The 40601-nt window shown below is 70.7% G+C and carries 40 protein-coding genes, 3 tRNA genes and 2 pseudogenes (1 of these 45 running past the window's edge); 29 read left to right on the top strand and 16 right to left on the bottom strand.

Going from position 1 to position 40601, the window contains the following annotated elements; all coding sequences use genetic code 11:
• A pseudogene (locus HP507_RS14735) lies at positions 1-449 on the top strand (hypothetical protein); the annotation flags it as partial.
• 28 nt (positions 450-477) lie between these two features.
• On the opposite strand, the gene HP507_RS14730 reads toward HP507_RS14735, so the two are convergent.
• Positions 478-960 (bottom strand): MarR family winged helix-turn-helix transcriptional regulator, encoded by a 483-nt coding sequence (locus tag HP507_RS14730; protein ID WP_175352536.1) that lies wholly within the window; start codon positions 958-960, stop codon positions 478-480.
• Positions 961-1077: 117 nt separating this feature from the next.
• Here HP507_RS14730 and HP507_RS14725 point away from each other — a divergent pair, with 117 nt between their 5' ends.
• The gene (locus HP507_RS14725) at positions 1078-4650 is read left to right on the top strand and encodes a proline dehydrogenase family protein (protein ID WP_175352535.1); all 3573 of its coding nucleotides are present in this window, start codon (positions 1078-1080) and stop codon (positions 4648-4650) included.
• Positions 4643-5380: a tyrosine-protein phosphatase gene (locus HP507_RS14720; protein ID WP_175352534.1), complete on the top strand. Its 738-nt coding sequence runs from the start codon at positions 4643-4645 to the stop codon at positions 5378-5380. Before HP507_RS14725 ends, HP507_RS14720 begins: the two co-directional genes overlap by 8 nt.
• Positions 5381-5411: 31 nt before the next feature.
• Here HP507_RS14720 and HP507_RS14715 read toward each other — a convergent pair whose 3' ends face one another.
• Together HP507_RS14715 and HP507_RS14710 are read right to left on the bottom strand one after the other, a co-directional pair.
• The gene (locus tag HP507_RS14715) at positions 5412-5609 is read right to left on the bottom strand and encodes a hypothetical protein (protein WP_175352533.1); all 198 of its coding nucleotides are present in this window, start codon (positions 5607-5609) and stop codon (positions 5412-5414) included.
• Between the two features lie 31 nt (positions 5610-5640).
• Entirely contained in the window at positions 5641-6183 is a 543-nt protein-coding gene (locus tag HP507_RS14710) for a dihydrofolate reductase family protein (protein WP_175352532.1), read from the bottom strand.
• Between the two features lie 493 nt (positions 6184-6676).
• On the opposite strand from HP507_RS14710, the gene HP507_RS14705 reads away from it, so the two are divergent.
• The gene (locus HP507_RS14705) at positions 6677-6886 is read left to right on the top strand and encodes a hypothetical protein (RefSeq protein ID WP_175352531.1); all 210 of its coding nucleotides are present in this window, start codon (positions 6677-6679) and stop codon (positions 6884-6886) included.
• 33 nt (positions 6887-6919) lie between these two features.
• Here HP507_RS14705 and HP507_RS14700 read toward each other — a convergent pair whose 3' ends face one another.
• The 6 genes from HP507_RS14700 to HP507_RS14675 form a co-directional block, all read right to left on the bottom strand.
• Positions 6920-8194 (bottom strand): phosphatidylserine decarboxylase family protein, encoded by a 1275-nt coding sequence (locus tag HP507_RS14700; RefSeq protein WP_175352530.1) that lies wholly within the window; start codon positions 8192-8194, stop codon positions 6920-6922.
• 10 nt (positions 8195-8204) lie between these two features.
• Complete coding sequence (locus HP507_RS14695; RefSeq protein ID WP_175352529.1) at positions 8205-9044, bottom strand: nitroreductase family protein; 840 nt, start codon at positions 9042-9044, stop codon at positions 8205-8207.
• A gap of 27 nt (positions 9045-9071) precedes the next feature.
• Positions 9072-9392 carry a hypothetical protein gene (locus HP507_RS14690; RefSeq protein WP_175352528.1) on the bottom strand — a complete coding sequence of 107 codons (321 nt, stop codon included), beginning with the start codon at positions 9390-9392 and terminating at the stop codon, positions 9072-9074.
• 61 nt (positions 9393-9453) lie between these two features.
• Complete coding sequence (locus HP507_RS14685; protein WP_133519653.1) at positions 9454-9891, bottom strand: Lrp/AsnC family transcriptional regulator; 438 nt, start codon at positions 9889-9891, stop codon at positions 9454-9456.
• Positions 9892-9981: 90 nt separating this feature from the next.
• Positions 9982-10680: a type 1 glutamine amidotransferase domain-containing protein gene (locus HP507_RS14680; RefSeq protein ID WP_175352527.1), complete on the bottom strand. Its 699-nt coding sequence runs from the start codon at positions 10678-10680 to the stop codon at positions 9982-9984.
• Between the two features lie 41 nt (positions 10681-10721).
• Positions 10722-11333: a WHG domain-containing protein gene (locus HP507_RS14675; protein WP_175352526.1), complete on the bottom strand. Its 612-nt coding sequence runs from the start codon at positions 11331-11333 to the stop codon at positions 10722-10724.
• A 63-nt stretch (positions 11334-11396) separates the two neighbouring features.
• Here HP507_RS14675 and HP507_RS14670 point away from each other — a divergent pair, with 63 nt between their 5' ends.
• The 3 genes from HP507_RS14670 (at position 11397) to rocD (ending at position 14588) form a co-directional block, all read left to right on the top strand.
• Positions 11397-12326 carry an NAD-dependent epimerase/dehydratase family protein gene (locus HP507_RS14670; protein ID WP_175352525.1) on the top strand — a complete coding sequence of 310 codons (930 nt, stop codon included), beginning with the start codon at positions 11397-11399 and terminating at the stop codon, positions 12324-12326.
• A 133-nt stretch (positions 12327-12459) separates the two neighbouring features.
• Positions 12460-13362 (top strand): dimethylargininase, encoded by a 903-nt coding sequence (ddaH, locus tag HP507_RS14665; RefSeq protein ID WP_175352524.1) that lies wholly within the window; start codon positions 12460-12462, stop codon positions 13360-13362.
• A complete protein-coding gene (gene rocD / locus HP507_RS14660) occupies positions 13362-14588 on the top strand; it encodes an ornithine--oxo-acid transaminase (protein WP_175352523.1) in 1227 nt (408 codons plus the stop codon). Before ddaH ends, rocD begins: the two co-directional genes overlap by 1 nt.
• A gap of 135 nt (positions 14589-14723) precedes the next feature.
• Here the strand turns inward: rocD and HP507_RS14655 are convergent, their stop codons facing one another.
• Entirely contained in the window at positions 14724-15716 is a 993-nt protein-coding gene (locus HP507_RS14655) for an NAD-dependent epimerase/dehydratase family protein (protein ID WP_175352522.1), read from the bottom strand.
• Positions 15717-15838: 122 nt separating this feature from the next.
• Here HP507_RS14655 and HP507_RS14650 point away from each other — a divergent pair, with 122 nt between their 5' ends.
• Positions 15839-16849 (top strand): aldo/keto reductase family protein, encoded by a 1011-nt coding sequence (locus HP507_RS14650; protein ID WP_175352521.1) that lies wholly within the window; start codon positions 15839-15841, stop codon positions 16847-16849.
• Between the two features lie 164 nt (positions 16850-17013).
• Here HP507_RS14650 and HP507_RS14645 read toward each other — a convergent pair.
• The 3 genes from HP507_RS14645 to HP507_RS14635 form a co-directional block, all read right to left on the bottom strand.
• A tRNA-Phe gene (locus HP507_RS14645) sits at positions 17014-17086 on the bottom strand.
• 1 nt (position 17087) lies between these two features.
• A tRNA-Asp gene (locus HP507_RS14640) sits at positions 17088-17164 on the bottom strand.
• A gap of 49 nt (positions 17165-17213) precedes the next feature.
• Positions 17214-17286, bottom strand: a tRNA-Glu gene (locus HP507_RS14635).
• A 301-nt stretch (positions 17287-17587) separates the two neighbouring features.
• Here HP507_RS14635 and HP507_RS14630 point away from each other — a divergent pair.
• Positions 17588-18859 (top strand): M23 family metallopeptidase, encoded by a 1272-nt coding sequence (locus HP507_RS14630; RefSeq protein ID WP_175352520.1) that lies wholly within the window; start codon positions 17588-17590, stop codon positions 18857-18859.
• A 33-nt stretch (positions 18860-18892) separates the two neighbouring features.
• On the top strand, positions 18893-20311 hold the full coding sequence (locus HP507_RS14625; protein WP_175352519.1) for a C40 family peptidase: 1419 nt from the start codon (positions 18893-18895) through the stop codon (positions 20309-20311).
• Between the two features lie 67 nt (positions 20312-20378).
• Here HP507_RS14625 and HP507_RS14620 read toward each other — a convergent pair whose 3' ends face one another.
• Positions 20379-20870 carry an inorganic diphosphatase gene (locus HP507_RS14620; RefSeq protein ID WP_175352518.1) on the bottom strand — a complete coding sequence of 164 codons (492 nt, stop codon included), beginning with the start codon at positions 20868-20870 and terminating at the stop codon, positions 20379-20381.
• A gap of 68 nt (positions 20871-20938) precedes the next feature.
• Between HP507_RS14620 and tilS the strand changes: the two genes are divergently transcribed.
• From tilS to HP507_RS14540, 16 genes are all read left to right on the top strand, one after another.
• On the top strand, positions 20939-21958 hold the full coding sequence (gene tilS, locus HP507_RS14615) for a tRNA lysidine(34) synthetase TilS (protein ID WP_175352517.1): 1020 nt from the start codon (positions 20939-20941) through the stop codon (positions 21956-21958).
• A 9-nt stretch (positions 21959-21967) separates the two neighbouring features.
• The gene (gene hpt / locus HP507_RS14610; protein WP_175352516.1) at positions 21968-22519 is read left to right on the top strand and encodes a hypoxanthine phosphoribosyltransferase; all 552 of its coding nucleotides are present in this window, start codon (positions 21968-21970) and stop codon (positions 22517-22519) included.
• Positions 22520-22586: 67 nt separating this feature from the next.
• Positions 22587-23609, top strand: a complete 1023-nt coding sequence (locus tag HP507_RS14605; protein WP_175352515.1) for a hypothetical protein — start codon at positions 22587-22589, stop codon at positions 23607-23609.
• A 169-nt stretch (positions 23610-23778) separates the two neighbouring features.
• Positions 23779-25764 (top strand): ATP-dependent zinc metalloprotease FtsH, encoded by a 1986-nt coding sequence (gene ftsH, locus HP507_RS14600; protein ID WP_175352514.1) that lies wholly within the window; start codon positions 23779-23781, stop codon positions 25762-25764.
• Positions 25765-25770: 6 nt separating this feature from the next.
• Positions 25771-26745, top strand: coding sequence for a dihydropteroate synthase (gene folP, locus HP507_RS14595; RefSeq protein WP_175352513.1), 975 nt, complete (start codon positions 25771-25773; stop codon positions 26743-26745).
• Positions 26742-27140 carry a dihydroneopterin aldolase gene (gene folB, locus HP507_RS14590; RefSeq protein ID WP_175352512.1) on the top strand — a complete coding sequence of 133 codons (399 nt, stop codon included), beginning with the start codon at positions 26742-26744 and terminating at the stop codon, positions 27138-27140. Before folP ends, folB begins: the two co-directional genes overlap by 4 nt.
• Positions 27137-27661: a 2-amino-4-hydroxy-6-hydroxymethyldihydropteridine diphosphokinase gene (folK, locus tag HP507_RS14585; RefSeq protein WP_175352511.1), complete on the top strand. Its 525-nt coding sequence runs from the start codon at positions 27137-27139 to the stop codon at positions 27659-27661. Before folB ends, folK begins: the two co-directional genes overlap by 4 nt.
• Entirely contained in the window at positions 27658-28149 is a 492-nt protein-coding gene (locus HP507_RS14580; protein WP_175352510.1) for a DUF3180 domain-containing protein, read from the top strand. The genes folK and HP507_RS14580 overlap by 4 nt, the downstream gene beginning before the upstream one ends.
• 35 nt (positions 28150-28184) lie before the next feature.
• Entirely contained in the window at positions 28185-28706 is a 522-nt protein-coding gene (locus HP507_RS14575; protein WP_175352509.1) for a PH domain-containing protein, read from the top strand.
• A 9-nt stretch (positions 28707-28715) separates the two neighbouring features.
• The gene (locus HP507_RS14570) at positions 28716-30497 is read left to right on the top strand and encodes a PH domain-containing protein (RefSeq protein WP_175352508.1); all 1782 of its coding nucleotides are present in this window, start codon (positions 28716-28718) and stop codon (positions 30495-30497) included.
• Positions 30494-31186: a Rossmann-like and DUF2520 domain-containing protein gene (locus tag HP507_RS14565; protein ID WP_175352507.1), complete on the top strand. Its 693-nt coding sequence runs from the start codon at positions 30494-30496 to the stop codon at positions 31184-31186. The genes HP507_RS14570 and HP507_RS14565 overlap by 4 nt, the downstream gene beginning before the upstream one ends.
• 58 nt (positions 31187-31244) lie before the next feature.
• Complete coding sequence (lysS, locus tag HP507_RS14560) at positions 31245-32750, top strand: lysine--tRNA ligase (protein ID WP_175352506.1); 1506 nt, start codon at positions 31245-31247, stop codon at positions 32748-32750.
• Positions 32751-32779: 29 nt separating this feature from the next.
• Positions 32780-32983, top strand: a complete 204-nt coding sequence (locus HP507_RS14555) for a hypothetical protein (protein ID WP_175352505.1) — start codon at positions 32780-32782, stop codon at positions 32981-32983.
• Between the two features lie 58 nt (positions 32984-33041).
• Positions 33042-33248, top strand: a complete 207-nt coding sequence (locus tag HP507_RS14550) for a hypothetical protein (RefSeq protein WP_175352504.1) — start codon at positions 33042-33044, stop codon at positions 33246-33248.
• A 63-nt stretch (positions 33249-33311) separates the two neighbouring features.
• The gene (locus tag HP507_RS14545; protein WP_175352503.1) at positions 33312-33485 is read left to right on the top strand and encodes a hypothetical protein; all 174 of its coding nucleotides are present in this window, start codon (positions 33312-33314) and stop codon (positions 33483-33485) included.
• A gap of 343 nt (positions 33486-33828) precedes the next feature.
• Entirely contained in the window at positions 33829-34896 is a 1068-nt protein-coding gene (locus tag HP507_RS14540; RefSeq protein WP_175352502.1) for a sigma-70 family RNA polymerase sigma factor, read from the top strand.
• Positions 34897-35039: 143 nt separating this feature from the next.
• On the opposite strand, the gene HP507_RS14535 is transcribed toward HP507_RS14540, so the two are convergent.
• Positions 35040-35972 (bottom strand): NAD(+)/NADH kinase, encoded by a 933-nt coding sequence (locus tag HP507_RS14535; protein WP_175352501.1) that lies wholly within the window; start codon positions 35970-35972, stop codon positions 35040-35042.
• A gap of 143 nt (positions 35973-36115) precedes the next feature.
• On the opposite strand from HP507_RS14535, the gene HP507_RS14530 reads away from it, so the two are divergent.
• A complete protein-coding gene (locus HP507_RS14530; RefSeq protein WP_175352500.1) occupies positions 36116-38632 on the top strand; it encodes an ATP-dependent Clp protease ATP-binding subunit in 2517 nt (838 codons plus the stop codon).
• Positions 38633-38927: 295 nt separating this feature from the next.
• Here HP507_RS14530 and HP507_RS14525 read toward each other — a convergent pair.
• Positions 38928-39374 (bottom strand): annotated as a pseudogene (locus tag HP507_RS14525) (SRPBCC family protein); the annotation flags it as partial.
• A gap of 132 nt (positions 39375-39506) precedes the next feature.
• Between HP507_RS14525 and HP507_RS14520 the strand changes: the two are divergent.
• A complete protein-coding gene (locus HP507_RS14520) occupies positions 39507-40049 on the top strand; it encodes an amino-acid N-acetyltransferase (protein ID WP_175352499.1) in 543 nt (180 codons plus the stop codon).
• A gap of 64 nt (positions 40050-40113) precedes the next feature.
• Positions 40114-40601, top strand: partial view of a hypothetical protein gene (locus HP507_RS14515; protein WP_175352498.1) — the 5' portion only. The gene runs 202 nt beyond the window's last position; only the first 488 of its 690 coding nucleotides appear in the window; it begins with the start codon at positions 40114-40116; its stop codon lies off the right edge, out of view.

Below are 40601 nucleotides of genomic sequence, written 5' to 3'. Positions count from 1 at the left end.
GTCGCCGGGTCCTGGTCGCGGCCACCGCGGGGCTCGCGGTCGTCGCAGCCGTGCTCGGCGGGGTCGCGGTGGGGACCGGCGCGGACGCCCCGGTCTCGCCGTCCGTTCCGCCCGTCGCGTCGTCGGTGCCGCGGGCCGCGGAGCGCTACGCGATGTCGTCGGGCTCAGGCCTCACGGTCGACCTCGACGTCACCGGCACGGCGTGGGGGACCCGGTTCGACTGGGGCTGCGAGTACGGCGGCCGGGACTGGGGCACGGGCAGCGCCGTCCTGTACGACCTCGTGGTGGTGCGGAAGGACGGCACCGACGCGACCGTGGCGTCGTGGAGCGCCTCCGGCCGTCGGGCCGAGGGGCTCGCCGCAGCGACGGACGTGCCGCTCGCCTCGATCGCATCGGTCGAGGTCCGGCTGCACGGAGAGCGGCGGGCCCTGGCGTCGGTCGCGCTCTGACCGGCGGTGGCCGGACCGGGTGATCCGGTCAGTGGTCGTCGGCCTCGGCCGCGATCTCGGGGTCGGGGCCGATCGCCGCGTCGAGGCGAGCGCTGACGGACCGCAGCGCCTCGGCGTCGGTCCCCACGGGCCTCCAGAACAGGTGCTCGAGCGCGCCGGTGTGCGCACGGACACCGGCGAGCACCGCGCGACGGCCGTCCGGGGTCATCACCACCCAACTGCCGCGGCCGTCGGTCGGGCAGTCCGCGCGCTCGACCAGGCCGCGCGCGACCATGCGCGTCACCTGGTGGCTGACGCGCGACTTCTCCCACCCGATGCCCGACGCGATGTCGCGCACCCGCAGCCGGTGCTCCGGGTCACGGTGGAGTGCGATGAGGATCTCGAACTCCGGGATCGAGATCCCGGCCCCCTGCTGCACGGCCTGGTCGAGCGCCCGGTCGAGCCGCCGCCAGACGTCGTGGTACGCGTCCCACGTGGCCCAGTCATGGCCCGCGGCCCCCTCGTTCGACATGGCGCCAGCGTATCGACCTCCGGTCCGATCGCCGCCACGATCATCCGTCCGGATGACTCAGAGGACGCACTCGGCCCGCTCCGAGGTGCGGTCGGTGGTCCGGCATACGATCGGTGCATGCCGAGCGCCCGACTGCAGGACTGCACCGACGACGCCGTCGCACTCGTGCGGCGGTGGCTGGCGGCGTCCGCCGGGGCGAAGCCGGACGCTGGTGCCGCCCGGTTGGCCGACGTCCTCCGCGACGAGCACGGTCTCGACTTCACGCGCGGGTTCGTGGACAAGGTCATCCGCCCCGAGGACCCACGCGTCGCGGCGCAGAACCTCGAGAAGGTCAGCCACGACGTCCCCGAGTTCCTCGCCTGGTACCTCCGCGGCGCGGTGACGCTCGGCGGCGGTTTCGCCACCATGGCGCCGTGGGCGGTCGTCCCCACCGCGCGCCGGATCCTGCGCCGGATGACCGGTCACCTCGTCATCGACGCCACCCCGGCGAAGCTCGGGCCGGCGCTGGCGAAGGTCGGCGGTCCGGGCACCCGGCTGAACGTGAACCTGCTCGGCGAGGCGGTGCTCGGCAGCGCGGAGAGCGATCGGCGACTGCAGGGGACCATGGACCTGCTCGCGCGGGACGACGTGGACTACGTGTCGATCAAGGTGAGCTCGGTCGTCCCGCAGATGTCGATGTGGGCGTTCGACCAGACCGTCGAGCGGGTGGTGGACCGACTCGTGCCGCTGTACCGGCTCGCTGCGTCCGCGGGCACCGGTGGCCGGGCGAAGTTCATCAACCTCGACATGGAGGAGTACCGCGACCTCGACGTCTCCCTCGCCGTCTTCCGGGCCCTCCTCGACCGCGACGAGTTCCTCGGGCTCGAAGCCGGCATCGTCCTGCAGGCCTACCTGCCCGACGCCGCCGGCGCGTTGGACGATCTCACGGACTGGGCGACGCAGCGGCGGGCCCGTGGCGGCGCGCCGATCAAGGTCCGACTCGTCAAGGGTGCGAACCTCGCGATGGAGCGGGTCGACGCGATCCTGCACGAGTGGCCGCTCGCCACCTGGGACTCCAAGCGCGAGACCGACACCGCGTACCTCCGGATGCTCGACAGCGCTCTCACGCCGGAGCGGATCGACGCGGTGCGGATCGGGGTCGCGGGCCACAACCTGTTCGACCTCGCGACCGCATGGACCCTGGCCCGGCGCCGCGGGGTCACCGACGGGGTCGACGTCGAGATGCTGCTCGGCATGGCCTCCACGCACGCCGACGCCGTCCGTGCCGACGTCGGGCAGGTCCTCCTCTACACGCCCGTCGTGCAGCCCGACCAGTTCGACTCCGCCATCGCGTACCTCGCCCGACGCCTGCAGGAGAGCGCCAGCCCCGAGAACTTCATCGCGAGCGCGGCCGACATCGACCACGACGAGAGCGTGTTCGAGCGGGAGCGCGGGCGGTGGCTCGCCTCGATCGACGCGCTCGACGACCCCGTGCCCCCGACGCACCGGACGCAGGACCGCCGGCGACCGACCGGGGAGCCCGCGCACCGGGACGGCTTCGAGAACGTCCCCGACACCGACCCCGCGATCGCCGCGAACCGCTCGTGGGCGCTGGACGTCCTCCGCCGGGTGCCACGCTCGCAGCTCGGTGCGCAGACGATCCGGGGGGCGAAGGTCTCCGACCGCTCGACGCTGGAACGCATCGTCGCCCGCACCGCTCAGGCCGGCGTGAACTGGGGGCGTCAGGACCCGTCCGACCGCGCCGAACTCCTCGACCTCATCGCCCACGAACTCGAGACCCGTCGCGCCGACCTCATCGAGGTGATGGCGGCGGAGACCGGCAAGACCCTGGGCGAGGCGGACACCGAGGTCAGCGAGGCGATCGACTCCGCGCACCACTACGCCGAGAGCGCCCGGCGTCTGGCCACGCTCGACGGCGACGGCGCCCGGTACGTGCCGCCGCGCCTGACCGTCGTGGTGCCGCCCTGGAACTTCCCCGTGGCGATCCCCGCCGGCGGCGTGCTGGCGGCGCTCGCGGCGGGCAGCGGGGTCGTCCTCAAGCCCGCTCCGGAGGCGAAGCGCTGCGGTGCACTGCTCGCCGACGTGCTCTGGGACGCCGGGGTCCCGCACTCCCTGCTCCAGCTCGTCGACCTCGACGAGAACGAGCTCGGCCGCGACCTCATCGCGCACCCGGCCGTCGACCGCATCATCCTCACCGGCTCGGCCGACACGGCCCGCTCCTTCCGCTGGTGGCGCGCCGGCCTGCCCCTGACGGCGGAGACGAGCGGCAAGAACGCGATCGTCGTCACGCCCAGCGCCGACCTGGACCTCGCCGTGCAGGACATCGTCCAGTCCGCGTTCGGGCACGCCGGCCAGAAGTGCTCTGCGGCGTCGCTGGTGATCCTGGTCGGGTCGGTGGGCGAGAGCGAACGGTTCCGCCGACAGCTCGTCGACGCGACCCGCACACTCCGGGTGGCCTGGCCGGACGACCCGACGGCGCAGATGGGTCCGGTGATCACCGAGCCGCAGGGCAAGCTCCGCGCCGGCCTGACCGAGCTCGGCCCGGGGGAGTCCTGGCTCGTGCAGCCGGTGCCGCTCGACGACTCCGGCCGACTGTGGTCCCCGGGCATCCGCGACGGCGTCCGTCCCGGGAGCGACTTCCACCAGACCGAGTACTTCGGTCCGGTGCTCGGCATCACGCGCGCCGAGACCCTCGACCAGGCGCTCGCGATCCAGAACGGCACCGACTACGGCCTGACCGCCGGCATCCACTCGCTCGACGCCGACGAGGTCGCCGACTGGATCGCCGGGGTCCAGGCCGGCAACCTGTACGTCAACCGGGGCATCACGGGCGCGATCGTCCGCCGCCAGCCGTTCGGTGGTTGGAAGCGCTCGGCCGTCGGTACCGGCACGAAGGCCGGTGGCCCGATGTACGTCGCGACGCTCGGTCGATGGGAACCGCTGCCCCGGACCGTCCACAAGAGCATCCAGTTGCACGGGTTGCCGCCGCGGGTGACCGCCGTGATCGAGGCCGCCCGCAGCGGGTTGTCCTTCGAGGAGTTCGACCAGGTCCGTGCCGGTGCGCTGAGCGACGTCCGCGCGCGGGAGGCCGAGTTCGGTGTCTCGCACGACCCTTCGGGACTCGTGGTCCAGCGGAACGTGCTGCGCTGGCGACCGCAGTCCGTGATCGTCCGCCAGGCCGAGGGTGCCTGGACGGGTGACCTCGTCCGCGTGCTCGTCGCCGCGACCGCTGCCCGCGCGCACCTCCTGCTGAGCAGCGCCCGGCCGCTGCCCGGACCCCTCACGCAGCTGCTGGCGTCCAGCCGTTCGCCGCTCCACGTCGTCGACCACCTGGTCGAGTCGGACGAGGAGTTCCTCCGCCGTGCGGCCTCCGGGGACGTGTTCCGGCAGGAGTGGTCCTCCGGCGACGACGAACCGCAGGACGCGCTCGAGGAAGTGCTGTCGCAGGGGCAGGACCGTCCGGCGCACACGGCGTTCGGTGGCCCGGGTGCCCGGATCCGCCTGATCGGGGGCGATCCCCTCGCGCTCGAGGAAGCGCTCGGTGCGAGCGTCGACGTCGCCATCCACGACGGCCCCGTGGTCGAGGCCGGGATCATCGAGATGCTGCCCTTCCTGCGGGAACAGTCGGTGTCGATCACGGCGCACCGCTTCGGCGACCTCGACCCGGACTTCTCGGAACTGCATGTCTGACGCCCGCGACGAGCGCACACTCCGCGCCGACGGTCTGTACAACGGACGTGACCTCGGTGGCCTGCGGCTCCGGAACGGCTCGACGACCCCGACCGGTCGGGTGTTCCGTTCGGAGGGCGTGGACCGCCTGACGGCCGCGGGATGGGACGCGCTGCACGACGCGGGCATCCGCACGGTCGTCGACCTGCGCGCTCCGTCCGAGACCGCGAGGGACACCGGGGTCCGTCCGGAGTGGCTCACGACCGTCGTGGTCGACCACGACGGTCTCGACGTGGCGCCGTCCTTCTGGGAGGCGTACTGGGAGACCGGTCTCGTCGGCACCCCGCTCTACTACGGCCCACACCTCGCCGAGTTGCCCGAACGCACCGGCGAAGCGCTCCGGGCGATCGCCCGCGCCGAACCCGGCGGTGTCCTGTTCCACTGCGCCGGCGGCCGGGACCGCACGGGCATCGTCGCCCTGGCGCTGCTCACGATCGCCGGGGTCGAACCCGAGGCGATCGTCGCCGACTACCTCGCCACGGTCGGCAACGCCCCGGCTCTGCTGGCGTCGATCGGCGTCCCGGCGAACGAGGACAGGATCGAGGCGCTGTGCGCGGAGCACGGCACCACGGTGGAGGACGCGTTCCGCGCGGTGGTCGACGGCTTGGACGTGGACCGGTTCGTCGAGCGATCGGGTCTCGACACCGCCGACCTGGAGGCGCTGCGCACGTTCCGCGCGGCCGTCGCCTGAGCAGCGCTTCGCCGGCCGTGCCCTTCTGCGGTCAGTCCTCGACGTCCCCGGCTTCCTCGTCCTCGACCCCCGTCTCGTCCATCCGGTCGCGCAGCTCGTCGGCCATGGCGCCGGCCCCTTCGCCACGGTGGTCCTCGTCGACCTGCTCGATGAGGCCGTGCAGCTTCTCGTGGTTCGTGGCGTCCGTGGCACCGTCCATGACGGGCTCGGTCTGTTCGTGATCGCTCATGACGCGGACGCTACCCGGCTGACGGTGGGTGTCAGTCCCGTGAGCCGGTCGAACGGTAGTGCAGCTCGACCGCTCCGCCGGCGAAGGGCGTCGTCCCCACCAGTTCGAACACCGGCGTCGGGGCGGCCACCGGCAGCAGGGGTGCGCCGGCCCCGAGCGCGACCGGCATCACCGTGACGCGGAGCTCGTCGAGCAGACCCGCCTGCTGGTACTGCGCCGCGAGCAGGCCGCCGCCGACGACCCACACGTCGCGCTCACCGGCGGCACGCTCGACGACCGCCTGGTGCTCCGCGACAGCACCGGAGACGAAGTGCACCTCGGCTCCGTCGGGCACAGGGAGCTCGCGCGACGTGAACACCCACGTCGGCAGGTCCGGGTACGCCCACGTGTCCTCGTGGGCGAGCAGCCACTCGTACGTGGTCGAGCCCATGACGATCGCGCCGACGCCGGCGAAGAACCGGTCGTAGTGCTCCTGGAACGGCTCGAACCCGAAGCGCAGCAGCCAGTCGAGGTCGTCACCGGGCGCCGCGACGAATCCGTCGAGGGAGGATGCGACGTAGTAGGTCGTGCTCATGCGCCGGACGGTACCGCCGACCCCCGACACTGCCCGCCGACCCGGGGGCGCGCCCCTGGACCGCCCGACGAGCATGATGGAGCCGTGGAGACCCGAGAGGAGGGCGCGGCGATGCCGACACCGCCGCCCGGCTGGATCCTGCAGACCCCGACCCGGCGGCGCGAGGTCTGGACGCTCCCGGCGCTCGCCTTCGCCCTGGCGGTGCTCTTCGTCGTCGCAGGCGTGCTGTTCGGCGGTCGGCTGGCACTCGTCGTCGGCGTCGCCGCGGGCGTGGTCGTCGCCGCCGGTGCGATCACGCTCCTGGTCACGGGGCGGTGGGCGTACGAGGAACAGACCCTCGCCGCGTCATGGCGGTTCCACGTCGCCCGGGTCGTGACGGGGGTGACGACCGCGGTCGTCGTCGCGCTCGCGAGCCTTGCGCTGGGAGCGTCGATCGGCGTCGCGACCGGAGCGCTCGGGGGCGTCCTGCAGATGTTCCGGTTCGCCCCGGGAGGTGCCGCGGCTGGACCGTCTCGTCGTCGCGTGGGCATCGGTCGTGGTGGCGTCGACGTGCCTGGTGCTCGTGGTCCTGGGGCTCACCGTGGCCGAGGTGCCGGGGCACCGGGCACCCGTCTGGGTCGGTGCCGGCGGTGTGCTCGTCGTGCTCTCGATCGTCGTGGCCCTCGTGCAGTTCCGCCGGGCGGCGCGGGCGCCGCGCGACTGAACCCGGTCCCGCCGCCACCGATGCGGGGACCGCTCAGCCGGGCTGCTCCTCGCTCCGACGGGCCGTGGCCAGGTGCGCCCGCACATGCAGGGGCGTCGGCTCCTCGTCCGGCGCCTGCGGGACCGCCTCGAGGGAGAACGACTCGACGACACCCGGCCCGAACAGCACGCAGACCGTCGAGCCGCCGAACTGGAAGTACCCGAGCTCGTCGCCCTTGCCGACCCGCGCCCCGGCCCCCAGCCCTTCGCCGATCACGCACGAGGACACGTCGGACATGCCGATGAACACGACCGCGACGAGCCCGATCGCCGGGTCGTCCGCGTCGATCACGAACACCGCCCGCGTCGCCACGTGCGCCAGGTACCCCTGGGACAGCGTCGGTTCCGCCGCGTCGCTGCCCTGCGCGTCGGCCTCGGAGAAGTACGTCCCCGGCTGGACCCAGGCGCGGACGATCCGTCCGGCCACCGGGCTGTGCCAGCGGTGGTAGTCGAGGGCGCTCAGGAACGCCTGCCACACGGTGCCGTCCACGAAGGCGTCGACGGACTCGTCGCCGGCGAGCAGCTCCTCGACCGAGTACGGCTCCGCCTTCGCCCAGAACTCGTCCCGTCGGTGCACCCGGCTCGCGATCCGGTACGGCGTCGCTTCGCAGGGGCTGACGATCACGGCCGTGTCGTCGGCGGACGCGACCGGACGCTCGCCGTCGCGGAAGTGCCGCGTGAAGAAGTCGTTCCAGGACGCGAAGCCCCAGTGCTCGTCGTCCGGGTCGTGCAGGAACTGGTCCATCCCCACGGCTCGGCGCGCGGCGTCGCTCCGCCACCCGGAGGGCGCGTCGGTGAGGACCGCGAGCGACTTCCCGCTCGACAGGAAGTGGCTCCACGCGTCGAGGACCCCGCGCAGCGCGTCGTTCACCCGAGGGTCCCGGTAGAACGCGAAGCCCGCCGGCGTCGCCTTCGTCCAGTCGAGCACGCCGTCGAGCGGCGTCATCACCATCTGGTCCTCGCTGTACTCGGGCGCGGTGGTGACGACCTCGTCGATCAGGACCAGCAGCTCGTCGAAGCTCTCGACGTGTCGCTCCTGGTACTCGCGGCCGGAGGGGACCTGCGCGACCATCTCGTTCGCGTGCATGCGCAGGACGGGGTCGCCGTCGACGAGGTCGCGGAAGGCGGCGACCGCCGGGTGCAGGACGCGGTCCGGGTCACGGTCGGCGATGCGTTCCCGTCGTCCCCGGAGCCAGGCCTCGAGCCCTTCCTGGTCGGCGGGGAGCCACCCGGCGCGGCGGCGGACGTCCTGCTGCGATGCTCGTGTCACTCCTCGGAGGCTACCCAGTCCCCGTCGGTGCGGTCCCAGCGGCAGCGCCGGCCACCGGCGCGTCGTCCCATCCCTGCTGCGGCGTGTCGCAGGTCCCGCGGAACACGTACTGCGACGGCCGCTTCCGCTCGCTCGAGGTCCAGTCGATCGCGGGACGCCGGCGCTCGGGCGGCAGGTACCCGATGCGGTACACGGCCATCAGCTCGAGCGACTCCGGCACCCGCAGCAGACCCTCGATCTCCTCCCATGCGCCAGGGGTCTCCATCGGGAACGACACGAACTGGATGCCGAGCCCGAGCTCCGTGGTGGCGAGCCAGATGTTCTCCATCGCGGCTCCCATGCTGAACACGGAGTAGAAGCCGGACAGCTCCTCCTTCCGGTACTCGTGCCGGTCGAGCATCACCCCGAGCAGCAGCGGCGATCCGGCCACGAGCTTCCGGTTCTCCTCGCCGAGCGTCTGCGGCACCCGCAGCGTGTTCATGAGGAGCTGCCCGCGCTTGGTGAACACCTGCTTCGTGAAGGGCTTGAGCGGTCTGGGGAGCTTGTCGAACAGCATCCCGTCGCGCCGCTGGTCCATCTCGGCCGGCGAGAACCGGAAGTACGGCTTGTACCGCTCGAAGAACGTCCCCTCGGCCATCGTCCGGGTCATCGACGAGCCGCTGATCTCGGCGACCCGTTCGATCGTCGGGCGCTCCTCGACCAGGACGAACCGCCACGGCTGGCTGTTGAGCTGCGACGGCGCCCGTCCGGCGAGCTCCATGAGCAGCCGCTGGTGCTCCTCGGAGACCGGGTCGGGCAGGAACGCCCCGTTGGTCGTGCGCCGCCGTCGGATCGCTTCGAAGAGCTCCACTGCTTCCCTCGTGTCTCGTCGTCGCGGTCAACGCCTCGCGAGCATCGCCCCCAGGTAGGACGGTGCGGCGGCGACCGCGACTCTCCAGTGTGCTCCGGACCGCGGGTTCGTGCGTGGAGCCACCGCCAACGGCACGAGCGCGGGCAGCAGGAACAGCGCGGACCGGTCCCGCGTCCACACGGGTGTGGACGCGGCGACGCCGGTGACCGCGGCGGTCACGACGAACAGGCCGTGGTGCACGACCCGGAGCTTCTTCGTGCGGATGAGGCGCACGGCCACGGCCGTGCCCCACAGGCAGTTCGCGAGGTACGCGGCGGACGCAGCGGTGACCAGGTGACGGGCCGTCACGGACCGTCCTGGAGGCACGCCGCGCCTCCAGGCTGTCGTCTTCCGTCCCATGCGTGGGACGTTACGCGGTCTCGCGACTGACGAGCTTGGAGAGCACGATCGCCGACCGGGTGTGGTCCACCTGGGGTGCCAGACGGACCCTGTCGAGCGCTTCCTCGAGTGCCGACAGGTCCTTCGAGCGCATGTGCACCACGGCGTCCGCGCTGCCGGTGACGGTGCCGGCGTCGATGACCTCGGGCACGGTGTCGAGCAGGGAGCGGAGTTCGTCGGGGGAGACCGTGCCGCGGCAGTAGAGCTCCACCCACGCCTCGGTGCCGCGGTCCTCGACGGCCGGGTCGACCTTGATCGTGAACCCCTGGATGACCCCGTCACCGACGAGCCGGTCGACGCGGCGCTTCACGGCGGAGGCCGAGAGTCCGACCACGGACCCGATGTCGCCGTAGCCGGCGCGGGCGTTCTCCCGGAGCTGGTCGAGGATGCGGTGGTCGAGCGAATCCATTGAACCCATGCTACGCGGACTTGTTGCACGGCCGGTGGCTTCCACGCACGAAACGTGCGTCACCCGAACGGGTGCCAGTCCTCGCCGTGATCACTCGGGCCGGGCCTCCAGGAGCGCGGCGACCTTCTCGGCGGTTTCCTTCGCGGAGCCGGGGTTCTGGCCGGTGACGAGGTTGCCGTCGACGACGGCGTGGGAGACGAACGGGAGCGTGGCCTTCTCGTACCGGGCCCCGCGGCTCTTCATCGCTTCCTCGGCGTTGTAGGGCACCAGCTTGTCGACGCGTGCGAGGACTTCTTCCTGCCAGGCGAATCCGGTGACGCGGCGGCCGGCGACGAGGAGGGACCCGTCGGAGAGGGTGGTGTTGAGGAGCCCGCAGTAGCCGTGGCAGACGGAGGAGACGATGCCGCCGCGTTCCCAGATCTCCCGGGTGATGCGTTGCAGGCCCTCGCTGTCGGGGAAGTCGTACATGACCGCGTGGCCGCCGGTGAAGGAGATGGCGTCGTACTCGGCGGAGTCGATCTGGTCCGGGCTGGCGGTGTGCTCCAGCAGTGCCATTCGGGCGGGGTCGGCGCGCCAGACCTTCGCGGTCCTGTCGTAGGTGGGGAACCGCAGCGACCGCGGTTCCAGCGGTGATGCGCCGCCCTGCGGGCTGACGATCGTCTGCTCGAAGCCGTGCCGTCGGAACACGTCCCAGGCATGGGTGAGTTCCGACAGCCACAGACCGGTGGGGTGGGACGGGTCGTCGTACTGGCCGACGTTGGTGACGACGTGGAGGATGCGCTTGGGCATGGTGTGGCTCCTGGGCTGGTGTCCGTCGTGCGGATGGGTGACTACTCGTGAGCCGGTGACGCCGCAGCGGCAGCACCGAGGCCGAAGATCGCGACCACCGATGCGCGTACCCGGTCGGTGACCTCGCTCAGGGGCTCGGGGCGGAGCTTGCCGTCCAGGTGGAGGAACGCCAGGCCGTGCGCCGTGCTCCACAGTGCGGTCGACAAGTCCGACACCGCGGTGCCGGGGAACAGGCGCTCGAGGACCCGGTGCAGCAGGTCGTGCAACTCCTCGGCGGCCTGCACGCGCTCACTGTCGGCGTCGTCGCACTCGTTGCCGAACATGAGGCGGAACACCGCCGGTCGGCGCAGCGCGAACTCGACGTAGGCCGTCCCGAGCGTGGCGATCACCTCGACGGGCGCGGACGAACCCGGCAGGGCGCCCAGTGCGTCGACGAGGTCGGAGCGGAGATCCTGGAAGCCCGCGACCGCCACGGCGGAATCGAGTGCTCGACGGTCCGGGAAATGGCGGTACGGCGCGGTGGCGGAGACGCCCGCACGCCGGGCGACCGCGCGCAGGGAGAACGTCTCGCCGGCCTCGAGGGTCTCGACGGCTGCGGCGAGGAGCGCTGCTCGAAGATCTCCGTGGTGGTACCGATCCGCTGATGTTGACACTGTCAACATGACCTCCTACCCTTGTGTGAGCAGTGTAAACATACCGAAGGGTGAGCGTCGAGCATGCAGACGGTACTGGGAGCGAACGGACAGATCGCGGTCGAGCTCGCGCGGGAGCTCGACCGGGAGTACGGGGCCGACGTGCGGCTCGTGAGCCGCAACCCGCGCAGGGTCAACGACTCCGACACTCTGGCGCGGGCCGATCTCCTCGATGCACGGCAGACCGCCGCCGCGGTCGACGGCAGCAGCATCGTCTACTTCACCGCGGGCCTGCCGGCGAACACGAAGCTCTGGGAGCAGCAGTTCCCCGCGATGCTGCAGAACGCCCTGGATGCTGCCCGGACCGCCGGTGCGAAGTTCGCGTACTTCGACAACACCTACATGTACCCGCAGGACGATCGTCTCCAGACCGAGCAGACCCCGTTCGAGCCGGTCGGCCCGAAGGGCAGGGTCCGAGCGGCGATGGCGTCCATGGTGCTCGACGAGATGGCACGGGGGGAGATCCCGGTCCTCATCGGTCGGGCGCCGGAGTTCTACGGACCCGGACGGACGCAGAGCATCACGAACACCCTGATCATCGACCGCCTCAAGGCCGGCAAGAAGCCCCGCGTACCGGTCCGGGACGACCGGCTCCGCACGCTGATCTGGACCCCGGACGCCAGCCGAGCACTCGCAGTCCTCGGGAACACGCCGGACGCCTACGGGCAGACCTGGCACCTGCCCGTCGACGAGGACCGGCCGACCTACCGGGAGTTCGTCACCACGGCGAGCGAGACGTTCGGCCGCGACGGCGAGTACACCGTCACTCCCCGCTGGGCGCTGACCGCGGCTGGTGTCGTCTCCGCACAGGTGCGCGAGCTCCGGGAGCTGCTCCCGCGCTACGCGCACGACAACCGGTTCGACTCCTCCGCGTTCCGGACGCGGTTCCCCGAGTTCGACGTGACCACCTACCGCGCGGGACTCGACGCCATCCGCAGGGAAGCCACCACCTGAAAGCACGAAGTCTGTGCGAGGATCGTCGTGGCGTCGACCTGGTCCGCTGCGGCGAGTGAGCCTGCATCTCGCCGGAGCTCTTCCCCGTGGTGGTTCCTGGCAGGCTCGGGCCCCGGTCCCTCCAGGAGGACTGATGTCGAACACCGCACCCGATTCACTCACCGCGCCGGCCCGTACGGCCACGAAGCGCTCGATCCTCATGTGCAAGCCGACGCACTACACGGTCAGCTACCGGATCAACCCGTGGATGCACCCCGAGGACCCGACCGACACGTCGAAGGCAGTCCAGCAGTGGCAGTCGCTCGTCGACGTCTACGAGCAGCTCGGCTTCGACATCCAGTACATCGAGCCGGTCGAGGGCCTGCCGGACATGGTCTACGCGGCCAACGGCGGCTTCGTGCTCGACGGTGTCGCGTACGGCGCCAAGTTCCAGTACCCCGAACGCCAGCCCGAGGGTCCGGCGTACATGGACTGGTTCCGTTCCGCCGGCCTGACCGTCGCGGAGCCCGAGGAGACGAACGAGGGCGAGGGCGACTTCCTGCTGGTCGGCGACACGATCTTCGCGGGCACCGGCTTCCGTTCGGACAGCACCTCGCACGAGGAGCTCGCCAGGATCTATGGGCGCGAGGTCGTCACGCTCAAGCTGATCAACCCGAACTTCTACCACCTCGACACCGCGATCGCCGTGCTCGACCCCGAGCCCGCCGCTGACGGAACGAGCAACATCGCCTACCTCGAGAGCGCCTTCGACGAGCCCTCGCTGGCCATCCTGCGCGAGCGCTTCCCCGACGCGATCATCGCCACCGAGGAGGACGCCGCGATCCTCGGCCTGAACTCCTACTCCGACGGGTACAACGTCGTGATCGCCTCCCGCGCGACCACCTTCGCGGAGCAGCTCAAGGAGAAGGGCTACAACCCGATCGGTGTCGACCTGTCCGAGCTCCTGCTGGGCGGCGGCGGCGTGAAGTGCTGCACGCTCGACCTGCACCCGGTCGGCACCGGTACGTCCGTCGCACGGTCGCTCGGGGTCTCCTGATGTCGACGGCGCTGGGCACCAACACGGCCGCAGCGCTCGCCGTCGAGGAGCGCTCGCTCGCCCACAACTACAGCCCGCTGCCGGTCGTCATCGCGTCGGGCTCCGGGGCGACCGTCACCGACGTCGACGGTCGGACGTACCTGGACGGCCTCGCCGCGTACTCGGCGGTCAACTTCGGGCACGGCAACCCGCGGTTGCTCGCGGCGGCCCGGGCCCAGCTCGACCGGGTCACGCTGACCTCGCGGGCCTTCGTCAACGACCAGCTCGGGCCGTTCGCGGCCGGGCTCGCCTCGCTCACGGGAACGGACATGGTCCTCCCGATGAACACCGGGGCCGAGGCCGTCGAGTCCGCGATCAAGGTGTCGCGCGCCTGGGGCTACCGGGTGAAGGGGGTCCCGGCGGGGCAGGCGACGATCATCGTCGCGTTCGGGAACTTCCACGGACGCACCACCACGATCGTGTCGTTCTCGGACGACCCGGCGGCGCACGACGACTTCGGGCCGTACACGCCCGGGTTCCGGACGGTGCCGTACGGCGACGCCGACGCCCTGCGCGAGGCGATGGACGAGACCGTCGTCGCCGTGCTGCTCGAGCCGATCCAGGGCGAGGGCGGTGTCGTCATCCCACCGGCGTCGTACCTGCCCGCCGTCCGTGACGTCTGCGACGAGTTCGGTGCGCTGTTCGTCGCCGATGAGATCCAGTCCGGACTCGGGCGGACCGGGCACACCCTGGCGGTCTCGCGGGTGGGTGTCCGCCCCGACCTCATCACGCTCGGCAAGGCGCTCGGCGGAGGGATCGTCCCGGTGTCGGCGGTCGTCGGCTCCCGCGAGGTCCTCGGGGTCCTGCGCCCCGGCGAGCACGGCTCCACGTTCGGGGGCAACCCGCTCGCGGCGGCCGTCGGTTCCGAGGTCGTGGCGATGCTCGGCGAGGGCACGTTCCAGCGGCGGGCGCTCGACGGCGAACCGCTGTTGCGCGGACTCCTCGACGACCTCGTCGGGCAGGGTGTCGTGGCGCACCGTGTCGCGGGTCTCTGGGCCGGGATCGACATCGACCCCGCGCTCGGCACCGGCAAGCAGATCTCGCAGGACCTGGCCGACCGCGGGGTGCTCGTGAAGGACACCCACGGGTCGACGATCCGGTTCGCGCCGCCGCTCGTCGTGACCGACGACGAGATCCGACTCGCGATCGGCGCCCTCGGCGACGTCCTGCACGCCCGCAGCGCCTGATCCGCAAAACACCGGTGTTCGCGCGTCGAACCCCCGCATCCCGCGGTGCGGAGCGCGAACACCGGTGTCTTGCACCCGGCGGGGTCCGGCTCCGCCCGGCGGGGCCCGGCGGCGCCCGGCCCGGCCCCGCCCGGCTCAGACCTGCCAGCGCTCCGCCAGCTCGTCCATCAGGGCGTCCAGGCGCTCGTCGACCACCTGCGCCTCCGGGTGTGACTCGTACCAGGCGATCACCTCCCGCACACCCTGCCGGTACGGTGTCCGCGCCCGGTACCAGGGCACGAGCGACCGCACCTTGCTGTTGTCGAACACCGAGCTGTTCGCCTTGTCGCCGAGCAGCGCGGCACCCCAGTCCGCATCGACGGCCGCGATCGCGTCCGCCGGGACGTGCACGATCTGCAGGTCCTCGACGCCGGCGGCCGCGGCGATCTCCTGCGCGATGGCGTTCCACGTCGGCGCCTCGTCGCTCGTGATCGTGAACGCCTCGCCGATTGCCTCGGCGCGGTCGAGCAGCCCGGTGAACCCGACCGCGAAGTCGCGGCTGTGCGTGATCGTCCAGAGCGAGGACCCGTCGCCGGTGATGATGATCGGCTTCCCCGCGCGCATCCGGCCAACCGCCGTCCACCCGCCGGTGAGCGGCAGCTTCGTCTCGTCGTAGGTGTGCGACGGCCGCACGATCGTCACCGGGAAGTCCTGCTCCCGGTACGCCGTCATCAGGAGTTCCTCGCAGGCGATCTTGTCGCGCGAGTACTGCCAGTACGGGTTCTTCAGCGGCGTCGACTCGGTGATCGGCAGATGCGTGGCCGGGGTCTGGTACGCCGAGGCCGACGAGATGAAGACGTACTGCCGGGTCCGCCCGGCGAAGAACTCGACGTCGGCCTGCACCTGGTCCGGTGTGAAGGCGATCCAGTTGACGACGACGTCGAACCGGCGGTCGCCGAGGACGTCCGCCAGTGCGCTGCGGTCCGAGACGTCGGCCTGGAGGCGCGTCACGCTCTCCGGGATCGGCCTGCCCCCGGTGGTGCCCCGGTTGAGCACCGTCACGTCGACCCCCTGTTCGACGGCTTCGCGGACGCAGGCGGCGCTGATGACCCCGCTGCCGCCGATGAACAGCACGCTCGGTCCCGACATGGATGCTCCTTCGCTCCCGGCGGCGCACCACTGCACCGCACTCCCTCGATCCTGCACCGCCGACCCCGCGTACCGTCACGACCGAGCCGCACCGACGCGGCAACGACAGGAGTGACACGCACATGGAGTACCGCTACCTCGGCAACTCGGGACTCAAGGTCTCCGAGATCACCTACGGCAACTGGCTCACCCACGCCTCCCAGGTCGAGAACGACGCCGCGATCGCCTGCGTGCGGGCAGCGCTCGACGTCGGCATCTCGACGTTCGACACCGCTGACGTCTACGCGAACACCGGTGCCGAGACGGTCCTCGGCGAAGCGCTGAAGGGGGAGCGGCGTCAGTCGCTCGAGATCGCCACGAAGGTGTTCGGGCCGACCGGACCGAAGGGCCACAACGACACCGGCTTGTCGCGCAAGCACATCCTCGAGTCGATCAACGGCTCGTTGGAACGCCTGCAGACCGACTACGTCGACCTCTACCAGGCGCACCGGTTCGACTACGAGACCCCGCTCGAGGAGACGATGACGGCGTTCGCCGACGTCGTCCGCCAGGGGAAGGCGCTCTACATCGGCGTCTCCGAGTGGACGGCGGAGCAGCTCCGCGCCGGTCACGCCCTCGCGGAGGACCTCGGCGTGCAGCTCATCTCGAACCAGCCGCAGTACTCCGCGCTCTGGCGAGTCATCGAGGGCGAGGTCGTCCCGACGTCCGAGGAGCTGGGCATCTCGCAGATCGTCTGGTCGCCGATCGCGCAGGGTGTCCTGACGGGGAAGTACCAGCCCGGTCAGCCGCTGCCCGAGGGCTCGCGCGCCACGGACGACAAGGGCGGCGCGAAGATGATCCAGCGGTTCATGAACGACGAGGTGCTGTCCGCCGTGCAGGACCTCAAGCCGATCGCGGAAGAACTGAACCTGTCGATGGCGCAGCTCGCGGTGGCGTGGGTCCTGCAGAACGAGAACGTGGCGTCCGCGATCATCGGCGCCTCGCGGCCGGAGCAGGTCCACGACAACGCCGGCGCTGCCGGGGTGTCGATCCCCGCGGAGCTCATGTCCCGCATCGACGACGCCCTCGGCTCGGTCGTGGAGCGCGATCCCGCGAAGACGAACGACAGCAGCCCGAAGACCCGCGAGGCCTGACCCCTCAGCAAGACACCGGTGTTCGTGCGTCGAACACGCGCATCCCGCGGTGCAGTGCACGAACACCGGTGTCTTGCGGGCCGACGGCGGGCGGCCGCCGGGCCCGCGGGACGGGCGGGCGGGACGCAAAAGAGCCCCTCACTCTCGTGAGGGGCTCTTCACCGTGGCTGGACACGGCATCGATCCGTGGACCTTTCGATTTTCAGTCGAACGCTCTACCAACTGAGCTATCCAGCCGTGGCGACCCTGACGGGACTTGAACCCGCGACCTCCGCCGTGACAGGGCGGCACGCTAACCAACTGCGCTACAGGGCCATGTTTTGTTGTGTGGTGTTGCTCTGCTTGCTCGCTCACTCACGCGGAGTGACCCCAACGGGATTCGAACCCGTGCTGCCGCCGTGAAAGGGCGGTGTCCTAGGCCACTAAACGATAGGGCCGCAAGCGGTGCTTCGCGCTACCGATGGACAAGCATACGGATGCCCTGCGGGTTTCACAAATCGAGCGCCGCCAGGGCGGTATCCCCGGCGTGTCGCGGGGCTGACGGGGGCACGCAGGTCTTCACTCACCGTGGGGCACCAGGCCCCGATTCGTGCTGTCGATGATCGGATGCGACCATCGTCGTCGGTCCCGTACCCCTCGTGCGAGGGGGTGTGCGGGGTCGACACCTGTTGTTACTGTTGCATTTGTTAACAGTGTTACGTGCGTGAGCCTTGCCGCGCTGTTACGAAATCGAGATACATGTCGACCTCACCATCGCTGTCACTCCGCCCCCGTCCCCGCCGCCGCTTGATCGCCGCCGCGGTCGCCGTCGCGCTCACCGTCGGCACCCTCGCGGCCCTCGCCCCGGCGACGTCGGCCAGCGCCGCGTCGTACCCGAGCTGGTCGGATGTCGAGAAGGCGAAGGCCTCGAAGTCGGCGCAGCAGGCCAAGGTCACGGAGATCAAGGCGCTCATCGCGGGCCTGACCACGAAGGCGAACGCGGCGAAGAAGTCCGCCGAGGCCGCGGGCACGGCGTACCAGACCGCGCAGACGAAGTACGACGACGCGACGCTCACCCAGCAGAAGCTGCAGTCGCAGGCGGACGACGCCGAGAAGACCGCTGCCGCATCCGAGGAGCAGGCCGGTCAGCTCGCGGCCCAGCTCGGCCGGGCGAGCGCGAACGACGTGACGACCGACATCCTCACGCACCCCTCGAAGTCCGGTGACCTGCTGTACGAGCTGGGCGCCATGTCGAAGCTCAGCGAGCAGGCCGACGGCATCTACTCGCAGGCGACGCAGGACCGGGGCATCGCCCAGGGACTCGCCGACAAGGCCGACCTCGCCAAGGACGCCCTCGGCAAGCTCGCCGATGCCGCGCAGCAGAAGATGCAGGCCGCCCAGAACGCGGCCGACGAGGCACAGTCGGCCGTCGACGCGCAGAGCGACAACCAGGCACGGCTCGAGGCGCAGCTCACGCTCCTCACGACGAGCGAGGCGAACGTCGAGGCGCGGTACAACAAGGGCGTGCAGGTCGAGAAGGCACGGCAGGCGGCCCTCGCGGCGGCGGCCGCCAAGGCCGCGGCGACGAGCCAGGGCGGTTCCGGCGGGGGTTCGCCGAACTCCTCCGGCTGGGTGCGCCCGTCCGGCGGGTACCAGACGAGCCCCTACGGCTACCGGCTCGACCCGTACACGAAGAACTACGCACTGCACGCCGGCGTGGACCTCGCTCCCGCCTGCTACGCCCCGATCTACGCCGCCCACTCCGGCACGGTGACGTTCGCGGCGAACGGCGGCGGCTACGGCAACGAGGTCGTGCTCGACAACGGCGGCGGGATCTCCACCGCCTACGGGCACATCGTCGACGGCGGCATCCTCGTGTCCGTCGGCCAGCACGTCAGCGCCGGGCAGCAGATCGCGAAGATCGGTTCGACCGGCTGGTCGACCGGGTGCCACCTCCACTTCGAGACCCGGATCAACGGCTCCGCCGTCGACCCGGTCCCCTTCATGGCAGCGCGGGGGATCTCGGTATGAGCACATGCGCCGCCGGGAGGCGTTGACCACGTCATGAAGCAGTCCGCTCGCACCCTCTCCTGCGGGATCGCGGTGATGGCCGTCCTCGGGATCGGTCTCTCCGTCGTGATCGCCGGCCCCGCACAGGCGGCACCGTCCGCCCCGAGCTGGGACGACGTGCGAGCGGCGAAGGCGGACACCGCCCAGGCGCAGTCGACCGTCGACGAGCTGAGCAGCCGGCTGCAGACCCTGCAGGACGCGGCCGACCGGGCACAGGTCACGGAGCTCCAGGCCGGGCAGACGTACGCCCTCGCGTCGTCGCAGCAGCAGGACGCGCAGGCCACGCTCGACGACCTCAGCGCGCAGGCGAAGCGGGCGAAGAGCAAGGCGGACGACTCCGCGCAGCAGGTCGCGGGGCTCGTGGTCGAGCTGTCGCGCACCGGCGGCGGGGACCTCTCGACGACGATGCTCATCGACGCCCAGGACTCGAAGGACCTGCTCTACCGCGTCGGCACGATGTCGCACCTGTCCGAGCGCTCGGCCACCGTGCTCGCCGAGGCCCAGGCGGACCAGAACACCGTCGACGCGATCGCCGCGCAGCAGTCCTCCGCGACGAAGGCCCTCGCGAAGGCCACCGAGGCCACGAAGCGGGCCCTCGACGACGCGAACGCCACCGCCGCGTCGGCGCAGGCCCGGGTCCAGAAGGAGCAGGACCAGCAGGACGAGGTCCTCCAGCAGCTCGCGTACCTCAAGGGCACGAGCGTCGCCACCGAGACCGCCTACTGGAACGCCCAGCAGGCGAAGCAGGCCGAGGCGGAGCTCGCCTCGAAGACCTCGACGACCGGCAGCGACGACGGCACCAGCGGGACGACGAGCCCGACGAAGTCGAGCTCCGGCGGAGGCGCGTCGACCACGCCGAGCAAGCCGAGCGCGAGCACGCCGGCGAAGTCGAGCACGCCCAGCACCGCGGCCAAGCCGAGCACGCCGAGCACTCCCGCGAAGGCGCTCACCCCGAGCACTCCGGCGAAGCCGAGCACGCCGGTCACCACCCCCACGACCCCGACCGCGCCGAGCACCCCCTCGAAGGCCGCCGGCGCCATCGCCTACGCCCGAGCCCAGATCGGCGAACCCTACGTCTTCGGCGGCGCCGGCCCGGACCAGTGGGACTGCTCCGGGCTCGTGATGATGGCGTACAGCTCGCAGGGCATCGCCACCGGCGGTCACAACGTGGTGTGGCAGTACAACCACTTCCAGTCCATCGGTCGTCTCGTCCCGCTCTCGCAGCGGCAGCCGGGCGACATCCTCTTCTACTCGTCGAACGGAACCGCCTCGGGTGGTTACCATGACTCGATCTACACCGGGAACGGGATGATGGTCGAGGCCGCCAAACCGGGTGTCGGTGTCGTCGAGCGCGCCGTCTGGACCCCGAGCCAGCTGCTGCCCTACGTCGCCCGCCCGAGCGGCTCCCTGTAGCCGGTGAGAACGACAACGGCGCCCGCCCTCCACCAGGAGAGCGGGCGCCGTTCGTCGTGCGGAAGCGTCAGTGCGAGCCGGGCACGTACGCGGCCTGACCGGCCTGCACGATCGCCTCGGCCTCGGCGGCGTCGCCCCAGCCCTCGGCCTTGACCCACTTGTTCGGCTCGAGGTCCTTGTAGCGCTCGAAGAAGTGCGCGATCTCGGACTTCGTCTGCTCGTCCACGTCCGAGATGTCCTGGATGTGCTGCCAGCGCGGGTCCTTCGCGGGGACCACGAGGACCTTCGCGTCGTTGCCCGCCTCGTCGCTCATCTTGAAGACGCCGACCGGGCGGACCTTGACGCCCACGCCGGGGAACGTCGGGTACTCGAGGAGCAGCAGCGCGTCCACGGGGTCGCCGTCGTCCGCGAGGGTCTTCTCGAAGAAGCCGTAGTCGGTCGGGTAGACGAACGACGTGAACAGCACGCGGTCGAGGTAGACGCGCCCGGTCTCGTGGTCCACCTCGTACTTGTTGCGGCTGCCCTTGGGGATCTCGACGACGACGTCGTACGCGGCCATGTTGCGCTCCTGGTCTCTTCGGTGAATCGGGCTGTCGGTGTATCCGAAAGCGCGGCTAACGTTACCGGGTGAACACTCCGCGTCCCCGGCTGGATCCAGCGGTCGCCGACACCAGGCGCGCGGTCCGGGTGCTGCTCTCGACGGCCCTCGACGAGGCGCTCGTGGGGACCGGCGACCTCGTGCTCGTCGCGCTGAGCGGCGGACCGGACTCGCTCGCGCTGGCCGCCGCCACCGCGTTCGAGGCGCCGAAGCAGGAACTGCGGGTCGGCGCGGTGATCGTGGACCACGCGCTCCAGGCGGGTTCCGAGGCGGTGGCGAGCCGCGCCTCCAGGCAGGCATCGGAGCTGGGACTCGCGCCGGTGACGATCCGTCGGGTCGCCGTCGGTTCAGCGGGTGGTCCCGAAGGGGCCGCACGGGAGGCGCGACACGCGTCCCTCGCCGAGGTCGCGTCCGAGACGGGGTCACCGCTCGTGCTGTTCGGGCACACGCTCGACGACCAGGCCGAGTCCGTCCTGCTGGGCCTCGCCCGCGGGAGCGGGCCGGACTCGCTCTCCGGGATGGCGCCGCTGACGCGTCGTGAGGCCGGTCCCGCGTACGGGCGGCCGCTGCTCGGCCTCCGGCGGCACACGACGAGGCAGGCGTGCGTCGCAGCGGGGCTCGCGCCGTGGGACGACCCGCAGAACGACGACCCGGCGTTCGCGCGCGTCCGGGTCCGCAACAGCCTCATGCCGGTGCTCGAGCGGGAGCTCGGCGCGGGGGTGCCCGAGGCGCTCGCGCGGACCGCCGACCAGTTGCGCGAGGACTCCGCCGCACTCGACCACTTCGCCGAGGAGATGGCCGAGGACCTCGCCGAGCACTCCGAGGCGGGCATCTCGCTGTCGGTCCGGGGGCTCGCGGCCAACCCGCCCGCGCTCCGACAGCGACTCGTCCGCCTCGCCGTGGAGAGCGAGTTCGGCGTGACACTGTCCCGTGTGCAGACGCTCGAGGTGTGCCGGCTCGTCACCGACTGGAGCGGACAGGGGCCGATCGACCTGCCCGGCGTGCGGGCGTCACGGTCGGGGGACCGGCTGGCGTTCAGCGCCGGTTAGTCTGTGGTGGTGGAACTCTCCGACGTCCAGGCAGACCTGTCCGAAGTGCTCTTCACCCCCGAGCAGATCGACGAGAAGCTCGCCGAGCTCGCCGCGGTGGTCGACGCCGACTACGCGGGGCGCGATCCGCTCCTCGTCGGCGTCCTCAAGGGGGCCGTCATGGTGATGGCCGACTTCTCGCGCCACCTCAAGATGCAGGCCCGCATGGACTGGATGGCGGTGTCGTCGTACGGCTCCGGCACGAAGTCGTCCGGCGTCGTCCGGATCCTCAAGGACCTCGACACCGACCTGCACGGGCGGGACGTGCTCATCGTCGAGGACATCATCGACTCCGGCCTGACGCTGTCGTGGCTCAGGCAGAACCTCGAGTCCCGCGGGGCCGCCAGCGTCGAGATCGTCGCGCTGCTGCGCAAGCCCGAGGCCGCCAAGGTCGAGGTCGACGTGAAGTACGTGGGCTTCGACATCCCCGACGAGTTCGTGGTCGGGTACGGCCTGGACTACGACGAGCGCTACCGCAACCTGCGCGGTGTCGGCGTGCTCGCTCCGCACGTCTACTCGTAGGACTCGCGACCAGTATCTGAAATACCCACCGGGCTACCGTTCGATCAACCGATCGAAAGGAGCTCCGATGGGAGCCTTCACCAAGTCCGTCCGCGTCTGCGGGATCGCTGTCCTCGGCTTCGGCCTGACGTTCGGGACCGCCGCGCTGGCAGCTCCGGCCGTCGCCTCCGAACCGTCCGCGGTGTCCCAGACGACGCGGTCCGGATCCGTCATCGAGGTCACCTCCGACCTCAGTCCGACCGAGGACACCGCGTTCGACCTCGCCGGTGTCGTGCACGGCGTGGACGTCGACGAGATCGTGATCGGCCTCGGACTCCCGGACCACGAGACGGCCACCGTCCCGGTCGCAGCGGACGGATCGTTCGCGTACACGTTCGAGGACGGCCTGGCCGCCGGTCGCCACACGATCGACCTCGCCGTCGAGGGTGCGGTCCAGGACGAGAGCCGGAGCCGGTCGGTGCTGCTCGAGGTGCGCGACGCGGACGGGATCGTCCCGCTGCCCGACGACCGGTTCACCCCGATCGAGGTGCGGTCGGAGGCGACCTACCAGCGCGGCGAGCGACTGACGGTCCAGGGAGTCGCGACCCCGGGTGCCGAGGTCACGATCACCGGGTGGAGCGCCGGTGTGTACGGCGAGAAGGTGCGCGCCGACGAGCGAGACGGCCGATGGTCGTGGACGTCGAGCAACACGATGTTCGACGCCACGCAGCTGTTCACATTCGCGCAGGAGCACGAGACCGGTTCGGACAGCGCGCCGATCGAGTTCGCCGCGGTCGCCGAGGAGGCGCTGACGCCGCTGGAAGTGGAGTCCGAGGCGACGTACGTTCGCGGCAAGCGCCTGACCGTGGAGGGTGTCGCGACCCCGGGCGCGGAGATCACCATCGCGGGGTGGGGCGCCGGCGTGTACGGCGAGAAGGTGACGGCGGATGAGCAGAGCGGCCGCTGGAGCTGGACGTCCAGCAACACCATGTACGACGCGACGCAGCTGTTCACGTTCTCGCAGGAGCACCGGCTCGGCTCGGCCAGCGAATCGATCGAGTTCCGCGCCGTGACCGACGCCGCGTTCTCGCCGTACACCGCGACGGCGTGAGCCGTGCGGGGCGGGCCGGCCGGATCGGCCCGCCCCGCGGACGACCGGCAGGTTCGTCGGAGTGAGTTCGCCCGCAGAGGACACCCATTCTCGCCACAGAATCGCGGCCGTATGCTGATCAGCACGCAACTTCGGCAGAGAAAGGTGTCGGGCGCTCTGCCCGGATCACATGGACTTCAAGCGCATCCTTCGCGGGCCGTACATCTACGTGCTGATCGCGATCGTGGGGATCTGGATCGGCTGGGCCGTGATCAGCCAGTCCGGCACGCAGCAGATCGACACGCAGAAGGGCCTCGAGCAGCTCTCCGACGGCAAGGTCTCCTCGGTGGTGATCAACTCCACCGAACAGCGGGTCGACCTCACCCTGAAGGACGGCAACGCGCACGAGCAGTTCTACTACTCGACGCCGCGCGGTGAAGAGGTCGTCAAGGCCGTCAACGATGCGAACCTGCCGAAGGGCTACAACGACACGGTCCAGCAGTCGAGCTGGTTCATGTCGCTGCTCGGCATCATCCTGCCGTTCCTCATCATCGGCGCCGTGTTCTGGTTCCTGCTGTCGAGCGCCCAGGGCGGCGGTTCGAAGGTCATGCAGTTCGGCAAGTCCCGGGCGAAGATGAACAACAAGGAGAACCCGCAGGTCTCCTTCGCCGACGTCGCCGGTGCGGACGAGGCGATCGAGGAGCTCCAGGAGATCAAGGAGTTCCTCAAGGAGCCGGCGAAGTTCCAGGCCGTCGGCGCGAAGATCCCGAAGGGCGTGCTGCTGTACGGTCCCCCCGGCACCGGCAAGACGCTGCTCGCCCGAGCCGTCGCCGGCGAGGCGGGTGTGCCGTTCTACTCGATCTCCGGTTCGGACTTCGTCGAGATGTTCGTCGGTGTCGGTGCCAGCCGCGTCCGTGACCTGTTCGAGCAGGCGAAGCAGAACTCGCCCGCGATCGTCTTCATCGACGAGATCGACGCCGTGGGTCGTCACCGCGGTGCCGGCATCGGTGGCGGCAACGACGAGCGCGAGCAGACGCTGAACCAGCTCCTCGTCGAGATGGACGGCTTCGACGGCAAGACGAACGTCATCCTCATCGCGGCGACGAACCGTCCCGACGTGCTCGACCCCGCGCTCCTGCGCCCGGGCCGGTTCGACCGTCAGATCGGTGTCGATGCCCCGAGCCTGCAGGGCCGCAAGCAGATCCTCGAGGTGCACGCGAAGGGCAAGCCGCTCGCCGCGAGCGTCGACCTCGAGCTCCTCGCCCGCAAGACGCCCGGGTTCACCGGTGCCGACCTCGCGAACGTCCTCAACGAGGCCGCGCTCCTGACGGCCCGTTCGAACGCGCAGCTCATCGACAACCGTGCCCTGGACGAGGCGGTCGACCGCGTCATGGCCGGTCCCCAGCGCCGTACCCGGATCATGTCCGACCAGGAGCGCCTCATCACGGCGTACCACGAGGGCGGGCACGCGCTGGCGGCTGCTGCGATGCGCCACACCGACCCGGTCACGAAGATCACGATCCTGCCGCGCGGCCGGGCCCTCGGCTACACGATGGTGCTCCCGCTGGAGGACAAGTACTCCGTCACCCGCAACGAGCTGCTCGACCAGCTCACCTACGCCATGGGCGGGCGCGTCGCAGAGGAGATCGTCTTCCACGACCCGACCACGGGTGCGTCGAACGACATCGAGAAGGCCACCGGCACCGCGCGGAAGATGGTCACCGAGTACGGCATGAGCCGTGCGGTGGGCTCCGTCAAGCTCGGCTCGGGTTCGAGCGAACCGTTCGTTGGACGCGACATGAGCGGCGGGAGCGGTCGCGACTACTCGGAGAACATCGCCGAGACGGTCGACGCCGAGACCCGCGCCCTGCTCGAAGCAGCCCACGACGAGGCCTACCAGGTGCTCAACGACAACCGCGACATCCTCGACCGCCTGGCCGGTGAGCTCCTCGAGAAGGAGACGCTCGACGCGCCGGAGCTCGTGGAGATCTTCAAGGACGTCCGCAAGCTGCCGGAGCGCCCGCAGTGGTTGTCGAGCGACAAGCGACCGGTGAGCAACCTGCCCGCGATCGAGGTGCCCGGCAAGGCCGCCTCCACCGCGTCCGAGCAGCCCGACCACGAGTCGTCGAAGCCCCGTCGCCGTCCCTTCGGCAACCCGGGTATCGCCCCCGCGTAGGCCGGCATGACCGACCTGCCGACGAGACGGTCGCGTCGGCTCGCCGAGGTGAGCCAGGCGCGGGCAGCAGCAGCCGAGCCGCCGACGGTCGCGATCGACCTCCGGGCACCAGCACCGGTGCCGGAGATCGTGACCGGCCGGCGGCGGGACCGCGACCGCGGAACGCCGGTCGACGATCGCACCCGGGTGATGGGCATCCTCAACGTCACGCCCGACTCGTTCAGCGACGGCGGCCTCCACCAGGCGTACGACGCCGCCGTGCAGCACGCGCGGGAGCTCGTCGCCGCGGGCGCGGACATCGTCGACATCGGCGGGGAGTCCACCCGCCCGGGAGCCGACCGCGTGCCGGTCGAGGTCGAGCAGCGGCGCGTCCTGCCGGTCGTGCAGCAGCTCGTCGGCGAGGGCGTCCCGGTCAGCGTCGACACCATGAACGCCGCCACCGCGGAACGCGCGGTGGAGCTCGGCGCCGCGATCGTGAACGACGTCTCGGGCGGCCTCGCCGACCCCGACATGGCCCGGGTCGTCAAGGACACGGGCGCCGGCTTCGTGGTGATGCACTGGCGCGGGCACAGCGACCGGATGTACCGGAACGCCGAGTACGTGCACGCCGTCGACGAGGTCCGGCGCGAGGTCGAGATGCGCGTCGCCGAACTCATCGTCCTGGGCGTGCGTCAGGAGCAGATCGTGATCGACCCCGGGCTCGGGTTCGCGAAGCAGGGCGTGCAGAACTGGGAGATCCTGGCCGGGTACGAGCGCTTCGCGTCCATCGGGCTGCCGGTGCTCGTCGCCGCATCACGTAAACGCTTCCTGGACGGGGTCGGCAGCGCTGCCGGTGCGCCGCCGAAGGACCGCGACCTCGCCACCGCCGCCATCAGCCTGCTCTCCGCCGAACGCGGGGCGTGGGGTGTACGCGTGCACGACCCGGCACCGACCCGTGCCGTGCTCGACGTCTGGGACGCCTGGAGGGCAGCTCGATCGTGAGGGACACCATCCGTCTGACCGGTGTCCGCGCGCGCGGCCACCACGGCGTCTTCGACCACGAGCGCGCCGAGGGCCAGGACTTCGTGGTCGACGTCGCGGTCGAGGTGGACGCCCGCGCCGCGTCCGGCAGTGACGACCTGGAGCACACCGTGCACTACGGCGTGCTCGCCGAGCAGGTCGTCGCCGAGATCGAACGCGACCCGGTGGACCTCATCGAGACCCTCGCCGAGCGCATCGCCGCCGCGGTGCTCACCCACCGTGCGGCCCTGGCGACCGAGGTCACCGTGCACAAGCCGCAGGCGCCCATCACCGTGCCGTTCGACGACGTCTCGATCACGATCCGGCGCACCCGCGGCGGCGTCCTGCCTGCGGACCGCGACGAGGAAGAAGAGTGAGCCGCGCCGTCATCGCCCTCGGCGCCAACCTCGGCGACCGCGGCAGCACCCTGCGCGCCGCCGCGGCCGCGATCGCAGCGCTGCCCGGGGTCCGTCCGGTGGCGTCCAGCCGCGAGGTCGAGTCGGTCGCCCTCACGCTCGACGGCCCGGACACGACGAAGCCGCGGTACCGCAACGCCGTCGTGGTCGTCGACACCGAGCTCGAACCGCAGGAGCTCCTGGACGCCCTGCACGGCATCGAGGACACGCACGGTCGCACGCGCGAGGTCCGCTGGGGCGACCGCACGCTCGACCTCGACCTGGTGGCGTACGACGACCTGACCATCGGCACGACGAGCCTCACCGTGCCGCACCCGCGCGCCGGGGAACGGACGTTCGTGCTCGCGCCGTGGGCCGACGCCGACCCGGACGCCGTGCTGCCGGGCGCCGGGCCCGTCGCCGAGCTGCTGGCCGCGCTCGGCGACGACACCGAGCGTGTCGACGAGCCGCGCCTCTTCGACGTGCCGGAGGCACTCCCGTGAAGCCGACCCGAGCCTCCACCCTCGTCAGCGTCGCTGTCGTGGCCGCCGTCGCCGGTTTCGCCCTCGACGCCGTGCTCGCCTCGCGCCAGGCGCCCACGCTGTTCCTCGCGACGCCGCTCGGCATCACCCTCGCCTTCATCGGCATCGCGGTCGTCCTGATGGCACGGCCCATCCGGCGCCACGCGCGTGACGGCACGGGACGCCAGCGCCCCGTCGACCCGCTCTACGCGACCCGCGTGGTCGTGCTGGCGAAGGCGTCGAGCATCTGCGGCGCGCTCTTCGGGGGCTTCGCGCTCGGGCTGGTCGTGTACCTCCTGACCCGCTCGGCCCTCCCTTCGCTAGGCTCGACCCTGCCGAACGTCGTGGCGGTCGGGGGTGGGCTCGTGCTGACGGTGTGCGCACTCGTCGCCGAACGGATGTGCGTGGTGCCTCCGGGCGACGATGACGACGACGACCTCCCCCGGGGCGGCACGACGCAGGCACACTGACCCAGGCGCACCCACCAGACTGCAGGAGGCCCGCGATGCCGCGCGAACGACTCGACGAGCCCGGCCTCGGCCTGACGGGCACCACCTGGACCCGGGTGTCGCCGAAGCTCGTCTGGACGGAGCTCATCACGACGATCGTCATCGGGGTCGTGGTGACTGCCGGCTGCGTCCTCATCGGCGTCGTCAGCGGCGGATTCGAGCGGCCGGCCGGCATCGTGTGGACCTTGATCGCGATCGTCGTGTTCGTCGTCGCGGTGATCACCGCGGCGCTGACGCCTCGCCGCGTCCGGGCGATCGGGTACGCCCTGCGCGACGACGACCTGGTGCTGCGACGGGGCCTGATGTGGCAGCGGTTCACGGCCGTGCCGTACGGCCGCATGCAGCTCGTCGACGTGAACCGCGGACCGCTCGACCGGGTGCTCGGCATGAGCGAGCTGAAGTTCGTGACGGCCGCCGCCTCGACCAACGTCCGGATCCCGGGCATCCCGTTCGCCGACGCCGACGAGTTGCGCGACCGGCTCGTCGAGCTCGCCGAGTCGCGCCGCGCCGGACTGTAGGGGCGCCGGATGACGTTCCGACCAGGGCCGCTGCCGCCCGCGCCGCCCTCCCGCGGCGACGCGGCCGCCGCTGCGCCGCTCACCGACGGCGAGTGGCACCGCATGCACCCGCTGACACCGCTGCTCAAGGGCGGCATCTTCCTCATCGTGATCCTCGGCTACGTGGTGAACAGCCTCCGGGACCAGGTCGTCGAGCTCTTCATCCCCGGGGGCGGCGGCCGGCAGGACGACGGCGACCCGGTGCGCTACGTGTACGAGCACGGCGTGGTCGGCTGGGTGCTCCTCGGCGTGGCTGTCATCCTCCTGGTGCTCCTGGGTCTCTTCACCCTCTCCTGGCGCATGCACGAGTTCCGCGTGACGGGCGAGATCGTGGAGGTCCGCTCGGGCGTCCTGTTCCGCACGAACCGCAAGGCACGGCTCGACCGCATCCAGGGCATCAACATCTCGCGGCCGCTGGTCCCGCGGATCTTCGGCACGGCGAAGCTCGAGATCGCGCAGGCGGGCAACGACGCGAACGTGCAGCTCGCGTACCTCGGTGTGCGGGCGGCGGACGACCTCCGGCAGCGCATCCTCGTGCTCGCGTCCGGGGCGAAGGACGACGACCGACGGCACGATCCGGCGCGGGCGTCGAACGGTGTGCTGCAGGACCGCGTGGACGAGATCTTCTCGCCCGAGCTCGACCCCGCAGCGGTGCGCGCCACCCGCGTCGTGAAGGTGCATCCCGGCCGGCTCATCGCGTCGATGCTGCTCTCCGGCACCACGGTGTTCATCGTGCTGGCCGTCGCCGCCATGATCGTCAGCGTCGCGGTCACCGGCGAGTACGGGATCCTGTTCGGCCTGTTCCCCGCCGTCATCGGCGCGGGCGGCTACTACGTCCGGAAGTTCTCCCGCTCGCTGCAGTACACGATCGCCGAGACCCGGGACGGCATCCGGATCGGGTTCGGGCTGGTGTCGACCTCGAACGAGACCCTGCCGCCCGGGCGCATCCACGCCGTGAGCGTCGCGCAGCCGCTGCTCTGGCGTCCCTTCGGCTGGTGGGACGTCCGGATCAACCGTGCGACGAACGCGGGCAACGGCGCGTCGAACAACCAGCAGGTCTCGTCGATCGTGCTGCCCGTGGGCACCGCGGCCGACGTCCGGGAGGTCCTCGACATCATCCTGCCCGGCCTCGTCGGCACCGCGGTCGCCGGTCCCTCGGCGTCGCAGGAGCAGCTCCGCGAGGGCTCGTCCGAGGCCGTGAACGTCGTCGACGACAGTCTCACGACGACGGGCGACCGCGGCGGCTTCGTGCACTCCCCGCGACGGGGCGCCTGGCTGCGGCCGTTCTCGTTCCGCCGCAACGGCTACCGCTTCGTCCAGGGCGCCGTCCTGCTCCGGCTCGGAGCCGTCTGGCGGTCGCTGGTCATCGTCCCGCTGCCCCGCGTGCAGAGCGTGAAGGTGTCGCAGGGGCCGCTCGAGCGCGCGCTCCGGCTGGCTTCCGTGCACGTGCAGACCGTGCAGGGTCCGGTGGCCGCCCGTGTCGGCGCCCTGGACGCACAGGACGCGCAGCGGCTGTGGTCGGACACCGCGGAACGCGCCGTCGAGGCGGCTGCGGCGGACACGTCCCATCGGTGGCGCGAACGGGAGGCCCGGCTCGGCGCCGGTGGGGACGCTGCGGTCCCGCAGGCGGTCGACACCACCGCCCCCACCGCCTCCGACGCGACCCCGTCCGGTCCGCAGGGTGCGCACCGGACCGATGCCGCGCCTCCCGGCCCCTGGGGCGAGGTCCCGCCACCGGGAGCCGCACGATGAGGGCGGGACGGCTGGGCGTCGGCGTCCTCGGTGCCGGACGCGTCGGACCCGTCCTCGGCGCGGCGCTCGCGAACGCGGAGCACGCCGTCGTCGGGGTGACCGCCGTCTCCGACGCCGGGCGCGACCGTGCCGAGGCGATGCTGCCCGGCGCCCCCGTCCTGGAGACGCCGGACCTCGTCGAGCGGAGCGAGCTGGTGCTGCTCGCGGTGCCGGACGACCAGCTCGCCGACCTCGTGCAGGGGCTCGCCGACGCGGGGATCTGGCAGCCGGGTCAGCTCGTCGTGCACACGAGCCCGGACCACGGCGTCGGCGTCCTCGCACCGGCCATGGCGGCCGGGGCGATCCCGCTCGCGATCCACCCGGCGATGGCGTTCACCGGCACGAGCGTCGACCTCGTCCGGCTCCGTGACGCGTACTGCGCCGTGACCGCCCCGGCGCCCGTGCTCCCGATCGCCCAGGCGCTCGTCGTGGAGATGGGCGCTGAGCCGTTCGTGGTCGACGAGCAGGACCGGCCCGCGTACGCCGATGCCGTCCGTGCCGCGGTGAGCTTCTCGACCGCGATCGTGGACCAGTCCGCCGGCACGCTCGAGGGGATCGGGGTGGAGCACCCCGGGCGGGTCCTCGGGGCACTGGTGCGGTCGGCGGTCGACAACGCGCTCGCCGCTGCCGACGGGCAGGCGACGCTGTAGGCGGGCGGCGCTGTACGATTTCGGGGACCCCCACGACCCCATCGGAGCCGCACCAGCAATGAGCGAAGAGACCGCCGCCGCAGACGCCCTGTCCGCCGAGGAGACCAGCGAGCAGCGACAGGTCCGGCTCGACAAGCGGGCGAAGCTCCTGGAGTCGGGGATCGAGGCGTACCCGGCCGAGCTGCCGATCACCACCACGATCCCGGCGGTGCGTTCGCAGTACGAGCACCTGGAAACGGGCGAGGAGACGCAGGACGTGGTCGGCGTCGCCGGCCGCATCGTGTTCTCGCGCAACACCGGCAAGCTCTGCTTCGCCTCGCTGCAGTCCGGCGACGGCTCCCGCATCCAGGCGATGGTCTCCCTCGCCGAGGTGGGCGAGGAGTCGCTGGCGCGCTGGAAGGAGTTCGTCGACCTCGGCGACCACGTGTTCGTGCACGGGCGGGTGATCTCCTCGCGGCGCGGCGAGCTGTCGATCATGGTCGACGACTGGGCGATCGCGGCGAAGGCGATCCTGCCACTGCCGAACCTCCACAACGAGCTCAACGAGGAGACGCGGGTCCGCCAGCGCTACCTCGACCTCATCGTGCGCGAGGACGCCCGCGCGACGGTCCGTGCCCGTGCCGCCGTGATGGCCTCGCTGCGACAGACGTTCGCGTCGCACGACTACCTCGAGGTCGAGACCCCGATGCTGCAGACCCAGCACGGCGGCGCCTCGGCACGGCCGTTCGTGACGCACTCGAACGCGTTCGACACCGAGCTGTACCTCCGCATCGCGCCGGAGCTCTTCCTCAAGCGCGCCGTCGTCGGCGGCATCGACCGCGTGTTCGAGGTGAACCGGAACTTCCGCAACGAGGGCGCCGACTCCACCCACTCGCCCGAGTTCGCCATGCTCGAGGCGTACCAGGCGTACGGGAACTACGAGCAGATGGCCGACCTCACGCAGGAACTCGTCCAGAACGCCGCCCGCGCGGTGACGGGCGGCGCGCTCGAGGTCACCCTGGCCGACGGCACCACGTACGACCTCGGCGGCGAGTGGCCGCGCATCGACATGTACGGCTCCTTGTCCGAGGCGGCCGGTCGGGAGATCACGCCCTCGACGCCGTTGGCGGAACTGCAGGCGCTCGCCGCGTCCCAGGGTGTCGAGGTCTCGCACGCCACCCACGGCAAGTACGTCGAGGAGCTCTGGGAGCACTTCGTCATCGACTCGCTCGACCGCCCGACGTTCGTGATGAACTTCCCGGTCGACACCTCACCGCTGACCCGCGAACACCGCACGCGCCCGGGCATCGTCGAGAAGTGGGACCTCTACGTCCGTGGCTTCGAACTCGCGACGGCGTACTCCGAGCTCGTCGACCCGGTCGTGCAGCGCGAGCGGTTCGTCGACCAGGCGCGGCTCGCGGCCGGGGGCGACCCGGAGGCGATGCGCGTCGACGAGGAGTTCCTGCGGGCGCTCGAGCACGCGATGCCGCCCTCGGGTGGCATGGGCATGGGCATCGACCGCCTGCTCATGGCGATCACCGGGCTCGGTATCCGCGAGACGATCCTCTTCCCGCTGGTGAAGTAGCTCCCTGCCGGGCGGGGTACGATGCTCCGGTGCCGCATGGAGTCGTGACCGGGATCATCTTCGCCCTGACGCCGACCGTCGTCGTCGGCCTCATCTTCTGGTTCGTGATGCGTGCCATCATGCGGGCCGACCGCACCGAGCGCGCTGCCTACGCCCGGGTCGAGGCGGAGGAGCGCGCCCGCTTCGAGCGTGAACACGGCGTGGCCGCGCCCGCACCGGCGTCCGCCGAGTAGTCCCACCCATCCGCCGCGCTTCACCGTGCGTTCACCGCACGGTGCGAGCCTGCGGTGCATGTGCGCGACCCCGGAACCCGCAGACGCCGTCGGCTCGCCTGACGCGCCCGGCTCCGCTGACGACCCCGGCTCCGCTGGCGCCCTCGCGTCGGCCGACCTCGCGGACCTCGACCCCGAGGACGCTTTCGGGCACCCCGCCGTCGCAGATCCCGCACGCGACGACGCCGTGTGGCCGGACGGCGACGAGGACGACATCGACGTCTGAGCGTCCGGACCCCGTCACCGGACGTTCACCCGGAGGTCGCGTCACGGGGTGAACATCGTCCGCATGTCCATCACGCAGTTCTTCACCGGCCGGCACGCGGTCTCCGCTGTCCGCGGCCGCGTCTTCACCGGCCGCAGCCTCGTCGGCGACATCGAGAGCGAGTACGACGAGTTCGACCGCGACGCCGATCTCGAGGTCTCCAAGCGTCGCGAGGGGTGGCTCGAACCCTCCTGGTGACCCCCATCCGTTCGGTTTTCGGGGTACGACGACCGGATCGCAACGATCCGGATCGACGTACCCCTTTTTCGTGTCCACTCGGCGCGAGGAACCGGGGTACATCGTCGGAAACGAGCAAGAAACACCGACGCAACGGCGGAAACATCACGTCATCCCCTTGAACCCCGGCCAGTTGGGGGACCAGACTGATGATGGGCTGTACCCCGTGGGGGACGGTTCTGATGACGAAGCACGGAGAAGCCTGGGAATCGATCCGATCGGTTTGTGGGGTACACCTCGCGACCGCTTTACTCATCACACCCCCCAAACGAGGCCATCACCGTCGAACGCAGGGAGAGTCACCATGACGATCGCAACCGCAGCACCGAAGACGACGACCACTGGCACCACCGCGCGCCGCACCAGGAAGGCCGCAGCCGTGAAGACCCCGGTCGCGGTCGAGACCACCACGCTCGACACCGAGGTCGAAGCCGACGAGCAGCTCGCGGGTGTCCGCGGCGCCTCGGTCGACCAGGTCGGCGACTACCTCCGGCACATCGGCCGGCTCTCGCTCCTCACCGCCGAGGAAGAGGCCGAGATCGCCCGTCGCATCGAGGTGGGACTCTTCGCGGAAGAGAAGCTCAACACCGAGAAGGGCCTCCCGAAGACCCTGCAGCGCGAACTCCGCTGGCTCGTCCGCGACGGCGAGCGAGCCAAGGAGCGCATGATCACCTCGAACCTGCGCCTCGTCGTGAGCATCGCCAAGCGCTACTCGCAGCGCGGGCTACCGTTCATGGACGTCATCCAGGAAGGCAACCTCGGCCTGGTCCGTGCGGTCGAGAAGTTCGACTTCACCCAGGGCTACAAGTTCTCCACGTACGCCACCTGGTGGATCCGCCAGGCGATCTCCCGCGGTCTGGCCGACAAGGCCCGCACGATCCGCATCCCCGTGCACACGGTCGAGCTGATCAACAAGATCTCCCGCACCGAGCGCGACCTCACCGTCGACCTCGGCCGCGCGCCGATGCCCGACGAGGTCGCGGCGGAGCTCAGCATGAGCGTCGAGGAACTCGTCGACCTGAAGGGCCGCTCGCACGAGCCGGTGTCGATCCACACGGTCGTCGGCGACTCGGACGACAGCGAGCTCGGCGACTTCATCGAGGACGAGGACGCCGCGTCCCCGAACGAGCTCACCGAGACGACGCTGCTGCACCGCGACATCCGTTCCATCGTCGCCGAGCTCCCGAGCGACGAGGCGAACGTGATCCGCATGCGCTACGGCCTCGACGACGACAAGCCGATGACCCTCGACGAGATCTCGAAGATCGTCCACACGACCCGCCAGGCGGTCAGCCGTGTGGAGTCCCGCGCCAAGCTCCGCCTCTTCGCCAAGGCGGTCTCGCAGGACATGCAGCTGTACCTGACCGACTGAGGTCAGCGGGCTTCGGCCGACGCGTGAGCGTCGGCACGGGGAACCGGGCCGTCCTGTGGGAAGGCGGTCCGGTGGGGTGATGGGAAGGCCCGCTCAGGCATCTGCCTGGGCGGGCCATTCACGTCTCACTCCTCGCGTTCCTCTCACTCCTCCACCTCGCGCCCGAGCCGCTGCCTGAGGTCCTGCGGGATGAGCTCGATGAGCTGGTCCGGGCGCACCGGCAGGTCGAGCAGGCTGAGCTTCACCCGGCCAGTCCGTCCGTGCCGCTCGGCGTCGAGGCGCACCACGCTGCCGGCGTCCTTCCGCAGGCGGACGTCGAGCTGTGCGCCCGTGGCCACCTCGCCGACGACGAGTCCGTCGACCTCGAGTGCGGCGCTCCGGGTCCCCTCCGCGATGTCGAACCGGTAGCGCTCGCGCGCGGCGAGCACCACGGAGCGGTCGATCCCCGCCATCGGCGCGACCGGCGTCACCACGGAGCCGGACAGCGCGGGGGAGAGCACCGGGCCGCCGGCGGCGTAGTTGTACGCCGTGGACCCGGCCGGGGTCGCGGCGACGATGGCGTCCGCGCGGTAGTACCCGTACCCGAGCCCGCCGACGCTGAGGTCCGCCGACACCTGGCCGGCGCCGGGCCGTCGCACGATCGTCAGGTCGTTGAACGCGAGGTAGTCCGTCCGTGCCCCGCTCCAGAACAGCCGCGCCTCGAGTGCGTGGTGCGGTTCGAGCTGGTAGTCGCCGGCGGACAGCCGTTCGAGGGCGGACTCGAGCTCGGGCGGCTCGATCTCGACGAGGAACCCGACGTTGCCGTAGTTGACACCGAGCACCGGCACGGGGCGCCTGGCCACGAGCCGCATCGCGCCGAGCATCGTGCCGTCCCCGCCGAGCGCCACGACGAGGTCGACCCGCTCGGTGAACTCGTCCTCGGCGACGACGTCGATCGTGCTCCCGAGCCGTTGCGCATCGGCACGCCGGGCGATGAGCTCGCCGCGGCCGGACGCGTTCCAGCGACCCAGGGTGTCCACGGACTCCTGGACGTTCTTGGTCGGGTGGACGACGAGGCCGACGACGGGCTGCTCCATGCACGGATCGTACCCGTCGCACCCGGGATCCCCCCGGCGCAACGGGGTCACGCCCACGGCGAACAGGGGCAGACCACCGGGGGAGCGCTGGTTACTCTCGATGTACGTCACCGGACTTCCACGAGCCCGGCAAGGGAGAGCACATGTTCGAGAGATTCACCGACCGAGCCCGTCGTGTTGTCGTCCTCGCTCAAGAAGAAGCGAAGATGCTCAACCACAACTACATCGGCACCGAGCACATCCTCCTCGGCCTCATCCACGAGGGCGAGGGCGTCGCCGCGAAGGCGCTGGAGTCGCTCGGCATCTCGCTCGATGCCGTCCGCGAGCAGGTCCAGGACATCATCGGGCAGGGCCAGCAGCAGCCGACCGGGCACATCCCGTTCACGCCGCGCGCCAAGAAGGTGCTCGAGCTGTCCCTGCGCGAGGCGCTGCAGCTCGGCCACAACTACATCGGCATCGAGCACATCCTCCTCGGCCTCATCCGCGAGGGCGAGGGCGTCGCCGCCCAGGTGCTCGTCAAGCTCGGCGCCGACCTCAACCGCGTCCGCCAGCAGGTCATCCAGCTCCTGTCCGGCTACCAGGGCAAGGAAGCCGTCGCCGTCGGCGGCGAGACGCAGCAGAACGCCCAGCAGGGTTCGCAGGTCCTCGACCAGTTCGGTCGGAACCTCACCCAGGCCGCGCGCGACGCCAAGCTCGACCCGGTCATCGGGCGCGAGAAGGAGATGGAGCGGGTCATGCAGATCCTCTCCCGTCGCTCCAAGAACAACCCCGTCCTGATCGGTGAGCCCGGCGTCGGCAAGACCGCGGTCGTCGAGGGCCTCGCCCAGGCGATCGTCAAGGGCGACGTCCCCGAGACGCTGAAGGACAAGCAGCTCTACTCGCTCGACCTCGGGTCGCTCATCGCCGGGTCCCGCTACCGCGGTGACTTCGAGGAGCGCCTCAAGAAGGTCACGAAGGAGATCCGGACCCGCGGCGACATCATCGTCTTCATCGACGAGATCCACACGCTCGTCGGTGCGGGTGCTGCCGAGGGCGCGATCGACGCCGCGTCGATCCTCAAGCCGCTCCTCGCCCGTGGTGAGCTCCAGACCATCGGCGCCACCACGCTCGACGAGTACCGCAAGCACTTCGAGAAGGACGCCGCACTCGAGCGTCGCTTCCAGCCGGTGCAGGTCAACGAGCCGTCGCTGCCGCACGCGATCAACATCCTCAAGGGCCTCCGCGACAAGTACGAGGCGTTCCACAAGGTGTCCATCACCGACGGTGCGATCGTCGCCGCGGCGAACCTCGCGGACCGCTACGTGCAGGACCGCTTCCTGCCGGACAAGGCCATCGACCTGATCGACGAGGCCGGCGCTCGCCTGCGTCTGTCGATCCTGTCGGCGCCGCCGGAGCTCCGCGAGTTCGACGAGAAGATCTCGACGGTCCGCGGGTCGAAGGAAGCCGCGATCGAGGAGCAGGACTTCGAGAAGGCCGCATCGCTCCGCGACGAGGAGAAGAAGCTCCTCGGCGAGCGTCTCCGTCTCGAGAAGCAGTGGCGTGCCGGTGACGTCGCCGCGTCCGGCACCGTCGACGAGGGCATCATCGCCGAGGTCCTGGCGCAGGCCACGGGCATCCCGGTGTTCAAGCTCACGGAAGAGGAGACCTCGCGTCTCGTCTTCATGGAGAAGGCCCTGCACGAGCGCGTCATCGGTCAGGAAGAGGCCATCTCGGCCCTCTCGAAGACCATCCGCCGCACCCGCGCCGGACTGAAGGACCCGAACCGCCCCTCGGGCTCGTTCATCTTCGCCGGCCCCACGGGCGTCGGGAAGACCGAGCTCGCCAAGGCGCTCGCGGAGTTCCTGTTCGACGACGAGGGCGCACTGATCTCCCTCGACATGTCGGAGTTCGGTGAGAAGCACACGGTCTCGCGACTCTTCGGTGCCCCTCCCGGGTTCGTCGGGTTCGAGGAGGGCGGCCAGCTCACCGAGAAGGTGCGCCGCAAGCCGTTCTCCGTGGTCCTCTTCGACGAGATCGAGAAGGCTCACCCGGACATCTTCAACTCGCTGCTGCAGGTCCTCGAAGAGGGTCGCCTGACCGACGGTCAGGGCCGCGTCGTCGACTTCAAGAACACCGTCATCATCATGACCACGAACCTCGGTTCGCAGGGCATCGCCGGTGGCCCGGTGGGCTTCCAGGTCGAGGGTGACTCCGGTGTCGGCTACGACCGCATGCGCGCGAAGGTGAACGAGGAGCTCAAGAAGCACTTCAAGCCCGAGTTCCTCAACCGCGTCGACGACACGATCGTGTTCCCGCAGCTGTCGCAGCCGGAGCTGCTGCAGATCGTGGACCTGTTCGTGAAGCGTCTGTCGGACCGCCTGCTCGACCGCGACATGACGGTGGAGCTGACGCTCGCCGCCAAGGAGCAGCTCATCAAGGTCGGGTTCGACCCGGCGCTCGGTGCGCGCCCGCTCCGCCGCGCGATGCAGCACGAGGTCGAGGACCAGCTGTCCGAGCACATCCTGCAGGGTGAGCTCAACGCCGGCGATCACGTGAAGGTCGACTTCGCGGACGGCGCGTTCCAGTTCGAGACCGGGCGTCAGCCGGGTCGCGAGGAGGTCCTCGCCGGTGCCGCGGCGGTCGATTCCGCGGATGCTCCGCAGGGCGAGATCGAGTCCTAGGACCCAGCCGGAGAACGAACGGGAGGCGCGGTGCCAGCTGGCACCGCGCCTCCCGTTCGTCGTGTTCGTGCGTCTACAGGCGGTCGTCGCGCTCCGCGACGCTCGTCGCGTCGCTGTCGGCGGTGCCGTCGGAATCGCCGGCGAGACCGTCGGCCATGCCGTTGGTCTGGTCGAACGCGTGGCCCGCTGTCTCGTCGTTGAGATCCGCCAGGGAGCCCTGCTGCGCGTGGCGTCCCGAGCCCGTGCCGTGGGTCGTGTCCGGTGTGTTCGGCGTCTGCGTCACCGGCTGCCCGTCCTGCACCTCACCGCGCCAGCCGGCGTCGGTCGGGGCCGCCTCGACCCGCTCCTTGTAGTTCTGCAGGTCCTTCTTCACGGCGTGGCCACCGACGCCGACCGCCGAACCGAGCTTCTCGAGGATGCCCGACGGTGCCCAGTCGATCTGCGCGGTGACGCGCGTCTCGGTCTCCGAGAGCTTGTGGAACGTCACGACACCCGCGTGCTCGGTCTCGCCGTCCTTGACCGTCCAGGCGACGCGCTCGTCCGGGTGCTGCTCGGTGATGACGGCCCGGAACTCGCGCTCCTGACCGGCGACCTTCACGGTCCAGTCGGTGGTGGTGTCGTCGACCTGGACGATCTTCTCGACCTCGTCGAGGAAGAGGGGGAACTCCTCGAACCGGGTCCACTGGTCGTAGGCCTGTCGGACGGGAACGGTGACGTCGACGGTCTCGATGATCTGGGGCATGCTGCTCCTCCTTGTCGTCTCGTGCTTCGTGCATCGTGTGCACCTGCCGTGCTCCGTGCCCTCCGGACGGTAGGCGGATGCGCCTGGACGCCACCCAGGGCACCGTCCCCCGGTCGCACTAGGGTGGAGGAGATGACTGAGCACGGGAAGCACGCGTTCCACGAACGGGACGAGCACGGCATCCTCGTGCGTCCCGCGCTCGCATCCGACGTCCCCCACATCCAGCGGCTCATCTCGCCGTACGTCGACCGCCGGATCCTGCTCGGCAAGGAGAACGTCGCGCTCTACGGCTCGATCCAGCAGTTCCGGATCGCCGAGGGGCCCGACGGGTTCCCGATCGGCTGCGGCGCCCTCGCCGTCTTCTGGGACGACATCGCCGAGGTCCGTACCCTCGCACTCGACGCCGACTGGATCCACAAGCGCGTCGGCCACCGGATGCTCGAGGCGCTGGAGCACGACGCGCGGGAGCTCGGCGTCGCGCGGATCTTCTGCCTCACGTTCGAGGTCGACTTCTTCACGAAGCACGGGTACCTCGAGATCGGCGAGAGCGTCGTGTCGCCCGAGGTCTACGCCGAACTCGTGCGGTCGTCGGACGAAGGGGTCGCGGAGTTCCTCGACCTCGCCCGTGTCAAGCCGAACACGCTCGGCAACACCCGCATGCTGAAGATCCTCTGACGCTTTCGGGTCCTGCTCGGCGGGGTTGCCCCGCTCGGCCCGGAGCGTTGTCTACCCTGTGCGCATGTCGTCGTTCCGTCACCCCGTCGGGCCCGAGAAGCCGGGCGTCTACTGGCGTCGTCGCGCCACGGTGGTCGGGGTGCTCCTGCTCATCGTGATCGTCGTGGTGCTGATCGTCGTCGGGCGGGGCGGGGCGACGTCGGCGGAACCCGGGGCTGCGGCGTCCGCGTCGTCGTCCGGTGCGACCCGTGCGTCCGGCGGATCCGGCGGGTCCGGCGCGTCTGCGTCCGATCCTGCTCGGGTGACACCGTCCGCGTCCGCGTCATCGTCCTCTGCTGCGGCTGCGGACGGTTCCACGTGCTCGAAGGACCAGATCCAGCTCACCCCCGTCGTCGACAAGACCTCGTACGGACCCACCGAAGACCCGAAGATCGCGATGTCGATCAAGAACACGGGGTCGAACTCGTGCCACATGGACCTCGGGTCGTCGCAGCAGGTGCTCACCATCAGCTCCGGCGAGGAGCAGTACTGGTCGTCGAAGGACTGCCAGAC

The sequence above is a fragment of the Curtobacterium pusillum genome, from assembly GCF_013359865.1.
Classification (GTDB): Bacteria; Actinomycetota; Actinomycetes; order Actinomycetales; family Microbacteriaceae; genus Curtobacterium; species Curtobacterium pusillum.
This window is presented reverse-complemented; position numbering and strand designations above follow the sequence as displayed.

Coding starts and splice junctions, on each gene's coding strand:
- HP507_RS14685 (WP_133519653.1), bottom strand. CDS start 9,891: ATGGATTCGCTCGACCACCGCATCCTCGACCAGCTCCGGGAGAACGCC.
- HP507_RS14720 (WP_175352534.1), top strand. CDS start 4,643: ATGTCTGACGCCCGCGACGAGCGCACACTCCGCGCCGACGGTCTGTAC.
- HP507_RS14530 (WP_175352500.1), top strand. CDS start 36,116: ATGTTCGAGAGATTCACCGACCGAGCCCGTCGTGTTGTCGTCCTCGCT.
- HP507_RS14540 (WP_175352502.1), top strand. CDS start 33,829: ATGACGATCGCAACCGCAGCACCGAAGACGACGACCACTGGCACCACC.
- HP507_RS14630 (WP_175352520.1), top strand. CDS start 17,588: ATGTCGACCTCACCATCGCTGTCACTCCGCCCCCGTCCCCGCCGCCGC.
- HP507_RS14605 (WP_175352515.1), top strand. CDS start 22,587: ATGGGAGCCTTCACCAAGTCCGTCCGCGTCTGCGGGATCGCTGTCCTC.
- HP507_RS14715 (WP_175352533.1), bottom strand. CDS start 5,609: ATGAGCGATCACGAACAGACCGAGCCCGTCATGGACGGTGCCACGGAC.
- HP507_RS14575 (WP_175352509.1), top strand. CDS start 28,185: ATGCCGCGCGAACGACTCGACGAGCCCGGCCTCGGCCTGACGGGCACC.
- HP507_RS14710 (WP_175352532.1), bottom strand. CDS start 6,183: ATGAGCACGACCTACTACGTCGCATCCTCCCTCGACGGATTCGTCGCG.
- HP507_RS14670 (WP_175352525.1), top strand. CDS start 11,397: ATGCAGACGGTACTGGGAGCGAACGGACAGATCGCGGTCGAGCTCGCG.
- HP507_RS14550 (WP_175352504.1), top strand. CDS start 33,042: ATGTGCGCGACCCCGGAACCCGCAGACGCCGTCGGCTCGCCTGACGCG.
- HP507_RS14730 (WP_175352536.1), bottom strand. CDS start 960: ATGTCGAACGAGGGGGCCGCGGGCCATGACTGGGCCACGTGGGACGCG.
- lysS (WP_175352506.1), top strand. CDS start 31,245: ATGAGCGAAGAGACCGCCGCCGCAGACGCCCTGTCCGCCGAGGAGACC.
- HP507_RS14570 (WP_175352508.1), top strand. CDS start 28,716: ATGACGTTCCGACCAGGGCCGCTGCCGCCCGCGCCGCCCTCCCGCGGC.
- rocD (WP_175352523.1), top strand. CDS start 13,362: ATGTCGACGGCGCTGGGCACCAACACGGCCGCAGCGCTCGCCGTCGAG.
- HP507_RS14625 (WP_175352519.1), top strand. CDS start 18,893: ATGAAGCAGTCCGCTCGCACCCTCTCCTGCGGGATCGCGGTGATGGCC.
- HP507_RS14655 (WP_175352522.1), bottom strand. CDS start 15,716: ATGTCGGGACCGAGCGTGCTGTTCATCGGCGGCAGCGGGGTCATCAGC.
- HP507_RS14545 (WP_175352503.1), top strand. CDS start 33,312: ATGTCCATCACGCAGTTCTTCACCGGCCGGCACGCGGTCTCCGCTGTC.
- HP507_RS14620 (WP_175352518.1), bottom strand. CDS start 20,870: ATGGCCGCGTACGACGTCGTCGTCGAGATCCCCAAGGGCAGCCGCAAC.
- HP507_RS14680 (WP_175352527.1), bottom strand. CDS start 10,680: ATGCCCAAGCGCATCCTCCACGTCGTCACCAACGTCGGCCAGTACGAC.
- folP (WP_175352513.1), top strand. CDS start 25,771: ATGACCGACCTGCCGACGAGACGGTCGCGTCGGCTCGCCGAGGTGAGC.
- HP507_RS14535 (WP_175352501.1), bottom strand. CDS start 35,972: ATGGAGCAGCCCGTCGTCGGCCTCGTCGTCCACCCGACCAAGAACGTC.
- HP507_RS14650 (WP_175352521.1), top strand. CDS start 15,839: ATGGAGTACCGCTACCTCGGCAACTCGGGACTCAAGGTCTCCGAGATC.
- ftsH (WP_175352514.1), top strand. CDS start 23,779: ATGGACTTCAAGCGCATCCTTCGCGGGCCGTACATCTACGTGCTGATC.
- HP507_RS14565 (WP_175352507.1), top strand. CDS start 30,494: ATGAGGGCGGGACGGCTGGGCGTCGGCGTCCTCGGTGCCGGACGCGTC.
- ddaH (WP_175352524.1), top strand. CDS start 12,460: ATGTCGAACACCGCACCCGATTCACTCACCGCGCCGGCCCGTACGGCC.
- HP507_RS14725 (WP_175352535.1), top strand. CDS start 1,078: ATGCCGAGCGCCCGACTGCAGGACTGCACCGACGACGCCGTCGCACTC.
- HP507_RS14520 (WP_175352499.1), top strand. CDS start 39,507: ATGACTGAGCACGGGAAGCACGCGTTCCACGAACGGGACGAGCACGGC.